The following is a 43355-nucleotide window of genomic DNA, read 5'->3' on the forward strand; positions in this document are numbered from 1 at the left end:
CCAAAAAAGTCGAAAGGATGACTGATGTCTGACAATTCCGAAAAACTGTGCAGTGGCACGTCTGCTCCGGATTTTACGCTCCAGACCAACGATGGCGGAAACATCACCCTGAGCGAGCTCAACGGAAAATGGGTCATTGTCTATTTCTATCCCAAAGACAGCACTCCGGGCTGCACCACCGAAGCGCTCGATTTCACCCAGCTCAAGCAAGACTTTGACGCAATTGGAGCAACAATCATCGGCATTTCCCCCGACAGTGTAAAAAAGCACGACAATTTCATCACCAAGAATGACCTCAAGATCACCCTTGCATCGGATCCGGAAACAAAGACCTGCGAGGATTACGGCGTGTGGGTCGAGAAAAAAATGTATGGAAAGACCTATATGGGGGTCGAACGCAGCAGTTTCCTGATCGATCCCAAAGGACAAATTGTCGAGATCTGGCGCAAGGTCAAAGTCAAGGGACATGCGGCGGAGGTCCTTGAAAAAACAAGGAACCATATAGGTTAAATCTATACATTTCCGCACTCTAACCAACTTACAAATAGTGAAAGGTCAGGCACCGCGAAGTATTAACCATTCGCAAACAAACCTAAGCGTCAGATTTTTCTCATAGATTACCTACAGCAAATATTTGCCGGCGGTTATACAGTAAACGATTTGTTAACCATACCAGTGCTCAAATAACAGAGACTGACAAGACCAATCTATTTGCTGGGTATTCTATGCGATCGCAAGTTGGAAACAAAGAGTTCGGGCGCAGAAAAGAGCCACATCGGATTATCATAGCCCATGGTGATACGGTTCAGGATTTTACGATTCGCCCATGGGTCGTATCGTCCTTTATCATCCTGGGTGTCTTTTTCAGTATCATCTACCTTTCGGCAACGGCCTATCTCGTCTTCCGTGACGACATCATTTCCTTTTCGCGCAGCGAACAGGCCATGATGCAAGCGAAATATGAAGACCGCATCGCCAAATTGCGGTCCCAGATCGATCGTATCGCAAGCCGTCAGATGATCGACAAGCAAACACTGGAAGATCACGTTCAGGATCTGATGCGAAAGCAGGCTGATTATGAAGCTTACTCCTCAGTTCTGGAACCGATCATCTCAAAGGCACGCAAGGCAGGTCTGCCCATCCGCTCCGAAATGAAAGTCCCCTTGCCCCGCAAGGCTCCATGGCGCAAGAAAGACAAGCAGGCCAAGGCGACAGAGGCCCCGACCCAGAAGCCGGAGGATTTGCAGCTTGCCATGGCATCGGCTTCTTCCGTTTCTGCAACGCCAACAGAAGCCGAGATTTCAAATCGTTTCAGCGAGCTGACCAAACTCGGTTTCAGAAGCACAAATTCCTTCAACAGCGACAGCGAGCAAATCGCTTCAACCTATTTCGACAGCGAAGAACCCCTGTTTCTGGCAGACGCTTCGCCCATCGAGCCCGATTTGGAAGAGCCTGAAAATCAGACCATATTCAAGTTGACGGATGCCTCCAGTCGCCTTGAAAAGGAAATGATGCACAGCAAGGCCATTCTCAACAATTTGCTGACCGATCTTCATTTCAAATCCGTGCGCGTCGAACAGCGCATTGCCTCGCTTGGCATAGACATGCAGTTCATAGACCCCGAGGCAGCAATTGGCGGCCCCTATATCCCGCTGACCGAAGACTACAACCACGATCAACTGGCCGAAGAAGCTGAAAAGGTTGAATTGGCACTGGATCGCTTCATGCAGCTAAAAAGCAAAGTGAGAAGCTTGCCGATCACCCATCCCTTGCCGTCAGGCCACCTGACCAGCAAATTCGGCATTCGCAAGGACCCCTTTCTTGGCAACATGTCGATGCATTCAGGGATCGATTTGGGAGATCTTTACGGCAACCCGATCCGGGCCGCAGGCGAAGGTGTGGTCACCTATGCCGGAGCACGATCCGGTTATGGCCTGATGGTTGAAGTCGACCATGACAACGGTGTCGTGAGCCGCTATGCCCATATGAGCAAGACGCTGGTCAAAAAGGGGGAAAGGGTCCGCGTCGGAACCATCCTTGGCAAAGTCGGCTCGACAGGGCGATCAACCGGCCCGCACCTGCATTTTGAAACCCGCGTCAACGGCAGGGCAGTCAACCCCTATTCCTTCCTGATTGCAGGCAAGGAACTACACAAGATTCTCTAGGCAACGTTCAGGATACAAAAAACCACCGCTGGCAAGACCAGCGATGGCAGGTAGAAACGACGTTTGACACCGCCTCACTTCTGAATATCAGACCAGATCATCGACCGGCGCGTCTCCTTCGGTGCCATAGGCACGCTGGGCAAGCGCCGCTTCCATATAGGGGGTCAAAGCCCCATCAAGCACATCCTGAGGACTCGTGCTTTCAACTCCGGTGCGCAAATCCTTGACCAACTGATAGGGCTGCAAGACATAGGAACGGATCTGGTGTCCCCACCCGATATCGGTCTTGGAAGCAGCCTCGGCACTGGCTTTCTCTTCACGGATCTGCAATTCGCGTTCATACAAACGTGCCCGCAACATATCCCACGCCTGAGCGCGGTTTTTGTGCTGAGAGCGTTCGTTCTGACATTGAACCACGATTCCCGTCGGATGGTGGGTAATGCGAACCGCCGAGTCGGTCGTGTTCACATGCTGCCCACCTGCACCAGACGCGCGATAAGTATCGATACGACAATCACTTTCATTGATTTCGATCTCAATGGAATCATCAATGACCGGATAGACCCAAACCGATGAAAAGGACGTGTGCCGCCGTGCCTGACTGTCAAAGGGCGATATGCGTACCAGCCGATGGACCCCGGATTCGGTTTTTGCCCAACCGTAGGCATTCTCGCCCTTGATCATGATGGTTGCCGCCTTGATGCCAGCTTCCTCACCGGCAGTCACCTCAAGAACGTCCACCTTGAACCCTGCTTTCTCGGCCCAGCGGGTATACATCCGCAAAAGCATTGAAGCCCAGTCCTGACTTTCTGTTCCACCGGCACCAGAATGCACCTCGATATAGCAATCAAGACCATCCGCCTCGCCCGAGAGCATAGTCTCTATCTGCTGACGGTTGATATTGGCAAGAAGATCATTCAATGCCGCTTCGGCTTCGGCCACAACGTCCTGATCATCTTCCATTTCACCCATTTCAATGAGTTCGACGGAATCTTCCAGATCCTGATTAGCCTTGATATATCCGTTGATGGCCGTCTCCAGCTTCTGGCGCTCCTGCATAAGCTTCTGCGCCTTCTGCGGATCATTCCACAAATCTGGATTTTCAGCGATATTGTTGAGCTCTAGAAGCCTTTTCTGGGACACATCCCAGTCAAAGATGCCTCCTCAGCAGAGCCAGACCCTGCTTGATTTCATCAACCACATTTTGGATTTCTGCGCGCATTCATTTCTCTTTTCTTCACGACAGGACAAACGTGACATGCCTGCCCAAATCTAGCTATCAGAGTAACAGACGGGCGAATGCGAAAAGCTCGCATTCGCCCGAAACCGAAATTTTGTGGATTTAATACAGACCGCCAGTACCCTGCGTCAAGGCATGTTCGGCTTCCTGTGCCGAAACAGGGACACCCATATCATCGGTAAAGCCGATAACCGAATAACTATCCGGAGGGAGAGTGCCGGGCTTGAAGGCTTCAAGGATCACACCGCTATCCCCGGCCGAAGCGCGCAACCCGGTGCGTCGATCAATCGGAATGAGCTGCAAACCTTCAGGAACCTTAAACGGCTTCTTGGGCTTGTCCTTGAGAGCAACCTTCATGAATTCTGTAAAAATCGGCGCTGCCAGATGACCACCGGTCTGGCCTCTCCCCATCGGCCTTGGTTTGTCATAGCCGACATAAACCCCCACAACGAGATCTGGAGAATAGCCCACGAACCATGCGTCCCGCTCGTCATTCGTCGTGCCGGTCTTGCCCGCAATGGGTTTGCCGACTTCACGCACGACAGGGGCTGTCCCGCGGATCACCACCCCTTCCATCATGGAAGTGATCTGATAGGCCGTCATCGGATCGAGAACCTGTTCGCGGTTGTCGATCACAGTCGGCTCGTCCTGCATGTCCCAGCGCTGCACATTGCAATTCTCGCAAATGCGCTGGTCATGCTTGTAGATGGTCTTGCCATAGCGATCCTGAACACGGTCAACAAAAGTGGGTGTAATCCGGCGCCCGCCATTGGCGAGCATCGAATAGGCGGTAACCATACGCATCACGGTCGTCTCACCGGCACCCAGCGACATGGACAGAACCGGCATCAGGTTATCATAGATACCGAACCGCTTGGCATATTCAGCAACGAGCGGCATTCCCATATCCTTGGCCAGACGCACTGTCATGACGTTACGGGACTTCTCGATGCCAAGGCGCAAGGTTGATGGCCCGTAGAATTTGCCACCATAGTTCTGAGGCCGCCAGATACCTTGCCCTCCGCCCTGATCAATTTCGATCGGAGCATCCATGACCACGCTTGATGGCGTATAGCCATTGTCCAGAGCGGTTGCATAGACAAAGGGTTTGAAGGATGAGCCGGGCTGACGATAGGCCTGGGTTGCACGGTCAAACTGGCTCTGATCATACGAAAAACCGCCAGCAATCGCCAATACACGCCCAGTCATCGGGTCCATGGCAATCAAGGCACCAGAGATCTTCGGGATCTGTTGGAGACTGTAGACACCCTCTCCGGCCTCGGAAACATACACGACATCGCCAGGAGTCAGGACCGTGGAAACGTCATTGACGGCCTTACCCTTTTTGTCGCCGGTCGTCCATTTCGCCCATTTCAGATCCTTGAGCGGAATGACGCCGGTCACGCGATCCTTGGAAACCGATCCGGTTTCCGAAACAACGGGACGCAGACCGATATTGGCTTCCTTGCCCGCCGCCGACAGAACAACTGCCAGCTTCCACTCGGGCACGTCAGACAATGGTTCATGTTTGACCAGTGCCTTGCCCCAGTCACCGGTAATGTCGATGGTCGCGATGGGACCACGCCAGCCATGACTGCGATCAAACTGTTCCAGACCGTGATTGAGGGCCTTGCGCGCCTCGATCTGCAAATTGACATCGAGTGAGGTGCGCACAGACAAGCCACCGTTATAGAGCTTCTCCTCGCCAAAATCCTTGATGATCCAGCGCCGGACCTCTTCCGCAAAATAATCGGCAGCGAAGATGTGGGCTCCACGAGGCCGGAATGTCACCTGCAAATCCGTTGCCTTGGCCTGATTGGCCTCCTCGACGGTCACATAACCGTTGCTGACCATTTGGTCTATGACCCAGTCGCGACGCTCGATGGCCTTCTGCTTGCGACGGATCGGATGATAGTTGTTCGGCGCTTTCGGCAGAGATGCAAGATAGGCAATCTCCGCCAGCGTCAATTCATGCACAGACTTGTCGAAATAATGAAGAGCGGCCGAACCAATACCGTAAGACCCGATACCGAAGAAGATTTCATTGAGATAGAGTTCGAGAATCTCTTCCTTGGAAAAAGTCTGTTCGATACGCATCGAAAGAAGCGCTTCCTTGATCTTGCGCTCATAGGACTGCTCAGAGGTCAGAAGAAAGTTCTTGGCAACCTGCTGCGTGATGGTCGACGCCCCGACCAGACGGCGATTCTGACCCAGATTTTTGACGTTGGTCAGCACAGCGCGCGCGATACCGGTGAAATCAAGGCCGGCATGCTGATAGAAATTCTTGTCCTCGGCAGAAAGAAAGGCCTGTTTCACCCGCTCTGGAATCGCCTGAATGGGCAGAAAAAGGCGACGCTGCCTCGCGTATTCAGCCATCAATTGCCCGTCCGCAGCATGAATGCGTGTCATCACGGGAGGCTCATAGTTCCTGAGGGCAGTAAAGTCCGGCAATCCCTGCATCATGGAATTCAGGAAAATATAAACCGCCGCTGCAATCACGACAAACAGCATCGAACCTGCGGCAAAAAGAAAGCCGAAGAAGCGCCAAATTATCATATCCGATCCTACTTACATCATTTATCCAGCGTCAGCCCGTGGAGATGTCCAAATCTCGTCAGCATCGCTATACTTGGATTAGCTGCCAAAGGCAACGGCACACCACCCGGGATATGCATCTGAATTGCCACTTGTGTCGCTCATATCACAACGCAAGAAACCGCGATCAAATGCAGCCAATCGGCCAACCAGCCCTGAAAAAGCCCTGCGGTTGGCATGAGGACGTCCCGTTCAGCCCTCGTTCTCAGCTGCTCAGTGACATAACAATGGGGCAGCAAAAGGGCTTCGATTATCGATCCCACAGCGCGAAACACACCAAAACAGTGTGCAGATGACTCGCCACTAACCGGGGACGCGTAATGAAAAGGCCACTTGAGTGAACGGCGGTACGCGCAAAGAAACTCTTGATCGAACGAACGATGGACCCGATGGCCTTTTGCCGCCATTGCTTGGACTGAAGATCGACCCGATCGGTCTTGTTGGACAGATAGCCAAGCTCCAGAAGGACGCTCGGAATATCGGGTGCCTTGAGAAACCTTGAAACCGGCGGAGCGTTGGGGCGTCTTGGAAAGGCGGATTGACGACTTGAGCGCTCCGACAAGCGTGCGCGAATAAAGGTTTGAATGATTTGTCGTTTCTCTGCGCGTCAGATCAATAAGGATATCGGCAACCACGTCATCCTTTTCCTCGACAGGAAGCCCGGCCAGCAAATCCGATTTGTTTTCCTGTTGTGCAAGCTTGTGCGCGACCGCATCCGAGGCCTTGTCCGAAAGCGTATAAACGGTAGCCCCACGAACATAGTGTTCCTGCACGATGTCGGCGTGGATGGAAACGAAGAGATCGGCCTTGTGTTTGCGTGAAAAGGCCACACGGTTGCCAAGAGAAATGAACTTGTCCGTCTCGCGCGTCATCATCACGCGCATATTTCCTTCGGGCCAAAAGCGCCTTCTTCAGGGCATGGGCAAATTCGAGCACGATCTTGCTCTCCTGCACGTTGCCCGAAACAGCACCGGTGTCTATTCCGCCATGGCCCGGATCAAGAAACCACGAGAGGTCGATTGTCTTCGCCCTCCTCCGAGTTTTGTTTCTCGGGCTCATTCAATAACACCAATCGATTTTCCTGCCGCTTGCCATTTGCCTTGACCCGAATCACATTGCCCAATGTCTCTTTTGAAAACGCGTCCTTGCTTGTGGCCTCAAGTTCAACGATCATCCGCGCCGAATTGTCATCGATGGCTGGCAATGTGTAGGCCTTGTTCACTTTTACCGGCCCGGCCAGATCAAGCACCACGCGCGACCGGCCACCGCTGAGATTGCCAAAGCGGAAATTGGATACAATTCCTCGCTCCACTTGCTCCATGCCCTGATCCATCTCGAAATCCATTTCCGGCATTTCTATGACCAGCCGATACGGACTATCCAGAGCAAAGACCTTAAAAGCAACGGTGTCAGAAACATTGAGAATGAACTTGGCTGAATCCTTGCCACCATCTGTCCGTGCCGCATGAACCACGGCCACAGCCTGATCCACGGGCTGAGCCATCAGACCGGATGACAGTCCGCACAAGATCAAGACAGATATCACTATTGGGGCGCATAACTTGAATGGGAGCATGAGTCTCTTTGCCTTCCGGATCAAAAAAATTGCATATCCAAGATCATTTAACGCGTCAAATAAGGCGTGGACACAGCAATGACAAGCACTGGCAAAAATGCCCAAAAACAGAAACATGATGGTAAGAGGGTTAACCTCATCTTGACCAAAATAGTTTATGCACATTGATGCAAGATAAAACTTTTTGAAAAAGCAAGCAAAAACAGCAGGTCAATTCACTTGTAAATGCTCCTTGCCCTTGCATATTTGCAAAAGGAACCCTAAAAAGGCCCTTGGGCTATTGTAGCTAAGCAATGATCCGATTCGAATGTCCGCAGTTTTGACAGGAAAGACGTCAGTACCGGACGTGTGGCGAAAATGATCGACACGGCAAGTCGAGTTGCCCGACAAGACATTTCGCGCCTTCGATTGAAGACATGCCAAGCCGATGGCAAATAGCCTGAAAAATTCAGGAATAGTCCTGAAAGCAAACTGATTTCGCAGCAATTCGGAACGCGTACAAATAGTCCGAAATTGCACGCAACGAACCGTTGCCCGGGATTTTTCAAAACGCCCGAGGCAAAGTTTTTTTTAACAAAAGGACCGACCGAGGTCATGAGCACGACGATGAGCCCCAACGCCGGAGATAGCTTTGCAGCAAAAACTGCATGCCCTGGCATCTGGCCATTTTCGCAGCCTGTCTACAGTCAAGGTCGGGCCTACACCAGACAAAAGCGAAGAAGCGCGAACCTGCCGAGCGTCGGTTGACCCGTCCATAACGGTTGTCGGCGCGCCTTTTCGTGGAGAGAACACCATATGGCAAACCAAATGCTTGTCGATGCGACGCATCCGGAAGAAACCCGGGTCGTTGTCGTGCGCGGCAATCGGGTCGAAGAATTCGACTTCGAGTCCGCCAACCGCAAACAGTTGCGGGGTAATATCTACTTAGCGAAAGTAACGAGGGTCGAACCGTCCTTACAGGCAGCATTTGTGGATTACGGCGGAAACCGTCACGGCTTCCTCGCCTTCAGCGAAATTCATCCTGACTATTACCAAATTCCCATGGCGGATCGTCAGGCTCTGCTTGCTGAAGAGCATGCCTCTGACGACGAGGATGACGACGCACCAGTCGCACCAAAATCCTCATCGAGAAAATCTCGCAGGAATTCAGGAGGCTCTCGCTCAGCAAAAAGAAATGCTGAAAGCGACAGGGACGAGGCACAAACCGAATCTGCCGATACCGCAGAAGCCACCACCACCGACAAGACAGAAGAAATAGCAGCGCAATTCGTCTCCTACGCCCCCGCTGGCGAGGAAGAAGGCGAAACTGTCCTTGAGGCAAATCCGCTCCCGTCATCGGATGAAGATGCGCAGCCGGAAGCCGCACAGGAATCCGACGATCAGGAAGAAGCGCCCGCCGAAGCAATCGCCCAGAACCCGTCAGAAGCCCCTGAAAGTGATGCTCAGACAGATTCCGCTTCAGAACAGGCAGACATTGAGAATTCGGACGAGGAAGACAAGACCCCTCCCGCACAGGCTCATGCAATAGCAGAAGACGAAAGCCTGAGCGGTCGACGCCGAAGAGCTTGAAGAAGCCGAGGAAATTGGACGAAGACGAACATGTTTCCTTCAAGTCTGATGATGTCTCTGACATCAATGAAGACGACGACGAAGATGAAGATGAAGACGCAGGTGTGGAGCATGTCGGAGCTGAAGACGCTCTTGAAGAAGTGCCTGAACGCCGAGCCCGTCGCCGTACCAAACAATACAAGATTCAGGAAGTTATCAAGCGTCGCCAGATCCTTCTGGTGCAGGTCGTAAAAGAGGAACGTGGCAACAAGGGCGCAGCCCTGACCACCTATCTTTCGCTTGCTGGTCGTTATTCCGTGCTGATGCCGAACACCGCACGCGGCGGTGGCATTTCACGCAAGATCACCAATGTTTCTGACCGCAAGCGTCTCAAGCAGATCGCCTCCGAGCTGGAAGTCGCCGACGGCATGGGCGTCATTCTGCGCACCGCCGGGGCCTCTCGCACCAAGACCGAGATCAAGCGCGACTTTGAGTATCTTCTGCGCCTTTGGGAAAATGTGCGCGATCTGACGATGCAGTCCGCAGCCCCCATGCTGGTCTATGAAGAAGGCTCTCTGATCAAGCGCTCGATACGCGATCTTTACAACAAGGATATCGATCAGGTTCTGGTCTCTGGCGAAGAAGGCTACAAGGAAGCGAAAAGCTTCATGCGCATGCTGATGCCAAGCCATGCCCGTAACGTTCAGCCTTATCGTGAGCCGCAGCCGATCTTCACCCGCCTCGGCATTGAACATCAGCTCGACGCGATGTTCAGCCCACAGGTTACTCTGAAATCGGGTGGCTATATCGTGATCGACCAGACCGAGGCACTCGTTTCCATCGATGTCAACTCCGGTCGTTCGACACGCGAGCACAATATTGAAGACACCGCGCTTTTCACCAACCTGGAAGCCGCCGAGGAAATCTCGCGCCAGCTCCGCCTGCGCGACCTTGCAGGTCTTGTCGTCATCGACTTCATCGACATGGAAGAAAAGCGCAACAACCGCGCGGTTGAAAAGCGCCTGAAAGACTGCCTGAAATCTGACCGGGCACGTATTCAGGTCGGACGCATCTCCCATTTTGGCCTGATGGAAATGTCCCGTCAGCGCATCCGTACCGGCGTGCTGGAAAGCACCATGGACCCGTGTCCGCATTGCCATGGTACCGGTTATGTCCGAGCCGCAGCCTCGGTTGCCTTGCTGGTTTTGCGCAGCATCGAGGATCATCTGCTCAAGGGTGTCAATCACCACGTGATTGTCAAAACCCGCGGCAATGTCGCACTCTATATTCTCAACCAGAAGCGTCACAATCTGTTCGAGCTGGAAAACCGTTTCGGCATCCAGATCATCATCGAAGTCGACGATCATCTGGAAGGCAAGCATCTGGAAATCAAACAGGGCGAGCCTTTGGCAGAACCTGTTGCGCCAACGCCAACCATTTCCATGCAGACCACTGACGATCTTGACGAAGATTATGCCTTTGAAGCCTTTGAGCAGGCTGAAGAGGACAAGGAGCGCGAAGAGGAAAGCAGCTCCAAGAAACGCCGTCGTCGTCGTCGTCGCAAAAAGTCACAGACCGAAGCCAGAAGCAACCAGCAGGATGTCGATGGCGAGGAAGATGAAACGGCAGAAGAGCAGCCTCAACCATCCGAGCAGAGTGAAGCTCGGGAAGAGGATGATGGCGAAGAAAAACCGAAGAAAGGCCGTCGTCGCGGTCGCCGAGGTGGTCGCCGCAACCGGCGCAACCGCACCAGCGATGCAGAAGCTCAGGAAATGACAGCCGAAGCCATGGAAGTGGCGGGTGAACCAGGCTCAGTAGTGACCGAGGCCACTGAGCATGAACCTGAGGCAACACCTGCACCGGACACACCATCATCCGACAGCGAGGCAGCCCCTCAGGCGTCGTCAGAAAGTGCGGATGCTTCATCTGAAACGGAAGCATCAAACGCTTCTGACAATGAAAACAGCCCGACCGATTCAAACGAACCTGTTGCCGATGCTGTTGCAATGTCTGAAACCGTGGCAACAAACGAGCCTTCAGAACCAACAGAAGACACTCAACCGGTTGCAGAAACCCCGGTTGCAGACACCATTGTTGAGCAGGCAGCCGATGAACAGCCTTCCGAGGACGTGTCTGCCCCATCAGCTTTTGATGATGACGCATCGAGTAACCAAGCCCCTGAAGATGCCGCATCTGATGGCGAGCCGCAGGAACAAGAGGGCGAGGCGTCGGGTGAAGCTCCATCCCCGGTAGAGGCAGCCCCTGCCCCGGCGGAAAAAGCCCCGGAACCCGAGGAGCAGCCAGAGCCGGAAGACAACCGTCCCAAACGGACCGGCTGGTGGAACCGCTCCGGATTTCTTTAAGCCAAACGCTCAAAGCTCATAAAGAAAAAGCTGCACCAAACCTGGTGCAGCTTTTTTATTGCCCAAAATCTGTGTGCAACCTTATCCCAGCCATGTCCCTAGTCGGCTGATCGCTTCGGCCATGTCGACTTCCGTTCCGGCAAATGACAGCCTGACATAGCGGCTCCCACGAAGCGGATCGAAATCGGCTCCGGGTGTAATCGCTACGCCCGCCTCATTCAGCGACCGACGCGCAAATTCCATCGAGTCATTGGTCAGTTTGCTAACATCGCTATAAACATAAAAGGCACCGTCCATCGGCAAGAAGTCGCCAAGGCCAACCTTTGGCAGGGAGGCCAGCAAAAAGGCGCGATTGCGTTCATATCCCTGTTGACAAGGTCAAGCTCTTCTGTTGCATCAAAGGCAGCCATCGCGGCCACCTGAGAAAGCATCGGCGGGCAGAGATAAAGGGATTGGCTGAGGCACTCGACCGCCCGCCTTGCGGCTTCTGGCAGGATCATCCAACCAATACGCCAGCCCGTCATGCAATAATATTTCGAGAAAGAATTGATGATCACGACATTGGGAGAGAAACGCAAAGCGGTCTCGGCTTTCATGCCATATTCGAGCCGATGATAGATCTCGTCTGAAATGAACCAGACGCCAAGCTCGTCACAAAGCTCAACCACGGCCTTCAGCGCGTCTGCCTCCATGATCGTGCCCGACGGATTGGCCGGGCTCGCAATAAGCACGCCCTTGATCGGCTTTTCCTCATGAGCTGCAAGAATTTCCTCGGCAGTCAGGCACCAACGGTCTTCCGCCCTCGTCTCAATTTCGACAACCTCAAGGCCAAGAGAAATCAGGATATTGCGATAGGCCGGATAGCCCGGGCTTGGCAAGACAATGCGGTCTCCAACATCAAACAGGGCCAGAAATGAAAGATTGAAGCCCGCACTAGAACCGGTCGTCACAGCCACTGCATCTGGAGAAACCGAGACCCCATACTGCTCGTCATAATGCGCCGCAATCCGTTCTCTCAAGGCGCGGATCCCCATGGCATCGGTATAGCCGATCCGCCCATCAACCAGAGCCTTTTGAGCAGCAGCCAAAACCGCTTGCGGAGCCGGAGCACCGGGTTGCCCAATTTCCATATGCACAATATCCTTGCCCTTTGCTGCAAGAGCGTTGGCCTCTGCCATGATATCCATGGCAAGAAAGGGATCGACAGCGGCCCTTTTGGAAATCGTGATCATTATTTTGTCCTTTTACGCATGGTATTGCTGACGTCATATTTTTGACCAACGCGGATGGAAAGAATGACTTTAAGCATTACTGCTTAAAGCATCAGCACGCAGCCAGAACGAGCGCATTGTTTGAATTTGTCAATTGTGGAAGGTCATACCTATGTTTCAGCACTTTGGTATCAACTCTGTTCCAAAAGTTCCAGCCTTGGTGCGCGAGAAACATCTTTCAAGCCCTAAGCATGTCCTGAAAAAAGCAGTCCTGTTCTGTTTGACGGCAATGATCGGGCTGCAACCGATCATAAACAGCAGCGAAGCGCTGGCACAGAGCCGCACAGTCAAACTTGTTCGAGACGCAGAAACCGAGGAACTCATAAGAGACTATGCACGACCGGTCCTCAAGGCAGCGGGCCTCAAGCCGGAGAATATCCGCATCCATCTGGTCAATGACAGCCGCTTCAACGCATTTGTTGTTGATGGCAAGAGGATTTTCATCAACACCGGAACGATCATCCAATCCAAAACCCCCAATGAAATCATAGGTGTTCTTGCTCACGAGACGGGGCATATAGTCGGCGGACACCTCATTCGTTTACGCAGAGCGATGCAAACGGCCCAGACCCTTGCCGCGGTAGGCATGCTCGTTGGTGTCGGCGCAGTGGCAGCAGGGGCTGCATCCGGCCAGTCCGGTGCCGCGCAGGTCGGCAGCGCCATCGCTACAGGCGCTCCAGGCATCGCCCAACGAACCTTTTTGAGCTATGCCAGAACAGAGGAAATCGCAGCAGACAGGGCAGCTGTCCGTTTTCTTGAAAAAACCGGTCAATCTGCCAAAGGAATGTTGCAAACCTTCCAGCGTTTTGCAGATCAATCACTGTTTTCCGCCCGCTATACCGACCCATATATTCAGTCCCACCCAATGCCCCGTGATCGCATGGCCCAAATCGAACGCCTTGCGAAAAAGAGCCGCTATTTCAACAAGACCGACAGCCCTGCCCTGCAATTGCGCCACGACCTGGCGCGTGCCAAACTGGCCGCTTTCACCCAAAGCCCGCAACGAGTCATGCGAAGTTACAAGGGCAATGATCTGCCAAGCCTTTATGCACAGGCCATTGTCACCTATCGGCTGTCCAACCCGAAAAAGGCTATTCGCATTGTCGATCAGCTTGTGAAGGCACAGCCAAACAATGCCTATTTTTGGGAATTGAAGGGACAGATCTCTCTCGAAACAGGTAAGGGCGACGAGGCGATTGCACCGCTGCAAAAGGCGGTCTCGCTACGCCCGAATGAAGGACTGCTCCGTGTCATGCTCGGGCAAGCCATTCTGTCTTCGCGCAAAAACAAGGACTACGGAGCGGCTGTTTCGCATTTGCGGCGTGGATTGCAAAATGATCCCGATCAGACCGTCGGCTATCGTTTTCTGGCTCAGGCCTATGAGGCGCTGGGCAACCGCGCACAAGCCGAAATGGCCACGGCAAACGGCTATTTTGCTGCCGGAGACATTCCTTCGGCCAAAGCAATGGCTGCACGCGCGAAAAAGAAACTCAAGCGCGGATCACCCGAATGGCTTCAGGCTGACGACATATTGTCCTATAAGAAACCAAGACTGTGAAATGAAAGAGCTATCGTGATTTTTCCATGGCTCGGTGCCGTGGTCAGCGTCGAATGGTCACAATCAAGTGAACAAGTCCAAAATTGTATAACATTGTTATCAATCTGCCCTATTCTGTGCGCCAAATCCGAAGTTTGAATGTGTTTGATACCGAAATTACAAGGACGCCTTATCCATGCGCAAAAACAAGCCTCTATTTGTTTTCCTGTTTGCCGCCCTTTCCATCTTGAGCCTGAGCGCGATCTCTTCACGCGCTGCCGAATTCAACGATGATCAGAAACAGGAAATTGGCAAGATCGTAGAAGATTACCTGCTTGAAAATCCTGACGTCATTCGCAAGGTATTTGTCATTCTCAGTCAGCAGGAAGCAGAACGCCAAAAGCAAGCAGAGTTGGCCCGCGCAGAGCAGGCAAAGCAAGCCCTGGCCGAACATCAGGACGAGATTTTTGGTGGCAAGGATCAGATTGTTCTGGGCAATCCGAAAGGCGACGTAACCCTGGTCGAGTTCATCGACTACAACTGCGGCTATTGCAAGCAGGCTTTCGGAAGCATGCTTGAACTCATTGAAAAAGACAAGAAGCTGCGGATCGTTCTGAAGGAATGGCCAATTCTGGGACCACAATCGCAGGAAGCGGCCATTGTCGCTGTTGGCGTAACGAAGCTCGCTCCTGAAAAATATTGGGATTTTCACAAGGGCATGATGACCCTGCGCGGCTCTGCCAACAAGGAAAGCGCCCTGAGGACAGCCGAGAAACTTGGCATCTCACGCGAGGAATTGGAAAAGCTCTATAACGACGAATCCCTGACTGAACCGATCATCGACTCGATGCGTCTGGCGGACCTGCTGCAACTGACCGGAACACCCGGCTATGTCATCGGCGATGAAGTCATTCCCGGTTTCATTCCACTTGAAGCCATCGAAAGCAAAATCGAAAGCGTTCGCAGCTGCGGCTCCACCAGTTGCTAAGCAACAATCTCTGCTAGCAACAGTCCACCACGTTCAAATCCGCTCTCCCGGTCATCGCTATACCTGATGATCGGGAGAAATGGTTTTTTTCAACATCCAGCAGCGTCACAGAATCGTCATGTTTTTGGAAAAATCATGACGATAACTACAAATGACAAGCATTCCTCTTCCTTTATTGCCTTTTCACTGACCTTGGGAAGCCCTATAAGAAACGTCAACGAGTATACCGTCCGGACGGCATGCCCTGTTTCTGTTCCCACACGGCCCCATGATTGCTATGATGTTGGTCTGAGAGCAGAGTGATATGCTTTAGAAAAAAAATGCTATTTCGTGGAATTTGGCTATGACCAAGACACTATTCGTTCTGAACGGCCCTAACCTGAATATGCTTGGACGCAGAGAGCCAGGTATTTATGGGTCCATCACATTGTCCGATATCGAAGAGATGTGCCGAAAAAAGGCTGCCTCATTGGGCTGGTCGATCGAATTTCGACAAAGCAATCACGAAGGCCAGATCATTGACTGGATTCATGAAGCAGGCGAGAAGGCCGCTGGCATCTTGATCAATCCCGCCGCTTACACTCACACCTCAGTTGCACTTCAAGACGCTGTTCGTGCAGTTTCTCTGCCCGTTATTGAAGTGCATTTGTCTAATATCCATGCAAGAGAAGCCTTCCGACATACCTCCTTTATCTCCCCCGCAGCCCTCGGCGTCATTTGCGGACTCGGAGCACAAGGATATGAATTCGCAATCGAAGCACTCGTGCATCACCTTGAACAATAAGCCGCCTGCCCGGTACCAAGAGACCTGGCCGCAATTGCCCATTGCAATTGCGACAAACCAACGGAACGCGAACTTATGACCAAAGAAAAGAACAAACTTGACCCTGATTTCATCCGTCAGTTGGCTCAACTGGTTGAGACACATGATTTGACGGAAATTGAAATTGAAGAAGATGATCTTCGGATTCGAGTTGCCCGAGAAATTGTTGTGCAGCAAGCAGCCCTTAATGCTCAGCCTGTTGCGATGGCCGCACCTGCTGCCGCTCCCACACCATCTGCACCGGTTGCTATTGCTGACTCATCGGACAGCAATCTGGCCAATGCGGTCCGCTCGCCAATGGTTGGAACAGCTTATCTGGCTCCGGAACCAGGCGCAGCCCCATTTGTGTCTGTTGGTGACCAGGTCAAGGTTGGCGACACACTGATGATTGTTGAAGCCATGAAAACCATGAACCAGATCCCGTCCACCAAATCGGGCAAGATCACTGCCATCCTGATCGAAGACGCTCAGCCGGTCGAGTTTGACGAACCACTGGTCATTATCGAATAATCAGGGATATAGAGGAACATCATGTTTTCAAAGGTCTTGATCGCAAACCGTGGTGAAATTGCCCTGCGTGTTTTGCGGGCCTGCAAGGAGCTCGGCATCCAGACTGTCGCGGTTCACTCAACCGCCGACGCTGAAGCAATGCATGTCAAGCTCGCAGACGAAAGCGTCTGCATCGGCCCCCCTTCAGCACGGGAAAGCTATCTCAATATCCCACAAATCCTCGCAGCCTGTGAAATAACGGGCGCGGACGCCGTTCATCCCGGATATGGCTTTCTGTCCGAAAACGCCCGTTTTGCCCAGATTCTGGAAGAACACAAGATCCAGTTCATCGGCCCGAGCGCAGAGCATATCCGCATCATGGGCGACAAGATTGCAGCCAAACAGACAGCCAAACGGCTGGGCATTCCGGTTGTACCAGGGTCCGAGGGTGGCGTTGACACGGCGGAAGACGCCAAGCGGGTCGCAGCCGAAATGGGCTATCCCGTCCTGATCAAGGCAGCCTCTGGCGGTGGCGGAAAGGGCATGCAGGTTGTCCGCTCTGAAAAAGACATCGCCATCGCTTTCTCGACCGCACGCTCTGAAGCAGCTGCAAACTTTGGGGATTCCACGGTCTATATCGAGAAATATCTTTCGAAGCCGCGCCATATCGAAGTGCAGGTCATGGGAGATGGCAAGGGCCATGCCATCCATCTGGGCGAACGCGACTGCTCTTTGCAACGCCGCCATCAGAAAGTTTGGGAAGAAGCCTGCTCACCTGCCCTGAACAAGGAACAGCAGAAGAAAATCGGCGATATTTGCGCCCAAGCCATGCAGGGCCTAGGCTATTCCGGAGCAGGAACCATCGAGTTCCTCTATGAAGATGGCGAATTCTATTTCATCGAAATGAACACCCGCCTTCAGGTCGAGCATCCGGTCACCGAATCCATTACCCGGATCGACCTTGTAAACGAACAGCTCAAGGTTGCCTGCGGTGCGGGCCTTGATATCAGGCAGGAAGATGTGGTTTTCCAGGGTCACGCCATCGAATGCCGTATCAATGCCGAGAATGCGGAAACCTTCGCACCTTCACCCGGCAAGATCACCTATTATCACCCACCGGGTGGCCTCGGTGTTCGGGTTGATTCAGGTGTCTATCAGGGCTACTCGATTCCGCCCTATTATGACAGCCTGATCGGCAAACTGATTGTTACGGGCCGCAACCGGGTCGAATGCATGATGCGTCTGCGCCGCGCTCTGGACGAATTTGTTGTCGATGGCATTCAGACCACCCTGCCCTTGTTCCGCAAGCTCGTGGAAAATCCTGATATTGCCAACGGCGCCTATGACATCCACTGGCTGGAAAAATATCTTGGCATGAAATAGCCAGAGGCTCGTCTTGCGAGCCAATCACACCCTTTCAGGACCGTGCCTTCACTTGAGGTACGGTCTTTTTGCCTTTTGGGCGAGACATGCACGAAATTGCAAGAGAAATGCCCTACATTTGCTCATATGACCGATAGCTCATCTCACATCGATATCACCCCCCAGATTCTTCTGCGCGCTTATGCCTGCGGCATTTTTCCCATGGCGGAAGATGCAGATGATCAAACCATGCTCTGGATTGAACCGGACATGCGCGGGATCATTCCACTGGACGAATTTCATATATCGAAACGGATGAAACGGACGGTGCGGACAAGCCCTTATGATATTCGCGTTGATTCCGATTTCGGAGCCGTCATGGATGCCTGCGCGGAAGCTGCGCCGGACCGTCCATCAACCTGGATCAACGCACAGATACACCAGCTTTACAGGCAATTGCATGCCATGGGCCATTGTCATTCGGTAGAGGTCTGGGATCAGGACCGGCTGATTGGCGGCCTATATGGTGTCAGTCTTGGCACGGCCTTCTTTGGCGAAAGCATGTTTTCCCGCGAACGCGACACATCCAAAATGGCCCTCATCCATCTTGTGGAGCGCATGAAGGCCGGTGGATACACCCTTCTTGATACGCAATTCATCACCGATCATCTCAGGCAATTTGGTGCAATTGAAATTCCCAAAGCCGATTATCATGTCCTGCTCGATCAGGCCATGCAGACAAGAGCCGATTTCTTTGCGTTGGATGGAAAGCAGCCGGGCCCGAAAGCCTAGTTCGGCTGAGGGACTTCCGACTTCTGCTTGCAGCCGACCAGCCAGACATCATAGACCGAGTGCTCAACCGCATTCATGCCGGGACTGGACGCAAACATCCAGCCAGTGAAAATCCGGCGAACCTTTCTCTCAAGCGTGATCTCGTCCACTTCGACAAAGGCCGTTTCTTCCTGCCGTTCCGTTTCCGGTCGCGTATAGCACATACGTGGGGTCACCTGAAGCGAACCGAACTGGACAGTTTCATCGATATAGACGTCAAACTGAATCATGCGGGCGGTGATTTTATCAAGACCTGCAAAGACGGCGACAGGATTGGCAGCTTTCTCGGCAAACGCAGCCTGAGAGATCAGGCAGAAAAGAAACGCCAGCCCGGCAGCAAACCACGCCCTCATCATTTTCAGATTTTCTCGCCCTACCATTCCAGCCATTACCACTCCCGAGGATCAGGCCCGCAATGCTCTGTGGCAACAGAAAACTGCAAAGAAGCCCCACCACCTAATCAACAATTTCAAGTCTCGATCCCATGCCGGAGCTGTGAAGCACAAGCGGGTCCCGCTTGCAATCCGGCAAATGATTTCTCTCAGATATCAAATGGCCCGGAAGCTCATGCAATCAGTCTTTCACTCACGTTCCTATCGCCCTTTTGGGTGAAAAGGCAAGACTGATTTCCCCAAATCCCCCGGCTAGGTCTCACTTGATGATTGTTTGCCAAAGAATCACGGAAAGCAGGCAAGCCTGCGATAATCCATGTCGCAGGCCGGTATGACCATACAAGAAAGGCCATTCTGTGTCCTATGACACAAACGGTAAAGATCGACGCGAAAAATGTTCCAAAAGCGGCGCCCTCAAGGGGACCAGGCATCATAGTCCTTGGGGCCATTGGCAACGCCACCGGCCGCCAGCAGAGAACCGGAAGGTCTGTAGGCGTTTTCAGTCCCGGTCATATTGGGTTGATGGTCGCGCTCCCAGCTCCATGCAACATGCTCGTCCTCGCTAGGTGGCAGATCCGTGCGATAATGCAACCAACCATGCCAGCCGGGAGGAACAGCACTTGCGTCCGAAGGGCGCGCGTAAATCACCCATCGACGTTCACCCTTGCGCACGCCTCTATAGCTGGCGTTTTTCTGAACCGACTGTTTGTAATATCTGTTGCCGAAGGAGTCCCGACCGACATAAGTCCCGAAACGCTTGGTATGCACCCAAGTGCCAATGGTCGAGTTTCCCCACCAGGTGAACAGCAGCAAAAATAGGTTTTTCATGACAGCCCATTCTTTTCCGATCATGGAACCAGATCACTTTGACTACATATTTTCGCTTATGTCTAGTCTTCGCAAGGCGAATCTTGCGAAAACGAGTCTGGACAATACGGAAATTGGGAGCAGACCGCTAACGCCTGCGTCCACCAACGCCGGCATAGCGGGTGGAGCGTGAGGAACGGGTCGGTTCGCTGGTCGCTGACGGTTTCATGCCCCGCCGCATCATGTAACCTTGACGCAGACCCGGAGCATCCTTGGCCTCGGTCTCCTGAATAATGGTCTCGCTGCGCAAGATCTTGTCCGCATCTCTCTGCTTTTGCTTGGCTTTTGGCAAAGTCTGCTCGTGGAACTGTCTGGCTTTTTCAAGGGAACGCAACTTGGATCGCTTTTCCTGAAGCACCTCATGCATGCCATCAATCACATAGCGATCTCCAACGAGGCGCATAACCCGTTTGTCCGTGCAAAGCGCGCGCAAGCGTTGTTGTATCATGGCCGAGGACATCGGCTTGGCCAGCACATGATGGGCGCCAAGTTCAAACAATTGAGCAACCTTCTGCTCTGTTGCATGTGCGGTGACAACGATGACGGGAATGAAGCAAAGCGGCTCCATCGTCTGGCGACGAATGAGACTGAGAAGCTGCATCCCGGTCATCGGCATCATGGAAAGATCGGTAATGATCACATTGGGAGGCTCGTGCATGATGGCATGCAGCGCCGTATCGCCTCGGTCATAGGTACGGACCCTTGCGACCTTGAGTGAGGAGATCATGGAGCGAATCATCGCCAGCACGGTTTTTGAATCATCCACGATAACTATGTCCAGCGATTCGACGCTGAGCCCATATGCCGCCTGGTGTTCCATCAAATGTTCCAACTTTTTGATTTTTCGATGATATTCATTTTTTCACACGACAGAATGGCACATAGTTTTTAATTCGCGTTCAAAAACACCAGCGCAATTTGACTACAATTTTAACAGATTTGTTACGGCCCCTTTTCAGACCGATTATGTCGACCGATAGCGAAACAATGCGCAGAAAGGTCCCATTCCCACATCAGCTTAAAAACATACCAGATATAGTTAACGCGAAACCGGACGCCACAATAGGTAGCTACACGCTTGACGCAGGGCAAAGGAGAAATTCATAATGCGGTTCTGACGAAGCAGCGGCATAGCTGAACTTATGCACCAAGCTTTCTGATCCATTATTGTGAGTAAGAAAACAGGCCGAAATTAACCTCGCGCGTTTGCAAGCAAATGTGAAGGTTGGCAATTTTCGGTCACGGGATCTTTTGCGCTTGGAAAATAAGGGTCGTACAGAAAAACACTATATATAGAGGTTGCGGAGGCATTGTAGACACTAGATATAGATTTTGTTAACCTATTTTCTATGTACTGTGTCCGCACAACGATTCCATATTGCCACGATTCGCTCGTGCTTAGGATTCGAAAAAAACAACAAGATAATGGGCGCTTGCGAGGCCAGTAACACCCACTATCTCACCGAAACATCAATTGCTGACAATCAGGCCCTGTCAGCCAGTTCTGTCATAGAGGAAACCAAAAATGCGTGTAGAGCGGCGCTATACCACGGAAGGCAAATCAGCCTACGACGAAATCGAGTTTCGCAAAGCCACCAGCGAAATTCGCAACCCTGATGGATCCATAGTCTTCAAACTCGAAAATATCGATGTTCCAGCAGACTGGTCTCAGGTTGCCGCAGATATTCTGGCGCAAAAATATTTCCGCAAGGCAGGTATTCCCGCAGCGCTTAAGCGGGTAGAGGAAAACTCGGTTCCTTCATGGCTCTGGCGCTCCGTCCCGGACGAAGAAGCGCTCAATGACATGGCCGAAGAGGATCGTTTTGGCTCTGAAATGTCCGCTCAACAGGTCTTTGACCGCCTTGCAGGAACCTGGACCTATTGGGGCTGGAAAGGTGGCTATTTTGATAGTGACGCCGATGCACGGGCCTTCTTTGACGAACTGCGTTACATGCTCTGCACCCAGCGCGTTGCTCCCAACTCACCTCAATGGTTCAATACCGGCCTGCACTGGGCCTATGGCATCGATGGCCCGAGTCAGGGGCATCATTATGTGGATTTTGAAACTGGTCGCCTCACCCGCTCTGCAAGTGCCTATGAACATCCGCAGCCCCATGCCTGCTTCATTCAGTCCATTCAGGACGATCTGGTCAATGATGGTGGCATCATGGATCTGTGGGTCCGCGAAGCCCGCCTGTTCAAATATGGTTCGGGTACCGGAACCAACTTCTCCTCGCTGCGCTCTGAAGGGGAATCCCTGTCCGGCGGCGGCAAAAGCTCCGGCCTGATGTCCTTCCTCAAGATCGGCGACCGTGCAGCAGGCGCCATCAAGTCTGGCGGTACCACTCGTCGAGCAGCCAAAATGGTCGTCGTTGATATCGATCACCCCGATATTGAGGCCTACATCAACTGGAAGGTCAAAGAGGAAGAAAAAGTTGCGGCAATCGTAACCGGCTCGAAAATTTGCGGCAAGCATCTCAAGGCCATCATGAAAGCCTGCGTCAATTGCCAAGGCTCCAATGACGAATGCTTTGATCCGGCTAAAAATCCGGCGCTGAAGCGCGAAATTCGCGCGGCCAAAAAGGCGCAGGTTCCGGAAAACTATATCCGTCGTGTAGTCCAGTTCGCCAAGCAGGGCTTCAAGGACATCCAGTTCGAAACCTATGATACCGACTGGGACAGCGGCGCATACCTTACAGTGTCGGGCCAGAATTCAAACAACTCGGTCCGCGTGACGGACAATTTCCTCAATGCCGTCGATGAAGACCGTGACTGGAACCTCATCGGGCGCATCAAGGGCGATGTGCGCAAAACCGTAAAGGCACGCGATCTCTGGGACCAGATTGGCTACGCCGCGTGGGCGTCTGCCGATCCGGGGCTGCAATATCACACCACGATCAACGACTGGCACACCTGCCTTGCAGATGGCGAGATCATTGCGTCCAACCCCTGCTCGGAATATATGTTCCTTGACAACACGGCCTGTAACCTCGCATCCATCAACCTGCTGCAATTCCGCAATGAAGACGGCAGCTTCAACGTTGAGCAGTTCGAGCATACCGTTCGCCTCTGGACCATGGTGCTAGAAATCTCCGTCCTGATGGCGCAGTTCCCGTCACCGGAGATCGCTGAACGGTCTTATCTCTATCGCACATTGGGTCTTGGCTATGCCAACATCGGCGGCCTATTGATGACCTCCGGCATTCCTTACGACAGCGACGAAGGCCGCGCCATTTGCGGAGCGATTTCCGCATTGATGACCGGCACGTCTTACGCAACCTCGGCTGAAATGGCCAAGGAGCTTGGTGCCTTTGCCCGCTACGAAGACAATGCCAGCCACATGCTGCGCGTCATTCGCAACCATCGTCGCGCCGCCTACGGCCACACCGATGGCTATGAAGGGCTCGACATCAATCCGGTTCCGCTTGATCATGACAGTTGCTCCGACAAGGCCCTCGTAAGCCATGCAATGGCGGCCTGGGACAAGGCTCTGGATCTCGGCCAGCAATATGGCTATCGCAACGCACAGACCACTGTCGTCGCACCAACAGGCACGATCGGCCTTGTCATGGACTGCGATACCACAGGCATCGAGCCTGACTTTGCTCTGGTCAAATTCAAGAAACTGGCCGGTGGCGGTTACTTCAAGATCATCAACCGCACCGTTCCCAACGCGCTTGGAAAATTGGGCTATACGGAACAGCAGATCAAGGATATCGAGAGCTATGCTGTCGGTCGTGGGTCTTTGAAAGACTGCAACGCCATCAGCCACAATGCCCTGAAAGCCAAAGGCCTGACGGACGAAAAGCTGGAAGCCATCGAATCCGGCCTCGCCAGCGCCTTTGACATCAAATTTGCCTTCAACAAATGGACCTTGGGCGAAGAGTTCTGCAAAGAACAGCTCGGGCTCACTGAAGAACAGCTCAATGACCCCAATTTCGACTTGCTCGCCCATCTTGGCTTCAGCAAGGAAGAAATCGACGTCGCCAACATCCATGTCTGTGGTGCGATGACACTCGAAGGAGCCCCTCACCTGAAAGATGAGCATCTGCCGGTCTTCGATTGCGCCAACCCATGCGGACGCATCGGCAAACGATTCCTTTCGGTCGACAGCCACATTCGCATGATGGCGGCATCCCAGCCATTCATCTCCGGTGCGATCTCGAAAACCATCAACATGCCCAATGATGCAAGTGTTGAGGATTGCAAAGACGCCTACATGCTGTCCTGGAAGCTGGCCCTCAAAGCCAACGCCCTTTATCGGGATGGCTCCAAACTGTCGCAACCGCTCAACAGCCAGCTTCTGGACGAAGACGAGGACGAAGCAGAAGAGGCAGCAGAGGCCATTGCAGCGACCGGAGCACCAATGCAGGAACGCGCCGCACTGGTCACCGAAAAAATTGTCGAACGGGTCGTTGAGCGGGTCGTGGAACACCGTGTCCGCGAACGCCAGAAACTCCCGGACCGCCGCAAGGGCTACACCCAAAAGGCAACCGTTGGGGGCCACAAGGTTTACTTGCGCACCGGCGAATATGATGATGGGCAGATCGGCGAAATCTTCATCGATATGCACAAGGAAGGCGCAGCCTTCCGCAGCTTGATGAACAACTTCGCCATCGCGATCTCGCTGGGCCTGCAATATGGTGTGCCGCTGGACGAATATGTCGACGCCTTCACCTTCACCCGTTTCGAACCGGCTGGCATGGTTCAGGGCAACGAAGCCATCAAGAATGCAACCTCTATTCTTGACTATGTCTTCCGCGAACTGGCCGTCTCCTATCTCGACCGCCATGATCTGGCGCATGTCAATCCGGACGATATCGCTTCCACCGCCATGGGCAAGGGAAATCAGGAAGGCAAAATTCCTGTACCGGTTTCCAAAGGCCTGCTACGCGGCAAGACCGAACGCTTCAAGCTGGTAGAAGGAACTCAGCATCGCCACGATGCTGACCCGGCATCAGGACCGGCGACCCCTGCGACACCTGCAACAAAGGCCGTCATGCCATCTGGTACGACAACCATGCTCAAGCAGGACAGCCAGGTGCAGCCAGGAGCATCGGCAGCCGTTGGCAAGACAGAGACCAAGGCAGACCAGATCGCACTTGCCCGCATGAAGGGGTATGAAGGGGAAAGCTGTTCTGAGTGTGGCAACTTCACCATGGTTCGCAACGGCACTTGCCTGAAATGTGACACCTGCGGTGCGACCAGCGGCTGTTCGTAAGATCAGCACCACTCAGATAAATGATCGCGAAAAGCCCTGCTCTCGAGCAGGGCTTTTTCATTCCTGGAGAGACAGTTGCGACCTAACGCTCAGCCATTGCCAGTTTCAGACCAAGCAGAAGAAAGGCAGAGGCAAAACTTCGCCTTAGCCAGATCAAGACATTCGGCTGTGTCAAAATCTTGTCCCGCACTGAAGCGGCGGCAACACCAACGAGAGCAAAAACCAGAAATGTCATCAGCATGAAGATCCCCCCCAGCAAGATCATTTCGGCAACCGGATGAGCCGCTTCAGCGTCAATGAATTGCGGCAAGAATGCCAGGAAGAAAAGCGACAATTTCGGATTGAGCAGATTCAGCAAGATCCCGTCCCTGACGACAGCAAACGCTGAGGGAGAACGCGCCGTTTCCGACAGGAGCATGTCAAATTGGCCACTTTCCCTGAAGGTTCGAACCGCCATCCACAACAGATAGGCAACTCCGAGAAATTTGACGATCTGAAATGCCACCGCACTAGCATGAAGAAGCGCGGCAACTCCAATGACGGCTGCAAAAATATGGGAAATGATGGACAAGGTCCCGCCGAGCGCCGCGAGCAGTCCCAGACGCGCGCCATATCCAAGACTGGTGACAAGTGTAAAAATCATTCCCGTTCCGGGCATGATCACGACAATCAGCGACGTTATGAAAAACTGTAAAGACATATGCATCTCCCAACTCAATAGATTGAGGTGGAGGTTAAGCGCCACCGCGCTCGCAAGACACCCGAAACTTGCGGCCCCTCGCCATGAAACATGGTATATTGCGTTATTCGCTCGCAACAAATTTGCATTTATTGATTGTCTGGAAGGTGACAATCGATTTCGACTGATCCCCGGCAAGATCGAGCCGACAGCCGAATCGACCACCACCCAAGCTTAGAATATCCACGTCCACCCTGACATCGGGGTTTTCCTGCTTGCAAACCTGCTCACCGGAAGGAAGACTTCTCTCAATTGTGCCAGAAACGCTTTTCATGATCACATAAAGCGTACGCCCTGTAAGGTTATCCAGACAGGCAGCTTTTGCATATCCGCCAGAGAGTCCAGTAAAAGCAGCGATATATACCGCGCATAGTCCGCCAAAAGAAAGATTTCGTTTCATAAATGCGTCTCCCGTCATCCCATTCAATTACAGATTTCAGGCCATCCTCTTGGCGGCACCCCCTTCTATACTGATGACAAGTATCACGTTTTTTTGAAAACAAATCAAACAAGATTAGGTATTTTTAACGATACAGCAAAATATTTGGTCCAAGATCGCTCAGCCAGTTGGTAAAGAGACATCTCAGCAAACCCGTTGGACACAAATTTGCAACAATCATATTGGTATTGTTGCCCATAGCGCGTTTTTTCTTGACCTTTTTCGAAAAGACGCAGAGAAGACGGGAGGAAAAGGAGAATGGAAAGAATGAAAACAACCTTTTCCGCAATAACGCCAGATCGCTTCACCCATGAAGCTTTTTTCAATGCCGATGATGCGATCAAGCGATTGCTTGAAATCTATGAAGTCCACACGCAATTCCTGCGCGATGCATTTGCCCGCGTTGCCAAGAATGATGTGCCCGACACAGGCCATTACAGAGCCACTTATCCGGAAATTCGATTGACTACGAATACGCATGCGCAAATCGACTCGCGCCTGTCTTTCGGACATGTTCCCGGTCCGGGCACCTATTCAACAACCATTTCGAGGCCAGACCTCTTTGTCCATTATCTGAAAACGCAGATCGAGCTGCTTCTTGCAAACCATCATGTTGCGATCGAGGTTGGCCCTTCGGAAACGGCGATCCCCATTCACTTTGCCTGGCCGAACGGCATGCATGTGGAGGGGGCATTGCCTGAAACGTGGTCACGCCCGCTGCGGGACGTATTCGATGTGCCCGATCTTGCAATCACTGATGATGCGATTGTCAACGGCACGATGCATTTCGGTCCGGAGGACATTGTTCCACTCGCACCCTTCACCGGTCCACGCATAGATTATTCCCTGCACCGACTGGCGCACTATACTGCGACCCAACCGGAGCATTTCCAGAATTTCGTGCTCTTTACCAACTACCAATTCTATATCGATGAATTCGTCACCTGGGCCAAGCAGCAAATGGCAAGCGGGACGACGGACTATGAAGCCTTTGTCGAAATTGGTAACCAGATCACGCCATCCGGCTCGACAGTGCCAACCCAGGGCTTTGCGCCGCCTCGTCAGCCACAAATGCCCGCTTACCACCTTAAGCGCCACGACAGAAACGGCATCACGCTGGTCAATATCGGCGTCGGGCCATCCAATGCCAAAACGATCACGGACCATGTCGCCGTGTTGCGTCCTCACGCCTGGCTCATGCTAGGCCACTGTGCCGGCCTTAGAAACACGCAAAGGCTCGGAGACTATGTTCTGGCACATGGTTATGTGCGCGAAGACCATGTCCTTGATGCCGATTTGCCGACCTGGGTCCCGATCCCGGCACTTGCGGAAATTCAGGTTGCTCTTGAGGACGCCGTGGCGGACATAACGGGCCTTAAAAACTACGAGCTGAAACGGATCATGCGCACGGGCACCGTCGCCAGCATTGATAACCGAAACTGGGAATTGCGCGATCACCGGGAGCCGGTTGAACGCCTCTCACAGTCCAGAGCCATTGGCCTTGACATGGAATCGGCCACAATCGCCGCGAATGGCTTTCGCTTCCGCGTGCCATACGGAACTTTGCTTTGCGTTTCGGACAAGCCACTCCATGGTGAATTGAAACTGCCCGGCATGGCGAGCGACTTCTACAACGAACAGGTGAGCCAACATCTCAAGATCGGTATCAAGGCAATGGAAGCCCTGCGTGAAATGCCCGTTGAAAGGCTCCATTCACGCAAATTGCGCAGCTTTGCCGAAACCGCTTTTCAATGAGGTGGCTTGGCAGGATCCCAAACGTGAAAAAAAGGAAACCGGCTTCGCATCACGCGGCGGCGGTTTCTACGGGCTCGACATCGGCCACTTTAGCGCCCTCTGAAGGCTCCATCTGCTTGCGCCTTGCAACTTTGAGAAGCTCGCAGAAGGACGACGACGGCAACGGCGGAGCGAACAGATAGCCCTGAGCCGCAGATACACCCATCTTCCTGAGCTGGATCACCTGCTCTTCAACATCAACCCCTTCAGCAATGACACCGATATTCAGTTTGGCCGCCAGCTCTATCAAGCCGTGGACCAGCTCAAAGCCGGCAAGTCCGTTGCCAAGAGAATCGACCAGCAACTTGTCAAGCTTGAGAATATCGACATTGATTGACGTCAGGTTATAAAGGCCACTGTGACCAGAGCCCACATCATCAAGGGCAATCTCCGCTCCCAGAGCGCGGATCTGGCTGATCACGTCTTTTGCCAAATCCATATCCTGAATGGGAACGCGGTCGGAAATCTCAAAAATCAGACTGTCATAGCCCAACTTGCTATCGCGCCACACATCCTGAATGTCGGTCACAATGCTGTCGTCAAGGGTCTGATGGGAAAACAGATTGAAAGCAACCTTGAAGAGCTTGCCTTCCGGGACAACAGCCTCAAGATCATCCCGAGTGTGTTCCATGATGCTAATGGTCACTTCTCGGGTCAGTCGATAATTCTGTGCCAGAGGAATGAACTCGTTGGGTGGTACGATGTTGCCATTGGGTCGAATCCACCGTGCCAACACTTCACAGCCTGTGATAGCCCCGGTATCAAGATCGATGATTGGCTGCATGAAGGGAACAATCTCACCATTGTCGAGCGCCTTGAGAATGCGGTCTCCCTCAGTATCCTTGTGGCGCGCCAGATAATAGGCGAGCCCAAGACTGATGGCGCCAATCACCAGCCCCAGAATATTGACAATATTACGTGTTTCCCTCGATATGGCTTCTACAGCCTTGTCGGAAATCGAAATCTGCACTTCAAAGGGCAGCAAGTCGGATGACACGGCTGTCCGGTCAATAATTTCGCCTCCCGGCTCCCGCGGTTCAAGAATGAACCAGTTAGCCCCTCCGCTGAGCGATAGCATGGCATACCGATAACGACGCAGATCATTGCGCACGGGATCTATTCGGATCAACTCGCCCGGCACTCTTGCCACAAGCCTGCGCCCATTGGTGATGTGTCGAATAACCAGAAGCGAGGGCACCGCCCCTTCCCCTTCATTCTCCGAAAGGGAGAGAGTAATCTGCTTGCCACTGCCATCATAGATGGGCAACAGGCCCGTCTGGCGTGCAGACTGCCCCATATCCGTGCAAACCAGATTGCCACCTCGATCAACCAGCCCGATCGTATCAATCCAGGCATTTTCTCGCGCCGCCTTGCTGTAGAGAAACCGATAGTCATCCGTACAGGACAAGCCCGAAGACTGCGCCATCTTGTTCAGCAGATTGATCGCATTTTGCGTTGCGTCTGTTGCCCGCTCCAGCATGAGATCAGCAGAGATTCGAAGGTCTTCCTTGATGTCCTTGTTGACTTGCCAACGCAACGCCATATGAACAGCCTGCGTGAGCAAAACCGTACCCACGGCAGCCAAAGCCATATAGCTTACAATCTTCTTCGCGTTTCTCATCATGAAGGCTCACCCGACAATTTCTTGCAAGTCTAAATGAAAAGCCGTGAAAATTCGGTTGATTTTTTGATCACGCATAAAATGACGGCATAGAGCAGGAAAGAGCCTCATGGCAGCAGCTGAATGCTCTGAAAACTCAGGCTGACTTCTTGCCTTGATCGGCAGAATTCTGTTTTCGGCTATCATTTTTCGATGACCGCCCCTTCTTCAAGGCACCGCCGCCAATCGCATTGACCAACTGGACATAGCCAGATGCTGGCAAGGCAGGCGCAAACAAATAACCTTGTGCTTCATCAATCCCTGAACGACGCAAATAGGAAAGTTGCTGTTCGGTCTCAACCCCTTCCGCCACCACGACCATATCCAGCCCCTTTGCCATCTGGCTAAGGGAGTCGACAATCGGCACGCTATCGGTTTCTTCGGTAATGGCATCAACGAAGAGTTTGTCGATCTTGATGATGTCCATCCCGAGCTTCTGCAAATAGGCAAAACCTCCATGGCCAGTGCCCGCATCATCAAGCGCAACCCGAATACCCAGATCCTGCAAGCGCGTAATAACGGCACGGGCACGATCCAGATTTTCCAAAGGCAGCCGTTCTGTGATTTCGAACACAAGCTGTTTGTAGTGGACACCCGAATTGCCAAAAATCTTTTGAATTTCCTGCACAACGGCAAGGTCCTGAAAATGCCCATTGAACAGATTGATCGCGACTTTCAGACCAGGATTATCCTGATAGGCAATGGAAAGATCACTGGCAACCTGCTCCATCAGCAAGGTCGTCATGGGACGCGCAAGCCCGGAAGCCTCGGCCACATCGATGAAATGCCCCGGAGACAGAATTGTGCCATCCGGCTTTCGCCACCTGACCAGAACCTCGCAACCTGAAAGCCGTCCAGTTTGAATGTCGATAATGGGCTGGTAGAAAGGAATGAACTCCTTGCGGCGAATGCCTGCCTCGATGCTGTGATAAGGATCGGGTTTCTTGAGCCCCAGCCGAACGCAAAAGAACAGGATCAGGGCACCGGCCAGAATGCTAAGGCCATTAATGACATTCATCGCACCGACATAGGAATTCCAGACCGCATCGAACGGCACACCCACCGCTACCTGAATCGGATAACGATCCGACGGCATCGTCTGTTCGATCAGATCCTTGGTCCAGGCAGGATCAAACTCGAAATTATAGAAGGGAGACTGATCTTTCAAACGGCTCTCAGGTGAAGTCTCGGCAATGATGTCTCCATTGTTCAGAACGAGTTTCATCCGATAGAAGTCAGCAAAGTTTGCCTGAATGGCATCAAGCGCAAAGCTGTCCGAGAGAAGAAAGGCACCAATCGAAACACGCTCGGAAATATGCCACTGGACGAGAATTCCATTCTTGTCCGTCAGATTGTCTTTCACGACCACAAGACTGAGGTGAGACGCGTTTGCCGTCACCTGATCGGAAACCGGCACAAACCGGGTGCTTTCCTTCATCGAGGAGCAGTACATATAGTTGCCGTTATAGACCAGCCCGACATCATGCAAAACCGGATGACGGAGCATCATCACTCTGAACCGATCCTGAAGCACAGCATCACAGACCGGAACACGAAAATGAGGAAGCACGGAAAAGACATCGACCGCTTCCTGCACGAGCTTTTCGGCATTGCTCAAACTACGCTGCGCGGACCGTTCAAGAAATCGACTGCCCTGACTGAAGACAAAATCGCGCATGAAAATATTGGCGGCGAACATGGGCAAAATCCCAAGCACCATACCCAGAAACAAAAATGTGACCGAACGAAACTGGTTCTTCAATGCACGAATCCCTTGATTGTTCCCAAAGATAGTCCCTGACGCCCTAATATTGCCTTAACCATAAGAAGCCTCAACACAATCCAAAACGGCACATCATTCTCGAGCGCGCGCTTTGATGCTGTATTTCCGCCATAAAAAAATGAAATATGGAAACGGCCTATTTCTAAAGGCCACTTGTTTTTTTCTGGTCAGAAACTCAAACTGAACAGGCCCTGTTCCAAAAGGAACCATTTAAGAACGAACCCAAAGAACCAACCTCAAACAGAAATTTCAAACAAACCGGCTGGTGGCCGTTGAAACAGCTCCAAATCACAAAAACCACAACGGTCCGAATTGATCTATTGATCATAACCATTTCTCAAATATGAGAGGCACGCTTGCAATGAGATGTTCAAGTCTACTTTTTGGCTTTCTTCTAGCTTCCACCACACTGGTTCACGCCCAAAGTGATGCCGAAACAGCGTGGGATGCTATCACAAAAGACATCAATCAATCCGGCTTGATAACGGTATCAAGCGGCACCACCCATTATGATGACATCTCGGATCTGCTTTCCGCGCAAAATGTGGTTTATCACATAAGCTGGTCCCACACGGCCAATGCCGATAAAATTCAGAATTCAACGGATGCTGGCGATGCAGCAAAGCAGGCAGACCCTTCGGAAACCGTCATCAAGATGGATGTGACCATTCCCAATCTTGTTGCGAAGGGCCTGCATCTGAAAGACGAAGGCTATGCCTATGCGAGTCTTTCCATGGAAGGCTTGCATTATGAAGTCACGGTCGACGCACCCGGCCAGAACAATGATTTCATCTTCACAGGGCAATCGCGCGGGTCTAACGAGCTGATTAATGGCTATCAGCCATTCTACGGAGAATTCATGCTTTCTCCATCCCGCCCGCTTGGCAGTGTCCTTGACTATGTCCGCCCGCTTCTCACCCAAACCAAATATGAGAAATTCGAGAGCCAGGGATTTGTGTCAAAACAAATTGGACCCGACGGCAACACACTGCAAACGCAAGAATTGGGCCCTCTCACGCTGGAAAATTTTGAAAACGGCAAGATCGATTCATATGAAGTCGCCTTCCAGAAAGTCAAAATGGCCATTGCTGATTTCGCAAAGGCTCAAATGTCCAAGGAGCCAGATCAGCAGGAACTCCCGCAAAACCTGACTTACGAGATCGGCAAGATCCGCTACGAAGGATATGACTTGGGAGCGATTTGGGCTGCATTCGATCCCAATGCGACGCCGTTTGTCGGCAAGCGCACGATTCTCAAAAAGGCCACCATCGACGGCGCGACTATTGATGCAGGTGAACTCTTTTCCCTTGATATGGGACCAATGCATCATGAAAACTACACCCTGGTCCAGCCTGAAGACTATCTTGTTCCTTTCATAGACAAATTGATCGTTGAGGACAAAAACCCTGACGATCTGCCACGTGAGGAGCAAAAGAAGTTTGCCAAGGCAGCCGCAGACCTGATCCGTGGCTTCTCGATCGGCCTCAGTGAGTTCGGTGCCATGAAAGCCAAGGCCATCGTGCCTGAGGGGCCACTTCAGGGACAGAAGATCGATATAGGCTTTGACCGGATTCGCCTGGCCGATTTCGACAAGGACGGTATCAGGGAATTCTCCTTGTCCGGTCTGTCTTATGCCGCACCACAGGCCGGCGCTCTTTCGCTTGGGCGCTTCGCGATCGAGGATCTTGAATTCCCGTCCTATAGCCAGATCGAAAAAATCATCGAAATGAATCTTGATGACGAAACCCCTCCACCGAGCGAAAACGCAAAACTCGCGCCTGAAGCCATGCGCATTTTACTTGAGGACCTGTATTTCAAGGACAATCAGGATCAAGAAGTCAAGGCAAAGGAAATTTCGGCATATTTCGACAGGGAAGGTCTGGCCATCCCTGCCCAGATTTCAACCAAAATCGAGGGCCTCGACATACCCAAATCTCTCATCAAGCATCCCCTGGCATCCGTCCTGCTCACGCAATTGCAACTGGACAGCCTTAAAATCGATCAGGATCTTGGCCTGAGTTGGGACGCCGACACCCAGAGCTACAGGATCAATCCGTTGAGCCTGAAATTTGCCAATATCGCAGCTCTGAACGGAAAGATCGGCTTTGGTGGCATCATGCGCGCTTATCTCGACACCCCCGAAATGGCCCAGGCCGCAATGGGGACAGCCACGGTTCTGCCATCGGAATTGACGCTCAAGGATTTGGGCGGCATGGATGAGCTGATCAATATGGCTGGCGGAGCCTTGGGCATGGGACCTGACCAGGTTCGCAGCCATGCGGAAAGCCAGCTTCAAGCCATCCTGACCGCCTTTACCAAGCCCGATTTCGCACGCTCTGTCACCGCAGAAGTTGCGGCCTTCCTGAACCAGCCTGATAGCCTGCATATTGCTTTGAGCCCGGCATCTGGCGTGCCCCTTGCGCAGATTCTTGGCGTTGCAGCCACCGCACCACAAAGCATTCCGGACATTCTCAATATTGGCGTTGTCGCCAACGGGCATTAACCGAATTTCGATTGATTTGATCGAAGCAAAAACAAAAAAGGCGGTTTTTTGAAACCGCCTTTTTCTATTCAATATCAGATTATTGAAACTTTTTCTTATTCCGGAAGATTAAGACGCAAATGAAGCTCGCGCAGCTGCTGATTGGTTGGATCGCTCGGCGCGCCCATCATCAGATCCTGAGCCTGCTGGTTCATCGGGAAGAGGGAAATTTCGCGCAGGTTCGGCACGCCGCAAAGCAGCATGATGATGCGTTCCATCCCCAGAGCCATGCCACCATGTGGAGGTGCGCCATATTGGAAGGCACGATACATGCCGCCAAAGCGCTCAACCAGAACCTCTTCATCATAGCCAGCAATCTCGAAGGCCTTCTTCATCACTTCGACCTTGTGGTTACGAATGGCACCAGATCCAAGTTCATAACCGTTGCAGACCACGTCATACTGGTAGGCTTCCAGCTTCAGAGGATCCGTCGTTTCAAGCCCTTCCAACTCGCCCTTCGGCATGGAGAACGGGTTATGGCTGAAGTCGACCTTCTCTTCATCATCGTTATATTCATACATCGGGAAGTCAACGATCCAGCAAAGCTCGAACCGGTCACGATCAATCAGATCAAGCTCTTCCCCGACCCGGTTACGGGCACGACCGGCAAAATCGGCAAATTTCGCAGGATCACCAGCCATGAAGAAACAGGCATCACCGGCGTCCAGACCAAGCTGGGTCCGAATGGCTTCGGTGCGTTCCGGACCGATATTCTTGGCCAGAGGACCAGCCCCTTCCAGAGACCCGTCTTCCCCTTTGCGCCAGAAGATATAGCCAAGACCGGCTTGTCCTTCGCCCTGCGCCCAGCTGTTCATCCGGTCGCAGAAGGTACGGGAGCCACCGGTTTTGGCCGGAATACCCCAAACTTCGTTTTTCTCTTCCTCAAGCATGCGGGCAAAAATCTTGAAACCCGAGCCGCGGAAATGCTCGGAAACCTCTTCCATGATGATCGGAATACGCAGGTCCGGTTTATCGGACCCATATTTGCGCATGGCTTCCTTGTAAGGAATACGCGGGAAGTCTTGCGTGACCGGCTTGCCTTCGGCAAATTCTTCAAACATGCCACGGATGATCGGCTCCATGGTGGAGAGAACATCTTCCTGTTCGACAAAGCTCATTTCCATGTCGAGCTGATAGAACTCGCCCGGCAGGCGGTCAGCACGCGGGTCTTCGTCGCGGAAGCAAGGTGCGATCTGGAAATACTTATCGAAACCGGACATCATCAACAGCTGTTTGAACTGCTGCGGTGCCTGCGGCAAAGCAAAGAATTTACCCGGATGGATACGGGATGGCACCAGATAGTCACGCGCCCCTTCCGGCGAAGAAGCGGTGAGGATCGGTGTCTGAAACTCGTTGAAGCCGATTTCGCTCATCCGGCGGCGCGCAGATGCCATGATTTTGGTGCGCTTGATGATGTTGGCGTGCAAGGTTTCGCGACGCAAATCAAGAAAGCGATATTTAAGGCGCGTATCTTCAGGATAGTCTGGCTCACCAAACACAGGCAAAGGCAGCTCTTTGGAAGCGCCAAGCACATCGAGCTTGGAAATGAAGATCTCGACCTGACCGGTCGGCAGATTTTCGTTGATGGTGTCTTCAGACCGCGCCTTGACCTCGCCTTCAATGCGGATGCACCATTCACCACGCACTTTTTCAGCGTCAGCAAAAGCAGGTGAATCCGGGTCAGCCACAACCTGTGTCAGACCATATTGGTCGCGCAGATCGATAAACAGAAGACCGCCATGGTCACGAACACGGTGAACCCAGCCGGACAGACGAACATTTTCTCCCACATGGCTCTCGCGGAGATCGCCACAGGTATGGCTGCGATAAGGATGCATGAATATACCCTGATGCTTGAGACCAGGACGCTGGACAAAACCTTGCGCCCATATCTCGATTTGAAACTTTCAACCGATAAATCGACCCGCCCTTAATAATGCGCAAATCCATCGGTTTCAACGACAAAAGGGCGTAGAAGCTACGCCCTTTCCAAAAAATCTGGCCAGACCCTGCATCGGCACTTCAGAGCTGTCAAGCCCAACAGGCCAAAACCACCACTTTTCCAGCAGAGTTTGACCCAAAACGGCAAGAAACTGAAAACAGGATTAACCCGCTATCTGAAAGCCTTCAGGAAGCTGAACCCGTCCTTGTGGCAGCTTGTCACCGAAAGGCAGGACCATAAAATCAGGAGAGGTTGTGTTGGTAACCAACAAATCAGGCGCATCCTTGAAACCGAGCGGCCTGAAATAGTCAGGATCTCCGAAGATGGCGACACCTTTGCCATGCATCGCTCTGATCATCTCGATGCCTTCAGCGATGAGAGCCTTGCGGATTCCCTGGCTGCCACATTCGGGCAACACGGAAATCGGACCCAGCGCATACCACCCTTTGGACCCGCCGGAAATGGTGATCGGATAGAAACCGGCATGCCCGACAATTGTCCCATCAACGTCGGCGACCAGAGACAATGTCAACAAACCGGACTTTCTCAACTCATTGAGAGTCGCATAACCGGTCTGTTTTCCAATCTGTGGTCTTTTTGCAGCTGCGAGCGTCACGTTCATGATGGCATCGAAGTCCGCGGCGGTCTCTTTTCTGATTTCCATTTTGCTTCCCGATCTTCAACATAAGGCAATAGGAGACAAAGCCCAAAAGGCTATCAGGAAAGTAAACCACGGCCCCAAATCAAAAAAAAGTTCTCCTAAAAGCTATGCTACAAAAGGTGTTTTTACTTTGGCTTTTCAACCGATAACAGGGCATTGCAAATCCGCAGCTATCAATAAATTTGCTATATTTCCCATAAGGTGCATATTGTCCCAAAGAGTTGGCGACAAGTTAAGAAATGTTCGATATAAGCGATCACAATGAAGACGATAACGACCACTGCCGAACTGGCAGACGCCTGTAAGAAATGCGCCCCGCATCCCTTTGTCACGATTGACACGGAATTTTTGCGCGAGACGACCTATTGGCCACAACTCTGCCTCATCCAGATGGCAGCGCCTGATGATGCTTTCATCATCGACCCTCTGGCCGAAGGTATCGACCTGTCGCCTTTCTTCGAGCTCATGCGTAACGAAGCTGTCACCAAGGTGTTTCACGCCGGGCGTCAAGACATAGAAATCATCTATCACCTGGGAAATCTGATCCCTTCCCCGATGTTTGACAGTCAGGTCGCGGCCATGGTCTGCGGCTTCGGCGATTCTATTTCTTATGATCAGCTGGTTTTGCGGCTGACAGGCAACAGAATCGACAAATCCCACCGTTACACCGACTGGTCGCGCCGCCCGCTCACCGAAAAGCAGCTCAAATATGCCTTGGCTGATGTAACCCATCTGAGAGATGTCTATCACGCCTTGCGCGCCAATCTCGAAGACCAGAACAGATGCGAATGGGTGCAGGAAGAAATGGAGATCCTCACCTCCCCGGACACCTATTACACTGAACCGGTCAACGCCTGGAAGCGCATGAAATTGCGTATCCGCAAGCCGCGTGAATTTGCAGCCCTGAAGCAGCTTGCAGCGTGGCGCGAGAAGGAAGCACAGTCCAAGGATGTGCCACGCAATCGGATCTTGAAAGACGAAGCCATTTTCGAACTGGCAATCCACCGCCCTCAAACACAGGAAGCGCTGTCCTCTCTGCGCTCCATGTCGAAGGGATATGAGCGCTCCAAGGCTGGCACGGAATTGCTGCAACTCATGCACCAGATCGCTGACCTTCCCGCTGAAGATCTTCCAGATGTGCCGAAAGGCAAATCCCAACCCGAAGGCTCCGGTGCGGCTGTCGACCTGATGAAAGTGCTTCTGAAACTCACATCTGAAAAACACGGTGTCGCAGCAAAGGTCATTGCCACGGTTGACGATCTGGAAAAGATCGCCTGCGATGACGGCGCCGAAGTTCCGGCTCTCAAAGGCTGGCGACGCGAGCTTTTTGGGCAGTTCGCCCTGAAGATCAAACGGGGTGAGATTGCATTGCGTCTCGAAGGCAAACGCGTTGCGATCATTGACTGCGAACCGCCAGCTCCAACAGCCAAGAACAACAAGCCCAAGCAGAACTCGAAGGCTCACAAAGCCGACGCATGAAACGTCGGCCTCCGCTGTCTGTTGGGTTTATTTGTCTGGACATATTGAAGAAACGGGCCTAAACACTCTTCTCATGGGAAACGCGAAGGCCTCAAGGCTCGCACATCTCAAGACCGGACCCGATAATCCTGCCTATTATCCCTGAGCTTGCTTGATATTTAAGCGCAAATCGTTTCTTCGCTCCCCACACACTGTCAACGCCAATATGGTGGCGGCACACCGTCAACATATGCTCTTCTTCGTCCCAAACCCACTTCTGGGAACTCCGAATGCCAACTCGATTGCCCGCGGTTTTTCGCTCCTTCCGACACCACAATTACCGGCTCTGGTATTCCGGTGCGATTATTTCCAATACCGGCACATGGATGCAGCGCACAGCTCAGGACTGGCTCGTGCTGACCGAACTGACCGATCACAGTGCCTCTGCTGTCGGTTTGACCATGGCCTGCCAATTCGGGCCGCAATTGCTGCTGTTTCCCGTAACAGGCCTCGTCGCAGACATGTTCGACCGGCGCAAATTGATGATTGCCACCCAGTCCTTCATGGGGGCTATTTCTCTTTTGCTCGGTTTTCTCGTCGTAACGGATCTTGTTGCCCTCTGGCATGTCTTTGTCTTGGCATTTCTGTTCGGATGCGCGGCAGCATTTGATGCCCCTGCCCGTCAGACCTTTGTCAGCGAGATGGTGCCCGATGAGGATATTTCAAACGCCATCGGGCTCAATTCGACATCCTTCAATGGCGCCCGGATGATCGGCCCTGCGGTGGCGGGTCTTGTTATCGCGGCCTTCGACACCGGCCCGGCGTTCCTGATCAACGGGTTTTCATTCGGTGCCGTTCTCATCTCCCTGCTCTGCATGCGCACCTCGGAACTGCAAGTGAGCGACAGGGCAGCAAAATCGCGCAACGGAATCACCGATGGCTTCCGCTATGCATTTGAGAGGCAGGACTTGCGTGTCATGCTGATCATGCTGTTCCTGATCGGTACCTTCGGAATGAATTTCCCGATTTTCATATCGACGATGGGTGTCAAGCTCTTCCACACGGATGCTCAAGGCTATGGGTTGCTCAATACATTCTCGGCCATAGGCACCCTGACGGGGGCGCTCATGGCCGCAGGAAGACAGGCTCCCAAATTCAATACTCTGCTTGTCGGAACGACGATGTTCGGATTTGGCTGTCTGGCTGCCTCGCTTACGCCCGGTTACTGGTGGTTCGCGATTGCGCTGGCCTTTGTCGGGCTGTCAGCCATGACGTTCCTGAACACGTCCAACGCCCTGATGCTGTTATCGACGACCCCGCAAATGCGGGGCCGCGTGATGGCCCTGCGTTTTGCCATCACTATGGGTGGAACACCAATTGGAGCACCGATTGTCGGTTGGGTTTCAGATACTTACGGCCCCCGATGGGGCATGAGTGTCGGAGCACTGGCCGGATTTGCCGCAGCAGTCGTTGCACTCCTTTTCCTTATGAAAAACGGGTCCAAGCGATCAGCACAAAACATGCAGCAGGAAAGTCAGCAGCAATGACGGTCCGGAATTAGGCCTCCCCCTCAACCGATCCGAGGGTATCAAGATCAAGGGCTTCCTCTTGCTCTTCCTCTTGTTCAATGCGCCTTGCCCCGACGAGTTGGGCATAGGGCAGCCCCTTGAACCGCTCCACAAGCTGACGCCACATCGTCTCAAGAACGACAACGGGAATCTGATCGTCCTTGAGGACCGCCTTGATTTCCAGAAGCCTGTTTTTTTCCTGTCGTGAATAGGTCAAGGCCATTTCAGCCGGTTGCTCTGCTTCGATCCGCGTCAGATCCACCCAACTGGCCTCGTCTTCCCCGACATGCAGAACGCTCTTTGCCATGACATAGTCTTCCCCAGACGGGAAAATGCTGCTGGCAATTTCCTCAAGCGTCGCGGTTTGCCAGCTTGGCCAAACCTCGGACAAGAAGCCTTCCCCCTGCTCGGCGAAATCATCGTGACACCAGTTTATGTCGGCAACGCCGCCCGCCACGAGATCCTCTTCAAAGGTCACCCGCACCTCGGCCAGATAACCATAATCAGAAATGGATATGCGATCACCCTCAAGCGCATCCGGATCACTTGCAGCAAAAAGGATATATTCTCCATAGGGTTGCCTGTCACAATAACAGGCATCTGCGGAAACAGGGCAAACGTCTCGCGCTCCGTCGTCAGCTCCATGAACAATATGCCATTCGAAATCCGGTGCGTCTTTGCGTGTCATCATCAACAACAAGTTCCATCTAGCGGGTCTGATGCAGGTCAGGCAATCACGGAGTCATATCCCAAAAGCCTGACGAAGCTTGAAAAACGACGTTCGAGTTTGTCATTCTTGAGTACTTTCAGATTATCCGGAATTTTCAGGACCGCAGTGTCCTCCTCAAGACTGACCTCGAGATAGGGCAGAATGCCCGGCAGCTCTCCGGCGGCCGCATGAGCAAGTCTGAAAGCGGCTCCGGTGATTCTCGCCAGGGTCCGCAGATGCAAATTGCTGACATCGCGCATCCTCAGGCTCATGTTGGACCCGGACAGTCCCTCATAGCGGAAATAATTCGACATCGCCAGATAGGCACGGCCCGGATGGTCGATCCCGATAAAGGAACCATGAGCAATCACATTGAGACTTTGTGTGCCTCGATAGTCGGGATGAGCACGCCAACCGATATCAGCCAGCAGACATGCGGCTCTGCGAAGGCGCTTTTCGTAAGGACTTTCCTCGATTTGCAAGATCCCGTAAATCTGATCGAGCCAATCAGCCAGTTCATAGGCATAGTGTGGCGAGCGTGAGCGCAGAATGCATAATTCCTCGCAGGCCGCCACAAGCGGGTCTTCCTGACGGACATCTTCAGGCAAAAGCTCAAACAAATGCCCCTCGCGGACACCGAGCGATGAAAAGGTAATGCATTTTGGTTTGCCGCGCTTGATGACTTCATAAAGGACCGCGGCCCCGAAGGGCAGCAGATTGCGGCGCGCCTTGGAAACGGCACCGATGCCTGAAAAATCTTCGATATCGCCACGCATGCACTGTCGGCAGAATTCGTAAGCCTCATCAGCGTCGATCTGATAATTGTGCATCACGTTGAGCGGATAGCCGACAGAGGCCATATGCAGCTTGCCAAAGGCTCGCCAAGTGCCACCCACCGCATAGAAAACCCTGCCTTCAAGGCTATCGAGCTGTACTGACTCAGCCAGTTCAGCCCTTGCGATTTTCTGCGCCTGCTTGACAGAACCGGTAGAGGAATCCTGAAGTCGCAGCCCACCCAGCGGATAGGTTGCCCCTTGACCAAGGTCACTGCCTTTGACCGCAATCAATTCAAGACTGCCGCCCCCGAGATCTCCGACAACGCCATCCGGGTCAAGCATGGCCGAGACAACACCAAGCGCGGATTTATAAGCTTCCTCTTCGCCGGACAGAATCAACGGTGCAATGCCGCAGATTTCCTCGACGCGGGCCAAGAATTCCGCACCATTGCTGGCATCTCGCGCGGCAGCTGTGGCCAGCACATGGCGATCGCCAACCCCGGCCTGATCCATCAGGAATCGAAACCGTTTGAGCGCGGTCAGCGACGCATCAACGGCCTTGTCATCAAGTTTGCCGGTTACCCCCGACCCCCTTGCCAAGCCCGCAAAGATGCTTCTCATTATACATGGGAACCGGTGCCCGTGCTTCTCGTTCATACATGACAAGACGAACGGAGTTGGAACCGATATCGATGACAGCTACAGGGGCGGATCCAGCGATCCGGCCCTGAACCTTGAACTTGTCCAACGAGTATTTATCGTTGGATTCGATCTGTGAATGCTCTTGGAGCGTCATTTTCTAGTGAGTCGCCTCGCCCTGACAGACTTGGATTCGTCATAAAGAAATCATGCGCATTAAACGGCTCCTCACCTTCAGCAGCCTGAATCCGGCGCGAAGACCCGTCGGGCAGAATTTCCCAACTTTGCTGATTGTCCATGATATTGGCTACCATGATCTGGTCAAGCACTTGTGCATGGATTGTTGCATTGTTAACCGGCGCAAATGTCTCACACCGCCGATCAAGGTTGCGCGGCATCAAATCGGCTGAGCCGAAATAGATGACAGCATCGGGATTTGGCAACTCTCTACCATTGCCAAAACAGATGATTCTAGAATGCTCGAGAAAGCGTCCAACAATAGATTTGACGCGGATATTGTCCGACAGCCCTGGAAACTGAGGCCGCAAGCAGCAAATCCCTCGAATAACGAGATCGATCTTCACACCAGCCTGACTGGCGCGATAAAAGGCATCAATCAGCATCGGATCAACCAGTGAGTTGGCTTTGGCCCAGATGCGTCCCGGACGCCCCTGCCTCACATGCTCGATTTCCCGTTCAACGTAATCGAGCAGGGTCTTGCGCATCGTATAGGGCGAGACCAAAAGATGTTTCAAATGATCCGGCTCTGCATAGCCCGTAATGAAATTGAAGACCCGCGCTACATCCATGGCGATTTCTTCGTCAGCAGTGAAAAAGCTCAGATCCGTATAGATCTTGGCTGTAATCGGGTGATAGTTGCCCGTTCCGATATGACAATAGGTAACGAGCTTGTTGTCTTCCCGGCGCACCACCATGGAGAGCTTTGCATGGGTTTTAAGTTCAATAAAACCGAACACCACCTGAACCCCGGCTCGCTCGAGGTCTCGTGCCCAGCCGATATTGGCTTCCTCATCGAACCGGGCCTTGAGTTCGACAAGCGCGGTCACGGATTTCCCCGCTTCGGCCGCTTCCACCAGAGCGCGGATGATCGGGGAGTTTTTCGAGGTGCGATAAAGCGTCTGCTTGATGGCCATCACGTTGGGGTCACGCGCTGCCTGGGTCAGATATTGCGCCACCACATCAAAGCTCTCATATGGATGGTGAACAACGATATCCTTTTCCTTGATGGCGGCGAAGCAATCCCCGTTATGCTCGCGAATGCGTTCCGGGAAGCGCGCATTATAGGGTTTGAATTTCAGGTCTGAGCGGTCTATGTCGACGAGTTCGGACAACTCATTCAGTCCAAGCGGCCCATCG

The 43355-nt window shown here is 52.7% G+C and carries 28 protein-coding genes and 4 pseudogenes; 14 read left to right on the plus strand and 18 right to left on the minus strand.

Going from position 1 to position 43355, the window contains the following annotated elements:
• Positions 1-24: 24 nt before the first annotated feature.
• Positions 25-510, plus strand: coding sequence for a thioredoxin-dependent thiol peroxidase (gene bcp / locus ACHZB8_RS19415; protein WP_316862747.1), 486 nt, complete (start codon positions 25-27; stop codon positions 508-510).
• Positions 511-725: 215 nt separating this feature from the next.
• Positions 726-2165 (plus strand): M23 family metallopeptidase, encoded by a 1440-nt coding sequence (locus ACHZB8_RS19420; protein ID WP_316862749.1) that lies wholly within the window; start codon positions 726-728, stop codon positions 2163-2165.
• A gap of 87 nt (positions 2166-2252) precedes the next feature.
• Here the strand turns inward: ACHZB8_RS19420 and prfB are convergent.
• The 5 genes and pseudogenes from prfB to ACHZB8_RS19445 all read right to left on the minus strand — a co-directional run bounded on the left by prfB (position 2253) and on the right by ACHZB8_RS19445 (position 7504).
• Positions 2253-3387 (minus strand): peptide chain release factor 2 gene (gene prfB, locus ACHZB8_RS19425; protein ID WP_316862750.1). Its coding sequence is split into 2 segments (ribosomal slippage): positions 2253-3317 and positions 3319-3387, totalling 1134 coding nucleotides; the frame shifts between segments, so codons are not numbered across the junction.
• A 120-nt stretch (positions 3388-3507) separates the two neighbouring features.
• Entirely contained in the window at positions 3508-5955 is a 2448-nt protein-coding gene (locus tag ACHZB8_RS19430) for a penicillin-binding protein 1A (RefSeq protein ID WP_316862806.1), read from the minus strand.
• A 295-nt stretch (positions 5956-6250) separates the two neighbouring features.
• On the minus strand, positions 6251-6562 hold the full coding sequence (locus tag ACHZB8_RS19435; protein ID WP_394706223.1) for an N-acetylmuramoyl-L-alanine amidase: 312 nt from the start codon (positions 6560-6562) through the stop codon (positions 6251-6253).
• A pseudogene (locus ACHZB8_RS19440) lies at positions 6501-6884 on the minus strand (N-acetylmuramoyl-L-alanine amidase); the annotation flags it as partial. The gene ACHZB8_RS19435 and the pseudogene ACHZB8_RS19440, both read right to left, overlap by 62 nt.
• 113 nt (positions 6885-6997) lie before the next feature.
• The gene (locus ACHZB8_RS19445) at positions 6998-7504 is read right to left on the minus strand and encodes an AMIN domain-containing protein (RefSeq protein ID WP_316862752.1); all 507 of its coding nucleotides are present in this window, start codon (positions 7502-7504) and stop codon (positions 6998-7000) included.
• Between the two features lie 867 nt (positions 7505-8371).
• Between ACHZB8_RS19445 and ACHZB8_RS19450 the strand changes: the two are divergent.
• Positions 8372-11487, plus strand: a pseudogene (locus tag ACHZB8_RS19450) (Rne/Rng family ribonuclease).
• An 81-nt stretch (positions 11488-11568) separates the two neighbouring features.
• Here the strand turns inward: ACHZB8_RS19450 and ACHZB8_RS19455 are convergent.
• Positions 11569-12719: pseudogene (locus ACHZB8_RS19455) on the minus strand (pyridoxal phosphate-dependent aminotransferase).
• Positions 12720-12870: 151 nt separating this feature from the next.
• Between ACHZB8_RS19455 and ACHZB8_RS19460 the strand changes: the two are divergent.
• From ACHZB8_RS19460 to aat, 6 genes are all read left to right on the plus strand, one after another.
• On the plus strand, positions 12871-14316 hold the full coding sequence (locus tag ACHZB8_RS19460) for a M48 family metalloprotease (RefSeq protein WP_316862754.1): 1446 nt from the start codon (positions 12871-12873) through the stop codon (positions 14314-14316).
• A 175-nt stretch (positions 14317-14491) separates the two neighbouring features.
• Positions 14492-15283: a DsbA family protein gene (locus ACHZB8_RS19465; protein WP_316862755.1), complete on the plus strand. Its 792-nt coding sequence runs from the start codon at positions 14492-14494 to the stop codon at positions 15281-15283.
• A 343-nt stretch (positions 15284-15626) separates the two neighbouring features.
• Positions 15627-16067: a type II 3-dehydroquinate dehydratase gene (aroQ, locus tag ACHZB8_RS19470; protein WP_316862757.1), complete on the plus strand. Its 441-nt coding sequence runs from the start codon at positions 15627-15629 to the stop codon at positions 16065-16067.
• A 75-nt stretch (positions 16068-16142) separates the two neighbouring features.
• A complete protein-coding gene (gene accB / locus ACHZB8_RS19475) occupies positions 16143-16616 on the plus strand; it encodes an acetyl-CoA carboxylase biotin carboxyl carrier protein (RefSeq protein WP_316862758.1) in 474 nt (157 codons plus the stop codon).
• Between the two features lie 21 nt (positions 16617-16637).
• Positions 16638-17978, plus strand: coding sequence for an acetyl-CoA carboxylase biotin carboxylase subunit (gene accC / locus ACHZB8_RS19480; protein WP_316862759.1), 1341 nt, complete (start codon positions 16638-16640; stop codon positions 17976-17978).
• Positions 17979-18104: 126 nt separating this feature from the next.
• Entirely contained in the window at positions 18105-18749 is a 645-nt protein-coding gene (gene aat / locus ACHZB8_RS19485) for a leucyl/phenylalanyl-tRNA--protein transferase (protein ID WP_316862760.1), read from the plus strand.
• Here aat and ACHZB8_RS19490 read toward each other — a convergent pair.
• The 3 genes from ACHZB8_RS19490 to ACHZB8_RS19500 form a co-directional block, all read right to left on the minus strand.
• On the minus strand, positions 18746-19177 hold the full coding sequence (locus ACHZB8_RS19490; protein ID WP_394706224.1) for a DUF2155 domain-containing protein: 432 nt from the start codon (positions 19175-19177) through the stop codon (positions 18746-18748). The genes aat and ACHZB8_RS19490 overlap by 4 nt on opposite strands.
• A gap of 417 nt (positions 19178-19594) precedes the next feature.
• Entirely contained in the window at positions 19595-20008 is a 414-nt protein-coding gene (locus ACHZB8_RS19495) for an NADH:ubiquinone oxidoreductase subunit NDUFA12 (protein ID WP_316862762.1), read from the minus strand.
• 127 nt (positions 20009-20135) lie between these two features.
• A complete protein-coding gene (locus tag ACHZB8_RS19500) occupies positions 20136-20867 on the minus strand; it encodes a response regulator (protein ID WP_316862764.1) in 732 nt (243 codons plus the stop codon).
• A gap of 705 nt (positions 20868-21572) precedes the next feature.
• Here ACHZB8_RS19500 and ACHZB8_RS19505 point away from each other — a divergent pair.
• The gene (locus tag ACHZB8_RS19505) at positions 21573-25268 is read left to right on the plus strand and encodes a vitamin B12-dependent ribonucleotide reductase (RefSeq protein WP_316862766.1); all 3696 of its coding nucleotides are present in this window, start codon (positions 21573-21575) and stop codon (positions 25266-25268) included.
• Positions 25269-25350: 82 nt separating this feature from the next.
• Here the strand turns inward: ACHZB8_RS19505 and ACHZB8_RS19510 are convergent, their stop codons facing one another.
• Both ACHZB8_RS19510 and ACHZB8_RS19515 read right to left on the minus strand, forming a co-directional pair.
• Positions 25351-25968, minus strand: coding sequence for a LysE family translocator (locus ACHZB8_RS19510; protein WP_316862767.1), 618 nt, complete (start codon positions 25966-25968; stop codon positions 25351-25353).
• 103 nt (positions 25969-26071) lie between these two features.
• On the minus strand, positions 26072-26407 hold the full coding sequence (locus ACHZB8_RS19515; protein WP_316862768.1) for a hypothetical protein: 336 nt from the start codon (positions 26405-26407) through the stop codon (positions 26072-26074).
• 306 nt (positions 26408-26713) lie between these two features.
• Here ACHZB8_RS19515 and ACHZB8_RS19520 point away from each other — a divergent pair, with 306 nt between their 5' ends.
• On the plus strand, positions 26714-28201 hold the full coding sequence (locus ACHZB8_RS19520) for an AMP nucleosidase (protein WP_394706225.1): 1488 nt from the start codon (positions 26714-26716) through the stop codon (positions 28199-28201).
• A 49-nt stretch (positions 28202-28250) separates the two neighbouring features.
• Here ACHZB8_RS19520 and ACHZB8_RS19525 read toward each other — a convergent pair whose 3' ends face one another.
• Positions 28251-29864 carry an EAL domain-containing protein gene (locus ACHZB8_RS19525; protein WP_316862771.1) on the minus strand — a complete coding sequence of 538 codons (1614 nt, stop codon included), beginning with the start codon at positions 29862-29864 and terminating at the stop codon, positions 28251-28253.
• 133 nt (positions 29865-29997) lie between these two features.
• Positions 29998-31599 carry an EAL domain-containing protein gene (locus tag ACHZB8_RS19530; protein WP_316862772.1) on the minus strand — a complete coding sequence of 534 codons (1602 nt, stop codon included), beginning with the start codon at positions 31597-31599 and terminating at the stop codon, positions 29998-30000.
• Positions 31600-32044: 445 nt separating this feature from the next.
• On the opposite strand from ACHZB8_RS19530, the gene ACHZB8_RS19535 reads away from it, so the two are divergent.
• On the plus strand, positions 32045-34186 hold the full coding sequence (locus ACHZB8_RS19535; RefSeq protein ID WP_316862773.1) for a hypothetical protein: 2142 nt from the start codon (positions 32045-32047) through the stop codon (positions 34184-34186).
• A gap of 95 nt (positions 34187-34281) precedes the next feature.
• Here ACHZB8_RS19535 and aspS read toward each other — a convergent pair whose 3' ends face one another.
• Together aspS and ACHZB8_RS19545 are read right to left on the minus strand one after the other, a co-directional pair.
• Positions 34282-36063 carry an aspartate--tRNA ligase gene (gene aspS, locus ACHZB8_RS19540; protein WP_316862774.1) on the minus strand — a complete coding sequence of 594 codons (1782 nt, stop codon included), beginning with the start codon at positions 36061-36063 and terminating at the stop codon, positions 34282-34284.
• A gap of 267 nt (positions 36064-36330) precedes the next feature.
• Entirely contained in the window at positions 36331-36831 is a 501-nt protein-coding gene (locus ACHZB8_RS19545; protein WP_316862776.1) for an N-acetyltransferase, read from the minus strand.
• Positions 36832-37089: 258 nt separating this feature from the next.
• Here ACHZB8_RS19545 and rnd point away from each other — a divergent pair, with 258 nt between their 5' ends.
• Together rnd and ACHZB8_RS19555 are read left to right on the plus strand one after the other, a co-directional pair.
• Positions 37090-38307 carry a ribonuclease D gene (gene rnd, locus ACHZB8_RS19550; RefSeq protein ID WP_316862777.1) on the plus strand — a complete coding sequence of 406 codons (1218 nt, stop codon included), beginning with the start codon at positions 37090-37092 and terminating at the stop codon, positions 38305-38307.
• A gap of 269 nt (positions 38308-38576) precedes the next feature.
• Positions 38577-39833: an MFS transporter gene (locus ACHZB8_RS19555; RefSeq protein ID WP_316862779.1), complete on the plus strand. Its 1257-nt coding sequence runs from the start codon at positions 38577-38579 to the stop codon at positions 39831-39833.
• 10 nt (positions 39834-39843) lie between these two features.
• Here ACHZB8_RS19555 and ACHZB8_RS19560 read toward each other — a convergent pair whose 3' ends face one another.
• From ACHZB8_RS19560 to ppk1, 3 genes and pseudogenes are all read right to left on the minus strand, one after another.
• Complete coding sequence (locus ACHZB8_RS19560; protein WP_316862781.1) at positions 39844-40545, minus strand: hypothetical protein; 702 nt, start codon at positions 40543-40545, stop codon at positions 39844-39846.
• A 35-nt stretch (positions 40546-40580) separates the two neighbouring features.
• A pseudogene (locus ACHZB8_RS19565) lies at positions 40581-42000 on the minus strand (Ppx/GppA family phosphatase).
• Between the two features lie 94 nt (positions 42001-42094).
• On the minus strand, positions 42095-43355 hold a 1261-nt coding region (gene ppk1, locus ACHZB8_RS19570), incomplete at its 5' end, for a polyphosphate kinase 1 (protein ID WP_316862785.1).

Source organism: uncultured Cohaesibacter sp. (assembly GCF_963556055.3).
Taxonomy (GTDB): domain Bacteria; phylum Pseudomonadota; class Alphaproteobacteria; order Rhizobiales; family Cohaesibacteraceae; genus Cohaesibacter.

Excerpts from the sequence above, each read along its gene's own strand:
- ACHZB8_RS19535 (WP_316862773.1), top strand. The coding sequence starts at position 32,045 with ATGAGATGTTCAAGTCTACTTTTTGGCTTTCTTCTAGCTTCCACCACA.
- accC (WP_316862759.1), top strand. The coding sequence starts at position 16,638 with ATGTTTTCAAAGGTCTTGATCGCAAACCGTGGTGAAATTGCCCTGCGT.
- ACHZB8_RS19465 (WP_316862755.1), top strand. The coding sequence starts at position 14,492 with ATGCGCAAAAACAAGCCTCTATTTGTTTTCCTGTTTGCCGCCCTTTCC.
- ACHZB8_RS19500 (WP_316862764.1), bottom strand. The coding sequence starts at position 20,867 with ATGGAACACCAGGCGGCATATGGGCTCAGCGTCGAATCGCTGGACATA.
- accB (WP_316862758.1), top strand. The coding sequence starts at position 16,143 with ATGACCAAAGAAAAGAACAAACTTGACCCTGATTTCATCCGTCAGTTG.
- ACHZB8_RS19420 (WP_316862749.1), top strand. The coding sequence starts at position 726 with ATGCGATCGCAAGTTGGAAACAAAGAGTTCGGGCGCAGAAAAGAGCCA.
- ACHZB8_RS19545 (WP_316862776.1), bottom strand. The coding sequence starts at position 36,831 with ATGGAAATCAGAAAAGAGACCGCCGCGGACTTCGATGCCATCATGAAC.
- rnd (WP_316862777.1), top strand. The coding sequence starts at position 37,090 with ATGAAGACGATAACGACCACTGCCGAACTGGCAGACGCCTGTAAGAAA.
- ACHZB8_RS19515 (WP_316862768.1), bottom strand. The coding sequence starts at position 26,407 with ATGAAACGAAATCTTTCTTTTGGCGGACTATGCGCGGTATATATCGCT.
- ACHZB8_RS19555 (WP_316862779.1), top strand. The coding sequence starts at position 38,577 with ATGCCAACTCGATTGCCCGCGGTTTTTCGCTCCTTCCGACACCACAAT.
- ACHZB8_RS19560 (WP_316862781.1), bottom strand. The coding sequence starts at position 40,545 with ATGATGACACGCAAAGACGCACCGGATTTCGAATGGCATATTGTTCAT.
- ACHZB8_RS19495 (WP_316862762.1), bottom strand. The coding sequence starts at position 20,008 with ATGAAAAACCTATTTTTGCTGCTGTTCACCTGGTGGGGAAACTCGACC.
- ACHZB8_RS19530 (WP_316862772.1), bottom strand. The coding sequence starts at position 31,599 with ATGTTCGCCGCCAATATTTTCATGCGCGATTTTGTCTTCAGTCAGGGC.
- bcp (WP_316862747.1), top strand. The coding sequence starts at position 25 with ATGTCTGACAATTCCGAAAAACTGTGCAGTGGCACGTCTGCTCCGGAT.
- aat (WP_316862760.1), top strand. The coding sequence starts at position 18,105 with ATGACCGATAGCTCATCTCACATCGATATCACCCCCCAGATTCTTCTG.
- aspS (WP_316862774.1), bottom strand. The coding sequence starts at position 36,063 with ATGCATCCTTATCGCAGCCATACCTGTGGCGATCTCCGCGAGAGCCAT.
- aroQ (WP_316862757.1), top strand. The coding sequence starts at position 15,627 with ATGACCAAGACACTATTCGTTCTGAACGGCCCTAACCTGAATATGCTT.
- ACHZB8_RS19505 (WP_316862766.1), top strand. The coding sequence starts at position 21,573 with ATGCGTGTAGAGCGGCGCTATACCACGGAAGGCAAATCAGCCTACGAC.
- ACHZB8_RS19445 (WP_316862752.1), bottom strand. The coding sequence starts at position 7,504 with ATGGCTCAGCCCGTGGATCAGGCTGTGGCCGTGGTTCATGCGGCACGG.
- ACHZB8_RS19510 (WP_316862767.1), bottom strand. The coding sequence starts at position 25,968 with ATGTCTTTACAGTTTTTCATAACGTCGCTGATTGTCGTGATCATGCCC.
- ACHZB8_RS19520 (WP_394706225.1), top strand. The coding sequence starts at position 26,714 with ATGAAAACAACCTTTTCCGCAATAACGCCAGATCGCTTCACCCATGAA.
- ACHZB8_RS19525 (WP_316862771.1), bottom strand. The coding sequence starts at position 29,864 with ATGATGAGAAACGCGAAGAAGATTGTAAGCTATATGGCTTTGGCTGCC.
- ACHZB8_RS19460 (WP_316862754.1), top strand. The coding sequence starts at position 12,871 with ATGTTTCAGCACTTTGGTATCAACTCTGTTCCAAAAGTTCCAGCCTTG.
- ACHZB8_RS19490 (WP_394706224.1), bottom strand. The coding sequence starts at position 19,177 with ATGGCTGGAATGGTAGGGCGAGAAAATCTGAAAATGATGAGGGCGTGG.